At 66.0% G+C, this 48,479-nt stretch carries 48 protein-coding genes and 3 pseudogenes; 33 read left to right on the top strand and 18 right to left on the bottom strand.

Annotated elements, in window-relative coordinates:
- Positions 1 to 936 (top strand): aldehyde dehydrogenase family protein (locus G9373_RS30640; protein ID WP_167118411.1); only part of this gene is annotated, 936 nt, incomplete at its 5' end.
- A 147-nt stretch (positions 937 to 1,083) separates the two neighbouring features.
- Complete coding sequence (locus G9373_RS30635) at positions 1,084 to 1,887, top strand: IclR family transcriptional regulator (RefSeq protein WP_167118406.1); 804 nt, start codon at positions 1,084 to 1,086, stop codon at positions 1,885 to 1,887.
- 191 nt (positions 1,888 to 2,078) lie between these two features.
- On the opposite strand, the gene G9373_RS30630 is transcribed toward G9373_RS30635, so the two are convergent.
- Entirely contained in the window at positions 2,079 to 3,461 is a 1,383-nt protein-coding gene (locus tag G9373_RS30630) for an MFS transporter (protein WP_167118402.1), read from the bottom strand.
- Between the two features lie 695 nt (positions 3,462 to 4,156).
- Here G9373_RS30630 and G9373_RS30625 point away from each other — a divergent pair.
- The 5 genes from G9373_RS30625 to G9373_RS30605 all read left to right on the top strand — a co-directional run bounded on the left by G9373_RS30625 (position 4,157) and on the right by G9373_RS30605 (position 8,786).
- Positions 4,157 to 5,044, top strand: a complete 888-nt coding sequence (locus tag G9373_RS30625; protein WP_005567989.1) for a fumarylacetoacetate hydrolase family protein — start codon at positions 4,157 to 4,159, stop codon at positions 5,042 to 5,044.
- Positions 5,045 to 5,543: 499 nt separating this feature from the next.
- The gene (locus tag G9373_RS30620; protein WP_043790379.1) at positions 5,544 to 6,281 is read left to right on the top strand and encodes an aldolase/citrate lyase family protein; all 738 of its coding nucleotides are present in this window, start codon (positions 5,544 to 5,546) and stop codon (positions 6,279 to 6,281) included.
- Between the two features lie 692 nt (positions 6,282 to 6,973).
- On the top strand, positions 6,974 to 7,474 hold the full coding sequence (locus G9373_RS30615; protein WP_005254705.1) for a flavin reductase family protein: 501 nt from the start codon (positions 6,974 to 6,976) through the stop codon (positions 7,472 to 7,474).
- A gap of 138 nt (positions 7,475 to 7,612) precedes the next feature.
- Complete coding sequence (locus G9373_RS30610; protein WP_005567992.1) at positions 7,613 to 8,446, top strand: IclR family transcriptional regulator; 834 nt, start codon at positions 7,613 to 7,615, stop codon at positions 8,444 to 8,446.
- Positions 8,447 to 8,525: 79 nt separating this feature from the next.
- A complete protein-coding gene (locus tag G9373_RS30605; RefSeq protein WP_005567994.1) occupies positions 8,526 to 8,786 on the top strand; it encodes a DUF3263 domain-containing protein in 261 nt (86 codons plus the stop codon).
- A gap of 10 nt (positions 8,787 to 8,796) precedes the next feature.
- On the opposite strand, the gene G9373_RS30600 is transcribed toward G9373_RS30605, so the two are convergent.
- Both G9373_RS30600 and G9373_RS30595 read right to left on the bottom strand, forming a co-directional pair.
- On the bottom strand, positions 8,797 to 9,372 hold the full coding sequence (locus tag G9373_RS30600; RefSeq protein WP_167118399.1) for a hypothetical protein: 576 nt from the start codon (positions 9,370 to 9,372) through the stop codon (positions 8,797 to 8,799).
- A 117-nt stretch (positions 9,373 to 9,489) separates the two neighbouring features.
- Positions 9,490 to 9,738 (bottom strand): hypothetical protein, encoded by a 249-nt coding sequence (locus G9373_RS30595; RefSeq protein WP_167118396.1) that lies wholly within the window; start codon positions 9,736 to 9,738, stop codon positions 9,490 to 9,492.
- Between the two features lie 296 nt (positions 9,739 to 10,034).
- Between G9373_RS30595 and G9373_RS30590 the strand changes: the two genes are divergently transcribed.
- The 6 genes and pseudogenes from G9373_RS30590 to G9373_RS48310 form a co-directional block, all read left to right on the top strand.
- Complete coding sequence (locus tag G9373_RS30590; RefSeq protein ID WP_054247449.1) at positions 10,035 to 10,568, top strand: thiamine pyrophosphate-binding protein; 534 nt, start codon at positions 10,035 to 10,037, stop codon at positions 10,566 to 10,568.
- On the top strand, positions 10,565 to 11,179 hold the full coding sequence (locus G9373_RS30585) for a thiamine pyrophosphate-dependent enzyme (RefSeq protein WP_133985646.1): 615 nt from the start codon (positions 10,565 to 10,567) through the stop codon (positions 11,177 to 11,179). Before G9373_RS30590 ends, G9373_RS30585 begins: the two co-directional genes overlap by 4 nt.
- A gap of 32 nt (positions 11,180 to 11,211) precedes the next feature.
- Positions 11,212 to 12,687 carry an aldehyde dehydrogenase gene (locus G9373_RS30580; protein ID WP_133985645.1) on the top strand — a complete coding sequence of 492 codons (1,476 nt, stop codon included), beginning with the start codon at positions 11,212 to 11,214 and terminating at the stop codon, positions 12,685 to 12,687.
- 199 nt (positions 12,688 to 12,886) lie between these two features.
- A complete protein-coding gene (locus G9373_RS30575) occupies positions 12,887 to 13,540 on the top strand; it encodes an RraA family protein (protein WP_120660162.1) in 654 nt (217 codons plus the stop codon).
- Positions 13,537 to 14,139, top strand: coding sequence for an RraA family protein (locus G9373_RS30570; RefSeq protein WP_167118394.1), 603 nt, complete (start codon positions 13,537 to 13,539; stop codon positions 14,137 to 14,139). Before G9373_RS30575 ends, G9373_RS30570 begins: the two co-directional genes overlap by 4 nt.
- Before the next feature lie 226 nt (positions 14,140 to 14,365).
- Positions 14,366 to 14,455: pseudogene (locus G9373_RS48310) on the top strand (WhiB family transcriptional regulator); the annotation flags it as partial.
- Between the two features lie 147 nt (positions 14,456 to 14,602).
- On the opposite strand, the gene G9373_RS48305 reads toward G9373_RS48310, so the two are convergent.
- Together G9373_RS48305 and G9373_RS30555 are read right to left on the bottom strand one after the other, a co-directional pair.
- Complete coding sequence (locus tag G9373_RS48305; RefSeq protein WP_240482902.1) at positions 14,603 to 14,740, bottom strand: hypothetical protein; 138 nt, start codon at positions 14,738 to 14,740, stop codon at positions 14,603 to 14,605.
- 256 nt (positions 14,741 to 14,996) lie between these two features.
- On the bottom strand, positions 14,997 to 15,896 hold the full coding sequence (locus tag G9373_RS30555; RefSeq protein ID WP_054247445.1) for a LysR family transcriptional regulator: 900 nt from the start codon (positions 15,894 to 15,896) through the stop codon (positions 14,997 to 14,999).
- A 117-nt stretch (positions 15,897 to 16,013) separates the two neighbouring features.
- Between G9373_RS30555 and G9373_RS30550 the strand changes: the two genes are divergently transcribed.
- The 9 genes from G9373_RS30550 to G9373_RS30510 all read left to right on the top strand — a co-directional run bounded on the left by G9373_RS30550 (position 16,014) and on the right by G9373_RS30510 (position 24,973).
- Positions 16,014 to 17,207, top strand: a complete 1,194-nt coding sequence (locus G9373_RS30550) for a CaiB/BaiF CoA-transferase family protein (protein WP_346842867.1) — start codon at positions 16,014 to 16,016, stop codon at positions 17,205 to 17,207.
- 67 nt (positions 17,208 to 17,274) lie between these two features.
- Positions 17,275 to 17,841, top strand: a complete 567-nt coding sequence (locus tag G9373_RS30545) for a MaoC family dehydratase (protein WP_082359798.1) — start codon at positions 17,275 to 17,277, stop codon at positions 17,839 to 17,841.
- Positions 17,842 to 17,982: 141 nt separating this feature from the next.
- Entirely contained in the window at positions 17,983 to 18,282 is a 300-nt protein-coding gene (locus G9373_RS30540) for a GntR family transcriptional regulator (RefSeq protein ID WP_063786618.1), read from the top strand.
- A 92-nt stretch (positions 18,283 to 18,374) separates the two neighbouring features.
- Positions 18,375 to 19,775, top strand: a complete 1,401-nt coding sequence (locus G9373_RS30535; RefSeq protein ID WP_167118391.1) for an MFS transporter — start codon at positions 18,375 to 18,377, stop codon at positions 19,773 to 19,775.
- 58 nt (positions 19,776 to 19,833) lie between these two features.
- Complete coding sequence (locus G9373_RS30530; RefSeq protein WP_054247442.1) at positions 19,834 to 20,493, top strand: response regulator transcription factor; 660 nt, start codon at positions 19,834 to 19,836, stop codon at positions 20,491 to 20,493.
- Between the two features lie 18 nt (positions 20,494 to 20,511).
- Positions 20,512 to 21,957: a HAMP domain-containing sensor histidine kinase gene (locus G9373_RS30525; protein ID WP_120660165.1), complete on the top strand. Its 1,446-nt coding sequence runs from the start codon at positions 20,512 to 20,514 to the stop codon at positions 21,955 to 21,957.
- Entirely contained in the window at positions 21,950 to 22,876 is a 927-nt protein-coding gene (locus tag G9373_RS30520; RefSeq protein ID WP_167118388.1) for a TAXI family TRAP transporter solute-binding subunit, read from the top strand. Before G9373_RS30525 ends, G9373_RS30520 begins: the two co-directional genes overlap by 8 nt.
- Positions 22,877 to 22,993: 117 nt before the next feature.
- Positions 22,994 to 24,184, top strand: a complete 1,191-nt coding sequence (locus tag G9373_RS30515; protein ID WP_054247439.1) for a CaiB/BaiF CoA-transferase family protein — start codon at positions 22,994 to 22,996, stop codon at positions 24,182 to 24,184.
- A gap of 9 nt (positions 24,185 to 24,193) precedes the next feature.
- On the top strand, positions 24,194 to 24,973 hold the full coding sequence (locus G9373_RS30510; protein WP_246859934.1) for an alpha/beta fold hydrolase: 780 nt from the start codon (positions 24,194 to 24,196) through the stop codon (positions 24,971 to 24,973).
- 30 nt (positions 24,974 to 25,003) lie between these two features.
- On the opposite strand, the gene G9373_RS30505 is transcribed toward G9373_RS30510, so the two are convergent.
- The gene (locus G9373_RS30505) at positions 25,004 to 25,987 is read right to left on the bottom strand and encodes a zinc-binding dehydrogenase (protein WP_167118385.1); all 984 of its coding nucleotides are present in this window, start codon (positions 25,985 to 25,987) and stop codon (positions 25,004 to 25,006) included.
- 513 nt (positions 25,988 to 26,500) lie between these two features.
- Here G9373_RS30505 and G9373_RS30500 point away from each other — a divergent pair.
- Together G9373_RS30500 and G9373_RS30495 are read left to right on the top strand one after the other, a co-directional pair.
- The gene (locus tag G9373_RS30500; protein ID WP_240482901.1) at positions 26,501 to 27,910 is read left to right on the top strand and encodes an MFS transporter; all 1,410 of its coding nucleotides are present in this window, start codon (positions 26,501 to 26,503) and stop codon (positions 27,908 to 27,910) included.
- A gap of 94 nt (positions 27,911 to 28,004) precedes the next feature.
- Positions 28,005 to 28,940, top strand: a complete 936-nt coding sequence (locus tag G9373_RS30495; RefSeq protein WP_054247435.1) for a LysR substrate-binding domain-containing protein — start codon at positions 28,005 to 28,007, stop codon at positions 28,938 to 28,940.
- A gap of 11 nt (positions 28,941 to 28,951) precedes the next feature.
- Here G9373_RS30495 and G9373_RS30490 read toward each other — a convergent pair whose 3' ends face one another.
- On the bottom strand, positions 28,952 to 30,106 hold the full coding sequence (locus G9373_RS30490; RefSeq protein WP_167118382.1) for an acyl-CoA dehydrogenase family protein: 1,155 nt from the start codon (positions 30,104 to 30,106) through the stop codon (positions 28,952 to 28,954).
- Between the two features lie 308 nt (positions 30,107 to 30,414).
- On the opposite strand from G9373_RS30490, the gene G9373_RS30485 reads away from it, so the two are divergent.
- Positions 30,415 to 30,717, top strand: a complete 303-nt coding sequence (locus G9373_RS30485; RefSeq protein WP_054248495.1) for a WhiB family transcriptional regulator — start codon at positions 30,415 to 30,417, stop codon at positions 30,715 to 30,717.
- Between the two features lie 41 nt (positions 30,718 to 30,758).
- On the opposite strand, the gene G9373_RS30480 is transcribed toward G9373_RS30485, so the two are convergent.
- Together G9373_RS30480 and G9373_RS30475 are read right to left on the bottom strand one after the other, a co-directional pair.
- Positions 30,759 to 31,961 (bottom strand): acyl-CoA desaturase, encoded by a 1,203-nt coding sequence (locus tag G9373_RS30480; RefSeq protein WP_005568000.1) that lies wholly within the window; start codon positions 31,959 to 31,961, stop codon positions 30,759 to 30,761.
- Between the two features lie 126 nt (positions 31,962 to 32,087).
- Positions 32,088 to 32,282 (bottom strand): CsbD family protein, encoded by a 195-nt coding sequence (locus G9373_RS30475; RefSeq protein ID WP_005254699.1) that lies wholly within the window; start codon positions 32,280 to 32,282, stop codon positions 32,088 to 32,090.
- Between the two features lie 88 nt (positions 32,283 to 32,370).
- Between G9373_RS30475 and G9373_RS30470 the strand changes: the two genes are divergently transcribed.
- The 3 genes and pseudogenes from G9373_RS30470 to G9373_RS47800 all read left to right on the top strand — a co-directional run.
- Positions 32,371 to 33,078 (top strand): TetR/AcrR family transcriptional regulator C-terminal domain-containing protein, encoded by a 708-nt coding sequence (locus tag G9373_RS30470; RefSeq protein WP_005568002.1) that lies wholly within the window; start codon positions 32,371 to 32,373, stop codon positions 33,076 to 33,078.
- 135 nt (positions 33,079 to 33,213) lie between these two features.
- Positions 33,214 to 33,600 carry a YciI family protein gene (locus G9373_RS30465; protein ID WP_167118379.1) on the top strand — a complete coding sequence of 129 codons (387 nt, stop codon included), beginning with the start codon at positions 33,214 to 33,216 and terminating at the stop codon, positions 33,598 to 33,600.
- Positions 33,597 to 33,809 (top strand): annotated as a pseudogene (locus G9373_RS47800) (sigma factor); the annotation flags it as partial. The gene G9373_RS30465 and the pseudogene G9373_RS47800, both read left to right, overlap by 4 nt.
- Positions 33,810 to 33,886: 77 nt before the next feature.
- Here the strand turns inward: G9373_RS47800 and G9373_RS30455 are convergent.
- The 4 genes and pseudogenes from G9373_RS30455 to G9373_RS30440 form a co-directional block, all read right to left on the bottom strand.
- Positions 33,887 to 34,689 (bottom strand): annotated as a pseudogene (locus tag G9373_RS30455) (zinc ribbon domain-containing protein); the annotation flags it as partial.
- Between the two features lie 129 nt (positions 34,690 to 34,818).
- The gene (locus tag G9373_RS30450; protein ID WP_167118376.1) at positions 34,819 to 35,880 is read right to left on the bottom strand and encodes a VOC family protein; all 1,062 of its coding nucleotides are present in this window, start codon (positions 35,878 to 35,880) and stop codon (positions 34,819 to 34,821) included.
- Between the two features lie 6 nt (positions 35,881 to 35,886).
- The gene (locus tag G9373_RS30445) at positions 35,887 to 36,732 is read right to left on the bottom strand and encodes an alpha/beta fold hydrolase (RefSeq protein ID WP_054248499.1); all 846 of its coding nucleotides are present in this window, start codon (positions 36,730 to 36,732) and stop codon (positions 35,887 to 35,889) included.
- 10 nt (positions 36,733 to 36,742) lie between these two features.
- Positions 36,743 to 38,290 (bottom strand): bifunctional 3-(3-hydroxy-phenyl)propionate/3-hydroxycinnamic acid hydroxylase, encoded by a 1,548-nt coding sequence (locus tag G9373_RS30440; RefSeq protein WP_205627414.1) that lies wholly within the window; start codon positions 38,288 to 38,290, stop codon positions 36,743 to 36,745.
- An 89-nt stretch (positions 38,291 to 38,379) separates the two neighbouring features.
- Between G9373_RS30440 and G9373_RS30435 the strand changes: the two genes are divergently transcribed.
- Entirely contained in the window at positions 38,380 to 39,039 is a 660-nt protein-coding gene (locus G9373_RS30435) for a TetR/AcrR family transcriptional regulator (RefSeq protein WP_167118373.1), read from the top strand.
- Positions 39,040 to 39,171: 132 nt separating this feature from the next.
- On the opposite strand, the gene G9373_RS30430 is transcribed toward G9373_RS30435, so the two are convergent.
- A complete protein-coding gene (locus G9373_RS30430; protein WP_054248501.1) occupies positions 39,172 to 40,518 on the bottom strand; it encodes a diacylglycerol kinase family protein in 1,347 nt (448 codons plus the stop codon).
- Between the two features lie 2 nt (positions 40,519 to 40,520).
- Positions 40,521 to 41,951 (bottom strand): DUF2252 domain-containing protein, encoded by a 1,431-nt coding sequence (locus tag G9373_RS30425; protein WP_054248502.1) that lies wholly within the window; start codon positions 41,949 to 41,951, stop codon positions 40,521 to 40,523.
- Positions 41,952 to 42,695: 744 nt separating this feature from the next.
- Here G9373_RS30425 and G9373_RS30420 point away from each other — a divergent pair.
- Entirely contained in the window at positions 42,696 to 43,904 is a 1,209-nt protein-coding gene (locus G9373_RS30420; RefSeq protein ID WP_167118370.1) for a fatty acid desaturase, read from the top strand.
- Between the two features lie 819 nt (positions 43,905 to 44,723).
- The gene (locus tag G9373_RS46850; RefSeq protein WP_240483105.1) at positions 44,724 to 45,020 is read left to right on the top strand and encodes a hypothetical protein; all 297 of its coding nucleotides are present in this window, start codon (positions 44,724 to 44,726) and stop codon (positions 45,018 to 45,020) included.
- A 129-nt stretch (positions 45,021 to 45,149) separates the two neighbouring features.
- Here G9373_RS46850 and G9373_RS46845 read toward each other — a convergent pair whose 3' ends face one another.
- Complete coding sequence (locus G9373_RS46845) at positions 45,150 to 45,566, bottom strand: recombinase family protein (RefSeq protein WP_240483104.1); 417 nt, start codon at positions 45,564 to 45,566, stop codon at positions 45,150 to 45,152.
- Positions 45,567 to 45,857: 291 nt separating this feature from the next.
- On the opposite strand from G9373_RS46845, the gene G9373_RS30410 reads away from it, so the two are divergent.
- The gene (locus tag G9373_RS30410) at positions 45,858 to 46,220 is read left to right on the top strand and encodes a hypothetical protein (protein ID WP_054248875.1); all 363 of its coding nucleotides are present in this window, start codon (positions 45,858 to 45,860) and stop codon (positions 46,218 to 46,220) included.
- A gap of 40 nt (positions 46,221 to 46,260) precedes the next feature.
- On the opposite strand, the gene G9373_RS30405 is transcribed toward G9373_RS30410, so the two are convergent.
- A complete protein-coding gene (locus tag G9373_RS30405; RefSeq protein WP_005568008.1) occupies positions 46,261 to 46,515 on the bottom strand; it encodes a hypothetical protein in 255 nt (84 codons plus the stop codon).
- A gap of 679 nt (positions 46,516 to 47,194) precedes the next feature.
- Between G9373_RS30405 and phoU the strand changes: the two genes are divergently transcribed.
- Positions 47,195 to 47,842 (top strand): phosphate signaling complex protein PhoU, encoded by a 648-nt coding sequence (gene phoU / locus G9373_RS30400; protein ID WP_005254689.1) that lies wholly within the window; start codon positions 47,195 to 47,197, stop codon positions 47,840 to 47,842.
- Here the strand turns inward: phoU and G9373_RS30395 are convergent, their stop codons facing one another.
- Positions 47,843 to 47,983: a hypothetical protein gene (locus G9373_RS30395; RefSeq protein WP_155755996.1), complete on the bottom strand. Its 141-nt coding sequence runs from the start codon at positions 47,981 to 47,983 to the stop codon at positions 47,843 to 47,845.
- Positions 47,984 to 48,479: the final 496 nt, after the last annotated feature.

Below are 48,479 nucleotides of genomic sequence, written 5' to 3'. Positions count from 1 at the left end.
GCCCTCGAGGACCCGCGGATCGCCGCTGCCGCCTTCACCGGGTCGGTCGCCGGTGGCCGTGCCCTGTTCGACATCGCCGCCGCCCGACCCAACCCGATCCCCTTCTTCGGTGAACTCGGCAGCGTCAACCCGGCCGTCGTCACCGCCGGTGCACTCGACGAGCGTGCCGAGGCGATCGCGTCCGGCTTCGTCGGTTCGTTCACCCTCGGAGCCGGACAGTTCTGCACCAAACCCGGCATCCTGCTGGTGCCCGCCGGATCGCCGGTCACCGAGCAGATCACCGCCCTCGCCCAGCAGGTGCCCGCGGCGCGGATGCTCACCGCGAAGATCGCCGAGGGTTACCACCATCGGATCGAGGAGGCCGCCGCGGCACCCGGCGTCGAGGTCCTCGTCAAGGGCACCGCCTCGACCGGCGAGAGTGGGGTACCCGAGGTCACTCCGACGCTGCTGCGCACCAGTGCCGAGCAGCTGGTCGCCCAGGCGGACACGCTGCTCGAGGAGAGTTTCGGCCCCGCCGCGATCATCGCGGAGTACGGCACCGAGGACGAGGTGAACCGAGTCCTGAACGGTGTCGACGGCACTCTGACCGTGACTGTGCACACCCGCACCGAACCGACCCCCGACGAACGCGACCAGCTCCGCAGGATCACCCGGATCGCCGCCACCCGCGCCGGTCGACTGGTGTTCAACGGCTGGCCGACGGGCGTGGCGGTCACCCCCGCCCAGCACCACGGCGGTCCCTACCCCGCCACCACCGCGGTCTCGCATACCTCGGTGGGCACCACCGCGATCCGCCGATTCCTGCGCCCGGTCACCTACCAGGACGCCCCGGAGGTGCTCCTGCCCGCACCGATTCAGGAACGCAACCCGCTCGAGATCCCCCGTACGGTCAACGCCGCCGGCGAATCGTCCACTTGGGGCCGCGCCCAGTCCTGACCATCGGCGAGCGCGCGGTATGCGCTCGATATTTCGCCACCCCCTACCGCCCCGGCGTTCACTATATGAACGCCGGGGCGGTAGAGTGGTCGTGGAAGAACGTTACCCGAAGGATATGGGTGCGCACCGACACGACAAAGGGGTGGCATGAACGAAGTACCCGAACCGACGGAGATGACGAACAAGTCGGTGACCAAAGCGGTTCGGCTGCTACGGGAGTTGGCCGCGCACCCGCGCACCGGCGCCACCGTGACCACGCTCGCGAAGGGGGTCGGGATCTCCCGGCCCACCGCGTTCCGTCTGCTCTACAGCCTCGAACGCACTGGGCTCGTGGACCGAATCGACAACAACTACATCCTCGGCTGGGAAATGGCCCGCCTCGGACGGCGCGCCGACCCCTACGCCGGCCTCGTTGCGCGCGCACAACCGCTGCTGCAGGAGTTGGCCGACAAGTTCAACGAATCGGTGACGCTGTCGGTGCCGAATTCGCACGACGGCCTGGACCTGGTCGCCGAGGCCGCCGGGTCGCACGTGGTCGGGATCATGAGCCGCATGTCATCGCACATGGTCGGCCAGCAATATCCGCTGCACGCCAGCTCCACCGGCAAGGTGCTGCTCGCCGAGATGCCGCTGGACAAGGTGCTCGCGCTGCTGCCCGAGAAGCTCGAGGCCTTTACCTCCCACACCATCACCGATCGTGCCGTTCTGCTCCGGGAACTCGCCCAGGTCCGCGAGCAGGGGTTCGGCATCATCGACAACGAACTCGAAGAGGAGCTGATTTCGCTGTCGCGGCCGGTGCGGGACTCCTCGGGCACGCTGGTGGCGATCTTGACCCTCAACAGCCCCCGCTACCGCTTCGGGCGCGACCGCATCCCCGAAGCGCTCCAGCAGATGCAGGCCATCGTCGACCGCCTCGTCGACGTGTTCTGGCAGGACTCGGCCGGCGAATAATCCCTCCTCGGGCTCCGGAACCCTGCGGCCGCAGCACCGATCTGCGGCCGGGACCCCTCCTCCGAGGTTTCGGGGATCGGCAATTCGCGTGCACGCACCGGAAGACCGGAGCCCTGGTACGGACTCCGGTTTCCGGGGCTGCGCCCCTACGTTCTCGCCATCCCGCGATCGCCCGCGAGAAGGCGAATCGGTCACGTCCGCGCGGGCTGACCGCCGCGCGGGGCCGAGGTTTCGCTGAGGTTGCGGCCCATCGTTTCCGGGGCGAGGACCTGGGAGACTGCGGCGCCGACGATGCAGATGCCGGCGGCGATGAGCATCGTGATCCCGGCGCCGAGGTTGTGCATCGACCAGGGCAGCAGGAACGTGCCCAGGCCGGCGCCGACGCGGCTGAACGCGGTCGCGAAACCGGTGCCGAGGCCCCGGATCTCGGTCGGGAAGATCTCGCCCGGGTAGACCCCGGTCAGGGCGGTGGACATGGCGTTGGCGAACGCGAAGACCAGGAAGCAGATCAGCACCACCGCGGGCGGCGCGGACGACCACAATCCGATGATCAGCAGGACCACCGCGCAGACCCACTGCTGCGGGATGGTCAGCTTCCGGCGGCCGACGCGTTCGATCAGCAGGACCGAGACCATGACACCGACCAGGGCGAGGCCGTTGACCCCGATGGCGCCGACGAGTCCGTCACCGAGACCGTAGCCCTCCAGCACGCTGGCGGCGAACGTGGCGATCGCGAAATACGGTGCCACCGCGCAGAACCAGAAGACCGAGATGAAGATCGTCGCCCGCCGGTAGGCCGGGGAGAACAGCATCCCGAAGGTGCCCTTGCGGGTGCCCTCGTTGGCGATGTCGACGACATCGGACGGGTCCTCGAGGTAAGCGTGGGCGATCTCGGTTGCCTCTTCGGTGCGGCCCTTGTTCATCAGCCAACGCGGCGATTCGGGCATACCCAACCTGGCCAGGAACAGAATCACTGCCGGAACGGTGCTCGACCCGAGCACGATCCGCCAGTCGAGGGACCACACGGTGGTCATCAGGAAGCCGGCGACGAAGGCGAACATGAAGCCGACATACCAGGCGACCTCGCAGTAGGCCAGCAGCTTGCCGCGCAACCGCCGGGGGGCGAATTCGGAGAGCAGTGGCCAGCCGACGGAGTAGTCGGCGCCGATCGCGATGCCCATCAGTAATCGGACGGCGAACAGTTGCCAGGCCGAGTCGACGAAGAACTGCATAACCGATCCGAGGATGAAGATCGCCAGGTCGATCGCGAACAGCGGCTTGCGGCCGAGTTTGTCGGCGAGCCAACCGCCGAGAGGGCCGCCGACGAAGATGCCGATGAGCGCGGAGGCGCCGATGAGCCCCTCCCAGTACAGCGACATATCCAAATCGAGGGTGATGGCACCGATGACGGTGCCGACGATGCCGAGGATGTAGCCGTCGATGAACATGCCACCGGCGATCACACCGGTCAGCTTGACCAGGAATCGCTTCTTGTCGACCGGACCTTGGTCGGCCTTCGTGCCGACGGGGCCGTCCTCATACTCTCCGACGGAATCCGTGTTGGTAATCGTCACCAGGTCACTCCTTGCTGGTGCGCGTCGACATGACAGCCGACGTGGACGGTGCGAATGCCGTCCGGGGCGGGGAAAGGCGGGGATGAAGTGTTCACGTGCGTCGGCAGAACGAAGTTCCATCACCGACACCACGTACGTTCAATAAGTGAACGTTACGATCAAAAGTGTGACATGGGCCTCACGGCCCGTCAAGACCCCATTTCACGCCACTGCGACGAACCTGCCATTTCCAGGGCAGACGCGAGGTCGAGCAGGATCCACCTCGGGCACGATCCCCAAATGGTGCACTTCGGCTGTGCAATTCGAGACGGACGCAAACGGGCGCCCCCCACGCGCCGACTGCCTGCGCGGGCCCCCGCGGCGTCCGCGCCGTGCCCCCGCCTTGACAAGCTGTGATCTACACCGCACTATCATCAACCACGCACAATGAACGAACTGTTCAAATAGTGAGGAATCCGTTGGCGGTCGCGCAGAACGTGCAACCGGCGCACGGAACGGCCGGCGGTACCGGGTCGGGCTCGTCTACGCGCTCACGGTGTCCAGACGGGTCCGGGGAATCGCGACCCGTCAGCGGCCGCGGCACATCGGTGCTCGATCAGCGGGTCGATGCGATCCCCACAACCGCGCGCACAGGTCACGCGTTCGCCGGACAATCGCGTCCCCCGTCGACGGAATCGAAACACGCAGAGCACACAATGGGAGAGTTTCAGGTGCGGTTGATCAATCTCGATGGCCGCCTACAGGTGTCGACGCGAAACGGCCTCGTCGATGTCGAGGCGGAAAGCCACGGCTACTTTTCTGCCGAACCGCAGAAGATTTACGAGCGGTGGGCGGAGTTCGTCACCTGGTACACGGGTAACCGCGACCGGGTCACCCCGACGCAATGCGGCGGAATCGACCCGGGTCGGCTCGGGGCGCCGGTGCCGGCTCCGCGCCAGGTGTTCGCCGTCGGATTGAACTATGCCGACCACGCGGCGGAATCCGGGGTGGAGCGGCCCGAGTCGCCGGTGATCTTCACGAAATTCGCCTCGGCGATCTCCGGCCCGGTCACCACGGTGTCTCTTCCCTCGGAGACGGTGGACTGGGAGGTCGAACTGGTGGTCGTGATCGGCCGGGGTGGACGCAACATCCCGGCCGATCGGGCATGGGAGTCCGTCGCGGGGTTGTCCATCGGACAGGATCTGTCCGACCGCGGCCGGCAGTTGGCCGGACCGGTTCCGCAGTTCAGCCTGGCCAAGTCGCATCGCGGGTTCGCCCCGATCGGACCGGCGCTGGTGACGATCGACGAATTCGACGATCCGAACGATCTCACGCTCGAGGCCGGCATCAACGGCGAACTCGTCCAGTTCGGACGCACTGCACAGATGATCTTCCCGGTTCCGGCGTTGATCGAGCACTTGTCGCACACCCTCGAGCTCTACCCCGGCGACGTGGTGTTCACCGGCACGCCTGCCGGTGTGGGGGTGGGCCGGACACCGCAGCGGTTCTTGGGCCCCGGTGACGTGCTGCGTAGTCGCATCACCGATATCGGCGAACTCGTCCAGACCTTCACCTCCAGCGAACCGGTCGCCGCGCTGGTGTGAGGGTGCGCCGGGCGGCGCACTCTCACAGACCGCGGAGCTCTCGCAGGCCGAACGCCACAGTCAGAGCAGCACATCCCAAGAAATGCCGAAGGAGCCAACCTTGTTGCCGGAAGACATGACCGCAGTTCTCCTGACCGGCCACGGAGGACTCGACAAGCTCGAGTACCGCACCGACGTTGCTGTTCCCCAACCCGATCGGGGCGAGGTGTTGATCGAAGTCGCTGCCGCCGGGATCAACAACACGACGACGAGTTCTACGGACGAACCCCGTCGACCGCACCGACGCCCCCCTCGAAGGGAAGCCTGCGGCTGGTCCACGACCACATTGTCCACGACCACATCATGCAGGCCGACCAAGGCTGCGACTTCGACTTCATGCTGGCCGACGGGGCCGCGCAAGACCTGGCTCCCCGTTCCATCCCAGCCGGCTGGCACGGAGGAGGGTGGCAATGCGGTCACCGACGGTCCCCAATAGATCCATCGAATGGAGTGCAACAGAATGACTTCGACCTCGCCTTCGCTCGGCGCTTGGTTGACGCTCGACTCCGTCTTCGCTGCCGAACTTATGGTTCGAGCAGGATTCGACTGGGCCGTCATCGATTTGCAGCACGGCGCAATCGGAACAGGCTCCGTCGTGCCCTTGCTCTCAGCCGTGCAGGGTGCCGGCGTTGAGGCCTGGGTACGTACGCAGGCGACGAACTACGCGCAAGCCAACTGGGCACTCGACATGGGGGCCGACGTCGTCGTCGTGCCGCAGATCGGGTCGGCCGCCCAAGCACGCGAGGCAGTGAGTTACTGCCGCTACGCCCCCAAAGGTCATCGCTCGTGGGGCCCGGTTCGGGCGGCACTGCGCCCAGCCTCGGCACCCCCTCAACGGGTCTACCTGATGATCGAGGACACGAACGGCCTGGCCGAAGCTGACGACATCTGCGCAACGGCCGGACTCGACGGGATCCTCATCGGTACGGCAGACCTCACGCTGTCCCTCGCCGGTACCGCCGCGGATGTTCTGGGGGGAACTACCTTCGATGCCGTTCGCAGAATCGCCGAGGCATGCACTCGTCACGGACTAGATGTCGCTGCCTACGGGGGAAGCCAGGAGATGGTCGCGTCCTGCGCCGAAAATGGAATCCGGACCGTAGCTCTCGCCGCGGACTACGAATTGCTTCATGAAGGAGCGCAGGCGGCCTTGAAGCTGGCCCGCGGCACAAATGCTGCACAAGGTGCCCGCTTCTGACATCTGTTCGCCGATGTCACTCGTCTCGCCAAGGGGCGGCGTGCTGCCAAGGACGATGCGGACGGTGAGCTGGTCACGGCCTAGCTCGACCAGTCAGAGGCTCTCACTTCTGAACGAACATTGTGGTGGAGATCGTTGCCCCCGCGTCTTAGCGCGGGGTGGAAGATTCACGCCGAGTGGGTCCCAAAGCACCCGCCGCGCATGGTCACATACCGAACGTTTCGGTTGAAGGTGTGACATAGGCTCCTTGGTCATCAAGGCCACCTCGGGCCAAGCCTCATCAGCCACCACCACGGAGGCCGGACGCGCCCCCAGGCAGGCCGGCGCCACCACGATGCCTGGCGCGCCGCGACAACACCCGAGTCCTCGCGCAATCCTGCACCCGCAGCAGCCTGAGCGGCAAAAGCGTCGCCACCAGCACCATGGCAGCCGAGACGACTGGCGAGCGAAGATTCACGACCGTGCGGTGCAGATGGATTCGAGCACATAGTTCCCGCACTCGGGCGGTCACGGACCGGCGTGGGCGCCGACGCACAGATGTTGGACCGGTCACCGTTGCACGCTTGACAGAGTGTGACCCAGGACGCAATACTGATACCAGTTTGAACAGTTCGTTCACATTATGAACGTAATTGAGTCGCATTCGCTCTGACCTGACTGTCGTCAGCGAAATGACCCGAAGAGGAGCCACCATGCTCACTGTCACCATCGACCAGGCGCACTACCGCACCGTGATGGGCCACCTGCCCACCGGCGTCGTCGCCCTCTCCGGCATCACCCCCGACGCCGAATACCCGTGCGGCCTGGTGGTCGGCACCTTCCAGTCCCTGTCCCTGGACCCGCCGCTGGTCAGCTTCAGCGTCGCCCACACCTCCACCAGCTGGCCCAAGGTCCGCGCCGCCGGACGACTGTGCGCCAGCGTCCTCGCCGCCGGCCAGGAATCGGTCTGCCGCGCACTTTCGAGCAAGCAGCCCAACAAGTTCGCCGACATCGACTGGTCCCTCTCTGAGGCTGGATCACCCCGGATCAATGGGGCCCACGCCTTCGTCGACTGCGAGGTCACCCACGAACTCGACGGCGGCGACCACGTCATCGTCATCGCCCGGGTCCTGCAGATGGACACCGGACACGGCGAACCCCTCGTCTTCCACCAGGGCCGACTCGGCGGAATCCGGGAACTCACCGCCGCCTGACCCACACTCACAACCTGGGCATGACCTCAGCTGGGTCGAAAAGGATTCGGCGCGAGCAGATTTAAACGATTGGGAAAACCGAGTAGACGTGAGTTGCATCCCGCCTGAGATGGGATGCGCCGAAGAAATCGGGGTGCCATGAGCGAGCCGAAGGCGACCACACTGATCGCGGTGAAGACCAGCGAGCCGGCGGAGATCGCCAACAAGTCGGTGACCAAGGCGGTTCGCCTGCTGCGCGAGCTTGCTTCCCGACCCAAGACCGGTGCAACGGTGAGCACCCTCGCCAAAGCGGTCGGGATCTCCCGTCCTACAGCGTTCCGTCTGCTCTACAGCCTCGAGCGGACCGGCATGGTGGACCGCATCGACAACAACTACATCCTCGGCTCGGAAATGTCCCGACTCGGACGGCACGCCGACCCCTATGCCGGTCTGGCCGCCCGGGCTCAGCCACTACTGCGGGAGCTGGCCGACCAGTTCAACGAAACGGTGACGTTGTCGGTGCCGAATGCGAAGGACGGGCTCGACCTCATCGCCGAGGCCGCCGGTTCACACGTCGTGGGCACCACATCCCGGATCTCCCATCACATGATCGGCAAACAGTATCCGCTCCACGCCAGCTCCAGCGGCAAGGTCCTGTTGGCCGAGTGGCCGATCAAGAAGATCGCCGGTCGGCTGCCCGAAAAGCTCGACGCGTACACCGCGCACACCATCACCGACCGCGCAGCGTTGCTGGCCGAACTCGACCAGATCCGCGAAAATGGCTATGGGCTTATCGACAACGAATTCGAGGAAGAACTGATCTCCCTTTCTCGTCCCGTCCGGGATTCGTCGGGGAATCTGGTGGCGATCTTGACGCTCAACGGACCCCGGTACCGGTTCGGCCCCGACCGCATTCCCGAAGGCCTTCACCAAATGCAGCAGCTCGTCGAGCGTCTCGTCGATGTCTTCTGGCAGGATTCGACAATCGCTTGACCGGTACCGCGACAGATATGCCCCTGACGCAGCACGTCAATCATCACGAAACGGGAACGTACTGAACGGGATACATGCAATGCTCGAGACCGACAACACCAATTACCTGCTCACCTTCGCTCGAAAGTGGCGCCACCGGGGTGGCGGATCCGGGGAGGACATTCTCGTCGAATTCGGACTCTCCCAGCGCGAGTACTTCCGGAAACTGCTGTCGCTACTCGACCAGCGAATCGGCGCTGCCGCGGATCTCCCGTTGCCGATCCGGCAGCAGCTCACCCAAATCTGCCATCTACGTCTCCGTGATCGACGCGCTCAACGAGGTCAGGATCGCACAATCTGAGGGACCGCGGTTACAACAGCACAACCACTCGGAAGTATCGGGAATCGCGACGGAAGGTCGGTGTGGTGACGCCGTACCGCTCGATGAACTCGTGTTGTTCGACGAACCGAAGGTCACCGGACGTGCCGGGCGTCGAGTACTGCCGATTCGGCATGCGCCACGTGCCCGTGTCGGGTACGTCCCACATCTGCACGGTGTCGGGCAACGGTTTCCAGCCGTGGTCGGTGTGCAGTTCGAGGTTCGCGACGACCTCGATCGTCGCGACCACTCCGCTCGCGGACAGTACTGGCTGAGGGGAGAACCCCGGGTACCTGTCGACGTAGAAGACTCCTCGGCCGACACCGTTCGGCCGAATCTCGACCTCCTCTGCCAGCGATCGGAGCTCGGCGGGAAGCTGCTGCTCGTCGAGCCATGAGAGAGCGGTGGTCACGGTGTCACCCGGGTGCCAGACAGAGTCCAGGGAGACAGGCTCGTCGTCGACGAAGACCGTGAGCGTCTGGGGTGAGACATGTTCAGGCGTGCGTCGTGGTCGATCGTCGAGCATCGTCAGACCCCGCGCAGTAGGCGGACCGATGTGCGAAGCCATCGGGTGCGGGGTTACCTTGCAGCAGACGATACGCGCCCTGCCGTATCGGTTCGAGCGCCGCTACCGCACTGAACGCGGCAGCGGCGCCGGCGGAGGGCCGGGCCCGATCGGTGCGAATCAGTACGGCAACGACGAGCAGCTGGGGTGGTCGACGACGGCCTGACCCTCGCAGAGCATCGCCTTCTCGTCGTCGTCGAAACGGTCGCGCCGATCGCGGTCGCGGGCATCGCGGTCCGACTGCGAGACCACTGCGACATCGGTCCCCGACGAGGCGGGCATGGCGTGCGCGATTCCGGCGGCGCCGGTGACAGAGAAAGCAACCGCGGCGAACATCAGGCCGGCGCGAATGGCGGTGTGGCGAAACATGCGGAGTCCTTGGTGGTGTGTGGTCGAGTATTCCTTGGCCACAACAACACTGCCGTCCGGACGTGCGGTTCGACAGACACCCTAGGGTGCGTGTTGCCCACCCCTGTGCAAACGCCGGGAACGCGTCTGGGCTGGAGTGGTGCCGTCGCGAACGTCGATGACCAAGGCCTGTTCGGTGGGTCCTGCCCGCCGCAAACAAAACCGTTGATACCAGTATCACAGAATTCTATTACCGCCCCGCCAACATGTTGTTTCATGATCTTTGGGAGCGTCCATCGTCATGAATCGGAGCACCCATGAATTCCACAGTCAGCGCACCCGGCTGGCAGAAGTCCGTCTTCGACGTTCTGCGTGAAGGAGATGTCAAGCAGATCGCGTACGTACCGGACGCCGGCCACTCGTACGCGATCCAGGCAGCAATTGCCGACCCCGGCATCGAAGACGTCGTGCTGACCACCGAGGAAGAGGGCGTCGGCGTTGTCAGCGGCGCCTGGCTCGGCGGGCAGCGCGCGGTCCTGCTCATGCAGAGCAGCGGAGTCGGTAACTGCGTCAACATGTTCTCCCTGCTGGAGATGTGCAAGTTTCCGTTCCTCGCTCTCGTGACCATGCGTGGTGAGTACGCCGAGTTCAACCCGTGGCAGATCCCCATGGGTTCGACCACGCAGCAGGCCCTCGAACTCATGGGCATCACAGTTTTCCGGGTCGACGACCCCGATCAGGTCGGCGAGGTCGTCTCCGCCGCCTTCGATCAGGCATTTCTCGCTGGTGAGCGCGTCGCCGTGCTCTTGGGCCAGCGGCTCATCGGACGCAAGAAGTGGGAGCGCAAGTGAACGCACACAACTCGACCATCGGAACCCTCGCCGGCGAACGCCTCGACCGACGCGAGTTCGTCGCGAAGCTGCTCGACCGAGCGCCGGAGGCACTGGTCGTCACCGGTCTCGGCTCCCCGTCCTATGACGTGTTCGCCGCCGGGGAGCGCGACCGCAACTTCTATTTGTGGGGCGCCATGGGCGCCGCCGTACCCACCGGCCTGGGCCTCGCGCTCGCTCGTCCGGACGAGTCGGTGGTCGTCATCACCGGTGACGGGGAACAGCTCATGGGAATCGGTGCGCTCGGATCGGTCGCGGTCAAGGCCCCGAAGAACCTCACCATCGTCGTCCTCGACAACGGGCACTTCGGCGAAACGGGCATGCAGCGCAGCCATTCCAGTCTCGGAGCCGATTTGGCCGGCATCGCGTCGTCGTTCGGCATTGCCCGCACCGAACGGGTCCGCGACATCGCCGACGTCGACCATGTCGCACAGATCGTCACCGCCCGGGAAGGTACGACCTTCGTCCAGGTGTTCATCGAGCAGACCGAACCACCACGCGCCCTTCCGCCCCGGGACGGCACGGCGGTGAAGAACAAGTTCCGCGCCGCACTCGGCCTCGACACGTTCTGATGGCCGACACCGAAGCGAGAGAGGGCACTGTCATGCAGAAATACCTGCTCCACATCGACGGTCAGCAGCGCCCGTCCGCCGACGATTCCTACTTCGAGACCGACAACCCCTTCTCCGGCTTGCCGTGGGCGCAGATCGCGCGCGGGCAGGCCGAGGACGTCGAGGACGCCGTTGCTGCCGCGCACCGTGCCATGACCACCGGGCCGTGGGCGACCATGAGTCCCAGCGCCCGCGGTTGCGTCCTGCAGCGCGTCGCCGACGCGCTCGAGGAGAACGCCGAACTCCTCGCCCGCATCGAGGTCCGCGACAACGGCAAGCTCTACAGCGAAATGCTCGGCCAGTGCCGGTATCTCGCGCAGTGGTACCGGTACTACGGTGGTCTCGCCGATAAGATCGAAGGCCGCGTCGTTCCCGTCGACAAGCCGGGATACTTCACCTACACCCGGCGCGAGCCGATCGGGGTCGTCGGAATCGTCACCCCGTGGAACTCGCCGCTGCTGCTGCTCACCTGGAAGCTGGCACCCGCGTTGGCCGCTGGTTGTTCGGTGGTCGTCAAGCCCTCCGAATACACCTCCGCCTCCACCCTCGAATTCGTTCGTATCCTCGAGCAGGCGGGCCTGCCTGCCGGAGTGGTCAACGTGGTCTCCGGCTTCGGGCCGGACGTGGGCGGCCCGCTGGTCGAGCACCCACTGGTGCGCAAGGTCGGCTTCACCGGCTCGGACGCGACCGGGCGGCACATCGGTGCTGCGGCGGCGCGCGGCCTCAAGCGGGTTTCGCTCGAACTCGGCGGCAAGTCACCGAACATCGTCTTTGCCGACGCCGATCTCGACGCCGCGGTCAACGGCGCGGTGTCCGGAATTTTCGCCGCGACCGGTCAGACCTGCATCGCCGGAAGCCGGCTTCTGGTGCAGCGTTCCGTGCACGACGAGGTCGTCGCCAAGCTGGTCGCGCTTGCCTCTACCGCGCGGATCGGCGATCCGATGTCCCCCGACACCCAGGTGGGGCCGATCACGACTCGGGACCAGCACAAGAAGGTCCTCGAGTACATCGACATCGCCACTGCCGAGGGCGCACAACTCGCGCTCGGTGGCGGCGTGGCCACGGATACCGGAACCGATGGGTGGTTCGTACAGCCGACAGTGTTCACCGGGGTGAGCAATCAATCCCGGCTGGCCCAAGAGGAAGTCTTCGGCCCGGTGCTGGCGGTGATCCCGTTCGACACCGAAGACGAGGCGATCACCATCGCCAACGACTCGAAGTACGGTCTCGGTGCCGGGGTCTGGACCACCGATCTGCCCCGCGCGTTCCGCATGGCGGAGGCGATCGAGTCCGGGACGGTCTGGGTCAACACCTACCGCGCGGTCAGCTTCATGCTGCCGTTCGGCGGGGTGAAGGACTCCGGTATCGGCCGGGAAAACGGTGCCGAGGCAATCGACGAGTACCTCGAGACCAAGAGCGTGTGGATCAACACCGGGGCACCGACCGGAAACCCGTTCGTCCTGCGCTGACCGCGACGCACGCACGTCGCCACCTACCTCACCCCCGTTCCAGGCAATGCCGAAACGAAACTGCCGGCCGCCTCGTTGCCGGGTCACACCCGGCTCCGACGCGAACAGCGTGCACGTTTCCGGAGGTCGAGTACGAGGCGGTGTCGTATGGCCCTACCCGATGCCATGTGCGACGCGCGCCTGGCCGGAAGTGAAGGAAATGACGAACGCCACTGTGACGAGACTCGAAACCGTGCCGACGGCGTCGATCTCCGATGCCCTCGACGCCCTGGGGCACCCGGGTTCCCTCCACGGCATCGGTCCGCTCGCCTCCGGCGTCCGGGTGTCGGGGCGGGCGTTCACAGTTCGCTACGAACCGGTAACCGACGAGCCCGGAACAGTGGGCGACTTCCTCGACGACGTCGAACCGGGATCCGTGATCATCATCGACAACCAGGGCCGCACCGACTGCACGGTGTGGGGAGGCATCATGACGCAGATCGCGGCCGCCCGCGGAATCGGTGGAACCGTGATCAACGGGACCTGCCGGGACACCGACACTTCCCTCGAACAGGACTATCCGATCTGGAGTACGGCACGGTTCATGCGGACCGGCAAGGACCGCGTCCGGCTTGCCGAGGTGCAGGGCGAGGTGGTGATCGACGGAGTCACTATCCGCCCGGGTGATTACATCACCGCGGACTCCGACGGCGTTGTCGCAGTCGCCGCCGGAATCGTCGACGAGGTGCTCGACCTCGCCGAACGGGTCGAGCAGGTCGAGGCCGACATCGTCGCCGCGGCCCGTGACGGAAGTACCCTCCGCGAAGCGCGACAGCGCTTTTCGTACCACACACTGCAGAGGAAGCAGGCATGAGCGACCAGGCCCGCGGTCACGCCACCGCCACCATCTACGAAGCATCCAAGATGACCATCGCACTCGACCCGGCGATCCGGCCCGCGTGGACCGGCGCGCGGGTCGCGGGTCCGGCGTACACGGTGCAGGGTGCGGGCGGTGACAATCTGGCGCTGCACAGCGCGGTCGCCGCTGCCCCGGCGGGGCATGTTCTGGTCGCCGATCTCGGCGGCGCCCTTCACGGGCACTGGGGTGAGGTGCTCGCCGTCGCAGCCCAGCAGCGTGGGCTGCTGGGGTTGATCATCGATGGTGGCGTCCGTGACACCGTCGAACTCGCCGGCATCGACTTTCCCGTCTTCTCGCGCGGCATCTCCATCGTCGGCACCCGCAAGGGCTACCGGGGTGGTCTCGGTGTGCCGATCACCGTCGGTGGAATTCGAATAGCAACTGGTGATCTCGTCGTCGGAGATGCGGACGGGGTCGTGGCGATACCGCACGAACACGTCACCGACGTTCTCGAACGCTCGGACGCGCGAGTGGCCGACGAAAAGCGCGTCTTCGACGAGTTGCGCGTCGGCAAGACCACGCTCGAGCTGTACAACTTCGCCGCCATCCCCTAGCCGCGCCACTCGGAGACCGCCGGCACACTCCGCACCCGTCGCATCATGCCGAAGGAATAGGCACAATGTCCTCGCTCTCCGACTGGTCGCAGCGTTGCAGCCCCGAAGCGATCTCTGGGATTGGCAACTGCACGCACGCTGCCGGTTCCTCGGATCGCAGATCTTCTTCCACCGTGACGGGGGAGACGCGAGCGGAACGGATTCGCCGGGAAAGGCGGCGTAACAGATCTGCGATGGGTGCCCAGGACAAAGCGATTGCCGAGCCCACGCCTTCGGAGTGGGAAAGCGCTATGGAGTATGGGGCGGGACCTCCGAAGCAGACCGGCGTTCTACCGACGCATCCCGATCTCTGGTGAAACCGGCAGGCCACGAAAGGAGGAAGATGACGATCTCACTCGCACATCCCGTTCCTGTTGTTTCACCCATGTTCTGGGTGTTCGGATCCGCCAGCCTATTGCTGCGCCTATGGTTGCTCGCCCCGGCTGGTGTGCGAGGTCAGTTCTGCGGGTGTCCACGCGGGCCAGGTGGCTTCGCCGACGAGGTGTCCGTCGGTGAACTGGGCGACGATGCGCGGGCCGGTGCTCGCGCTGTTGTCGTACACGCTCGCGTGATCGCAACGCGCGAACGCCTGAGCGAGCAGACCCCACAATTGACGAGCATCGCGAGGCGATCCGCGATTTCCTGGGTCAGATCAATCCCGAGACCGGTTACATCGGCGACTGAGACTCCGCCGCGAGGCACAGTGGTCCTTGGAATAAGGCGGCCTGTCCAACGCGAGAAGGCAGCGCCCAGGTTTGATCACTGGCGCAATAGGTGAACACAACGGGGCCTAATGGGTGAACACCCCCCTCGGTGTCCTATGGAACTAGGCCGCTTGTATCCAAGGTGTCGAGAATGAAGTGGTGAAAGCCTTCGGCGACCGAGGAGGTGAGGGGTCGATCGGCCCGGATCATGCCGATCGTTCGCCAAGCATCGCGATCGCGGAGTTCTACCAGCACGGTCCCCTCGGGAGGGTCGGCAGCCGCAGATGGAGCAGGAACAACTCCTACGCCCACTCCGGCCGCGATCATGGCGCGCATCGTGCCGACCTCGGTGACCGAGAACGCGATTCGCGGGGCGAAGCCGGCAGCTCGGGCGAGACGGTCGGTGAGTTGGCGCAGCCCGTACTCCGGCGTGAGCGCCACGAAATCGTCCTCGGCGACCTCGGCGAAACTCACCGTCTTGCGGCGGGCCAGCCGGTGACGGACAGGGACGAGCAAGCGAACCGGTTCGGTGGCCACTGGTGTCCACACCAGGTCGTCGACGGAGGGCTCGGGTGCCACGAATCCGAGATCGGACCGACCCGCCCGCACATCATCGACAACCGAATCGGCTGCGGCGCCGCGTAGTTCGAATCTCACCTTGGGATGTTCGGCGCGATACCTGCTGATCAGTTCCGGCACGAGCCACTCGCCGAGGCTGTGCAGGAAGCAGAGGGAGACGGTGCCCTCGTTCGGATCCGCAAGGGTGCTGATCCGGTTGTGTGCGGAATCGACTTCGCTCAATGCGCGTAACGCATGTGCGCGGAGAATCTCGCCGTACCGGTTGAGATGGAGCCGATTGTGCCGCCGGTCGAACAAGCGCACCCCGAACCCCGTCTCCAGCCGGGCTATGGCCCGCGACAACGTCGGTTGCGTGACATGCATCTCCACGGCGACAGCGGTGATGTTCTCCGATTCGGTGAGGGCGACGAACCATCGTAACTCCTGCAAGTTCACTGCCTGAGCTTATACGCGGAACGTATGAGGGTCGGCGGATATCGGCATTTCACAAACCCACGCAGGGGCGCGACAGTGAAAGGGCACTGACTCGACTGACCCGGCAAGGAGAATGACGTGAGTACCGAGCGTTCGGATTTTGCTTCCCACCCTGTGCATCGGCCCTTGGAGGGTGTCGTGGTGGTCTCGCTCGAACAGGCGATCGCGGCACCGTTCGCGACCCGGCAACTCGCCGACCTCGGTGCGCGGGTAATCAAGATCGAACGTCCCGGCGTCGGAGATCTCGCACGCGGATACGACCGAACGGTTCAGGGGATGGCGAGTCACTTCGTGTGGACGAACCGCGGGAAGGAGAGCATCGAGCTCGACGTTCGCTCCGACGACGGCAACCGGATCCTGCACCAGCTCGTCGACCGCGCCGACGTCCTCGTCCAGAACCTGGCACCCGGCGCGGCGGGGCGCCTCGGCATCGGGGCCGAGCGCTTGCGGGAAACCCACCCGCGCCTGATCACGTGCGATATCTCCGGATATGGCCGCGGCGGTCCCTACGAGGCACGCAAGGCCTACGACCTGCTGATTCAGTGCGAAGCCGGACTGGTGTCGATCACCGGATCCGAGGACGAGCCCTCGAAGGTCGGTCTGTCCATCGCGGACATCTGCGCCGGCATGTACGCCTACTCGGGGATCCTCACCGCCTTGCTCGATCGTGGGCGGACCGGCCACGGCGCCAACCTCGAGATCTCCATGCTCGAGGCTCTCGGCGAGTGGATGGGGTATGCCGACTACTACGCCCGATACGGCGGATCGGCGCCGAAGCGGACGGGAGCGAGCCACGCGACCATCGCACCGTACGGACCGTTCACTGCGGCGGACGGGGAGGTCGTCAACCTGGGTTTGCAGAACGAACGCGAATGGGTCGTGTTCTGCCGTGTCGTGTTGCGGGCGCCGGAGCTGATCGACGATCCGCGGTTCGTCACCAACGCCGACCGGGTCGCGCACCGCGCCGACCTCGACGGCGTCATCGCCGACGTTGCCGCAGGCCTGTCCGGCGCTGACCTCGTCGGCAGGTTGGAAGCGGCGAAGATCGCGTATGCCCGGCAGCGCACGATGGACGAGTTCGCAGAGCACCCGCAGCTCGCGGCACGCTCCCGGTGGGCACAATTCGATTCCCCCGTCGGACGGCTCGAAGGACTACTGCCCCCGGTGACGGTGATTGGCGTCGAACACGAGATGCGCCCCGTACCCGGTCTGGGGGAACACACCGACAGCATCCTGACGTGGCTCGACGAGTACGCAGCGGTCGGGTCCTGACACTCCTCTTCCCTCCGCCGTCGGCCGAGTCGCGCCGTCGGTGACGAACTAGCGAAGGAGAATTACCGTGAACAGCAGTGAAATCCAGGTCGAGCAGTCGGCGCCACCGGTCACCGGCTGGCCCGGCCGCTACTTCGAAGACTTCGAAATCGGAGACGTATACCGGCACCCACTCGGCCGCACGGTGCTGCCGGTCGACAACTCGTGGATGACGCTTCTCACCCAGAACACCGCGCCGATCCACTTCGATGCGCACTACTCGAGTCAGACGACGTGGGGTAAGCCACTCGTGGACTCCACCTTCACCCTTGCCCTCGTCACCGGGCAGAGCGTCAGTGACATCTCCCAGCACGTGCACGCCAACCTCGGCTGGGACCGAGTGCGCCTGCCGAATCCGGTATTCGAGGGCGACACCATCTACTCCCAATCGGAGGTCCTCACCAAACGAGAGTCTGCATCCCACAGGGACATCGGCATCGTCACCGTGCGCACCATCGGGTACAACCAGGACGGCACCATCGTCATCACCTTCGAACGGACCCTCATGGTGTATCGCAAGGGGCACGGACCGCGCACGGCAGGCGTCGACCCCAGGTGGGACGACCGGTCACGCCGCGCAGCCGGCATCGAGTAGTTGATCGAAGCGCCGCGCAGGCTCAGCCCGCGCGGCAACGATCTAAGGTACACATATCGTATGCAAGGGAACGGCCGGGCCGAGGAGGCTGCCACCGAGTTGTCTGGCCGAGAAAAGGCGTACCGGTAGGTCAAGGAGCAGGTGCTGACATCGCCGGCGGCACAGGGCTGGTTCCTGAGCGAACAGGAACTCGCGACGCGGATTGGTGTATCCCGCAACCCCGTTCGTGAGGTACTGCCCATGCTTCAGGCGCAGGGCCTCGGCGGATTGCGTGCCGCCCGCGCCCCCGCTAGTCATGAGATGCGGCCTCCGGTCTCGGTAGCCGTACGCGTTGACGTCGGCGACAACGTGCGGGGCACGGTCGCACAGCTGATGTCGATGAGATTCGTCCTCGGCCGCGCTCCGAGCGACCCGCAGCAGTGCCGTCTAAAGCGAATGTAAGGAAAGCGGCCCATCCCTTCCCTCTCGCTGTGGCGGCGACCACATTGGTGTCAGTGGCTATGCATCATCACAGCAGTCCAGGAAGGAACATCATGCGACACACGACTTCGAACCCAACGTCGTCGACCGGCGAGAGGCGGGTTGTTGCGAACGTGGTTCGCGGCTGCATCGGCAACCTCGTGGAGTGGTACGACTGGTTCGTCTATGCAGCGTTCAGTGTGTTCTTCGCGGCGTCCTTCTTCCCGCAGAGCAGCACGACCGCCCAGCTTCTCTCCACGGCGCTGGTTTTCGCGGTCGGATTCCTGATGCGCCCGATCGGTGGGTACATCCTGGGCCGATACGCGGACCGGTACGGGCGTAAGAACGCGCTGACGTTGTCGGTGCTGATGATGGCCGCGGGATCGCTGATCATCGCTGCGACACCGAGCTTCGAGGCGATCGGCATGCTCGCCCCGGCATTGCTGGTGATGGCGCGACTGATCCAGGGACTCTCCGTGGGAGGCGAATTCGCTTCCAGCGCCACGTATCTGTCCGAGGTCGCGACGCCCGGCCGCCGCGGCTTCTACTCGAGCTTCCAGTACGTGTCGATCATTCTGGGTCAGCTCGCTGCGCTCGGCGTCCAGATTATTCTGCTGCAATTTCTCACCATCGACCAGATGGAGGCCTGGGGTTGGCGCATTCCGTTCGTGATCGGCGCGATCGCCGCCGTGACCGTGATGCTCTTCCGTCGTGGGATGGACGAATCGGACCAGTACAAGGAGGAAGCGGCCCGGATCGCTGCCGAGAAGGCATCCGGCACGAAGCCGTCGGCCAAGCGCGGCACCCTCCGCCTGCTGCTGCAGTACCCGAAGCAACTCGCGATGGTGTTCGGCCTCGCGATCGGCGGCACCGTCGCGTTCTACACGTACACCACGTACCTGCAGAAGTACATGATCAACACCTCGGGGATCGCCCCGGAAACGGTGGCATGGATCAACTTCGCCGCACTGTTCATCTACATGCTTCTGCAGCCCGTGGCCGGACTGATTTCCGACCGCATCGGTCGCCGCAAGGTCATGCTGTTCTTCGGTGTCGGCTCGACCGTGCTGACCGTGCCGATCCTGACCGTTCTCGGCAACACCACCAATGCGTTCGTCGCGTTCGGCCTGATGATGACCGGACTGGTCATCGTGACCGCCTACAGTGCGCTGAGTGCGATCGTCAAGGCGGAGCTGTTCCCGACGAAGGTCCGCGCGCTCGGTGTCGGATTGCCGCACGCGATCACCGCCGCCCTGTTCAGTGGCACGGCCGAGCCTCTCGCGCTCGCTCTCAAGCAGGCCGGACATGAATCGGCGTTCTTCTACTACGTCGTCGGTTGCTCGGCACTGACCCTGGTCGCCGCACTGTTCATGTCCAAGGGCAAGGGCGGCACCACCCTCGATCCTGCGACGGAGAATCAGGCCCGCGACGGACGCGAGGAAGACCGCGACAACCGCGAACTCGAGCGTGTCTGATTCATTCTCGTCCGGCATTGTTCCCCCGGCTCATCGTGGCCGGGGGACAATGCCGGTTATGCGGATTGCGGTGGTCGAGGACGACGACGGCGTCGGCAACGCACTCGTTGCGGGGCTGACCCGGCAGGCGCACCAGCCTGTGCGGATGAAGTTCGGGTCCGAACTGCTGCTGCACCACGGCGAGGTGGACTTCGTCCTGCTCGATCTCGGGTTACCGGACCGCGACGGGCTCGAGGTGCTGCGTCAGCTGCGCCAGGTCAGCGCCGTCCCCGTCATCATCCTGACCGCCCGCGACGACGAACGTTCGGTGGTGCGCGGCCTGCGCGGCGGCGCCGACGACTACCTGGTCAAGCCGGCGCGGATGTCGGAGCTCTTCGCTCGTATCGAAGTGGTGCGCCGGCGAAGTATGGCCGTCGAAGGCGGTGCACCACGAGAAGTGGTCACCGGAGACGTCCGCGTCGACCTCGATTCCCGCACCGTCACCGTGGCGGGCACACAGGTGGACCTGACGTCGAAGGAGTTCTCCCTTCTCGAGATCCTGCTCGAGAACCCGGGGGCTGCGGTCAGTCGTCAGCAACTGATGGATCGGGTCTGGGGGGACGCGTTCGTGGCGGTTTCGCGTTCGCTCGACGTCCACATCGGCACTCTGCGGGCCAAACTGGACCGGCCCGGGCTGATCAGCACCATCCGTGGTTTCGGCTACCGGTGGGTGTGCTGACCTCAGGGTCGAATCGACATGCGCCGACGGTTACTGCTGATTCTCGCGATACTCGGATCCTGTGCGGTCGCGAGTTTCGCCATTCCCCTCGCGCTCGCGACCGCGGACTCGCGGACGCAGGCGTTCACACTCGGCCGCGAGGGAGACATCCAACGGTTCGCCGTCCTCGCCGAGGAGTACGTCAGGACCGGCGACCCCGCCAGGATCGCCGGCGAGGTCGAGGCGTACGACGACGTGTACGGCGAGGGCGTGCTGGTGGTCTCCACGCGTGGTGTGCCCACCCTCGGCGTGGGCCTCGACGGCGACGAACCCGGAATCGACGCCGCGATTCGCAGCGGACTGCGCAACGAGCGCGTGTCCACCGTCGACCGGCTGTTCCCGTGGAGCGACGACGAGGCCCTGTTCGTCAAGCCGGTGGGGTCGGGCGCTCAGGTGAACGGCACCATCGTGCTGCGGGCCTCGACCGCCGAGGCCCGCTCCGACATCCTCCGGCAATGGGCCGTGATCGCGGCCGGCGCCGTGCTGGCACTGGTCGCTTTCGGTGTCCTCGCGATCGCCTTGAGCCGGTGGGTACTCGGACCGCTCGCGAACCTGTCCAAGGGAATCGTGCAACTCATCCGCCGGATGCCCGACGCGAGGACGCCGACGAGTTCCGTGCCGCCGCGATCCGTGCTGCCGGCCACGGCCGCGGGCGGGCCGCCCGAGGTGCGCCGGCTCGCGCATTCGTTCGACGTGATGTCCTCGGCGGTGCTGCGGGCCGCGGACGCGCAACAGCGCCTGATCGCCGACACCGCCCATCAACTGCGGAACCCGCTCGCGGCGTTGCAGTTTCGCCTCGACCTCCTCGACGACGGGATACCGGACAGCGCACGCGAGGATTATCACAGCGTGACCGAGGAGGCCAAACGCTTGCAGACCATTCTCGACAGTCTTCTCTCGCTCGCCTCGGCCGAGACGCCGCGCTTCGGGGTCGAACGGTCCGAGGCGGCCTGCGACGCACTGTCGGTGGTAGCTGACCGGGTCGACTTCTGGTCGGTGACGGCCCGCGAACGTGGTGCGCGTCTGGTCACCGTCGCGGCCCCCGACGTCGACCGTGTTCCGGTCGCGATCGCCGAGAACGATCTGTCCCAGGTGCTCGATGTGCTGATCGACAACGCCTCCCGGTACGCAGGCCCACACCCCACCATCGAAATCGGCGTCGTCGTGGAACCGTCGCACGATCACACTCCGGTGTGCGTGTGGGTGGCCGACGACGGTCCAGGTGTCCCGGAAGAGTTGCGCGACAAGCTGACCGAGCGCTTCTTCCGTGCCAGCGACCAGGTCGGAACGGGTCTCGGCCTCTCCATTGTCGAGGTGGTTGCCGCAGCCTACGGCGGGCGTCTCGTCATCGACGAGGCCCCCGCGGGCGGACTGCGCGTACGCTTGTGGCTCGAACCGCACGTGGAGAAGCTGGACGATGATTAACCGGCGACAGTTCATCGGCGGTGTGGCCGCAGTGGTCGCACTGTCCGGGTGCGCCCGTACCCAGCCCTCGGGGACGTATGAGATCGCGTCGGGTGAGCGCGACGGATTCCAGGCCGAGTTCGCGCAGTTGCTTGCGGACGTTCCGGCCTCCTCGGGTGCGGACCTTCGGTTGACGGTGCGCTACACCACCGGTTCCCTGGAGAACCTGTCGCTGCTGGCGTCGGGTGAGGTACTCATCGGGCTGACCCTGGCCGACTCCGCTGTCGAGTCGGCCACCCCGATCGTGGCCATCGGCCGGGTGTACGAGAATTATCTCCAGTGCGCGGTGCCGGCCCGCTCACCCTTCCGCACGATGAAAGATCTTCGCGGCCAGACGATCAGCCTCGGAGCCCCGGGCTCCGGAACCGCGCAGACCGGACGGCGGGTCCTCGAGGCGAGCGGACTGACCCTCGACGACGTGACGGTGCGCCCGGTCTCACTCACCACCGTTCTGGATTCCCTGAGCGACGGCACGGTCGCCGCCGCACTGTGGGCCGGTGGCGTGCCCACCCCGGCGGCGATGCCGCGGCCCGGTCACGGTCCGGACGGGGGCATCCGGCTACTCGACCTGTCCGCCGAGTACGTCGAGATGCGCAAGACCTACGGGCCCATGTACGAACCGGTTTCGGTCCCGGCCCGGACATACGGTGACACCGCCGAGACGGCGACAGTCGGCGTTCCCAGCCTGCTCGTCGCCTCCCCGCAGCTGCCCGACTCCGTGGCCGGCGCCCTCGTCGACCTTCTCGTCGACCGAGCCCAGGACCTGATTCCCCCCGATACCGTCGGGGCCCAGTTCCTCGATGTCCGATCGCTGATCCAGACGACAGGCGTCCCTCGCCATCCGGGGGCCGTCGAGGCGTACCGCCGCCACCACGGTTAGAAGGCGGCCGGGTACGGCCGACAACCTCAAGTACGTGTAAAACCTGGCACCCACCCGATTGACGATGGTCGGTACATAGAGGCAAAATGGCCGTACATTTCGAGGAAGGCTGGCTCCATGGCATCGCAGACCGCCCTACCGCTCGCGGGGATCACCGTCGTGAGCATCGAACAAGCAGTTGCCGCACCGTTCGCGACCCGGCAACTGGCCGACCTCGGTGCCCGCGTCATCAAAGTGGAACGTCCCGACGCCGGCGACTTCGCCCGGCGTTACGACGAGACCGTGCACGGCGAATCGAGCTACTTCGTCTGGCTCAACCGGTCCAAGGAGTCTCTGACCCTCGACCTGAAGTCCGACGAGGGCCGCAACATCCTCGAAAAGCTCTTGTCCACAGCGGATGTCTTCGTGCAGAACCTGGCTCCTGGCGCGGCAGCCCGAATGAACCTCGACGCCCAGTCGCTCCAACAGCGGTACCCCACGCTGATTCCGTGCGACGTGTCCGGCTACGGCAACACCGGTCCCTGGTCCGATCGCAAAGCCTACGACATGCTCGTCCAGGGCGAATCCGGTCTGATGTCGCTGACCGGCCCCGACGAGTGCCCGTCCAAGGTCGGAGTGTCGATCGCCGACATCGCGGCCGGCATGTACGCCTACAGCGGGATCCTGTCCGCGCTGTACACGCGCGCAACCACCGGCACGGCCCGCGCGGTCGAGGTCGCTCTGTTCGAGGCGCTCGGCGAATGGATGGGATCTCCCGCCTACTACACCGAATACGGTGGCCGGCAGCCGAGCCGGGTCGGAGCGGAACACGCGACGATCGCCCCGTACGGCCCGTTCCCCACCGCCGACGGCACGGTCCTGCTGTCGATCCAGAACGACCGCGAATGGTCCGCGTTCTGCTCGGAGGTGCTCGGCGACGAGTCGATCTCCACCGACCCGCGCTTCTGCCGAAACTCCGCGCGGGTGACGCACCGTGAGGAATGCAACGCTCTGATCTCCGAGCGGACGCGTCTGCTCAGCACCGACGACGCCCTCGCCCTGCTCGACAAGGTGTCGATCGCCAACGGCAGGCTGGGCACCGTAAACGACTTTCTGTCCCACCCGTCCCTGGCCGGCCGTGACCGTTGGCGTGAGGTGGCTACCCCGGGCGGCCCGGTTCGGGCGTTGCTGCCGCCCGCGAACCTCAGTGGTGTGGAACCTCGATTCGATCCGGTTCCGGCTCTGGGCGCGCACACCGATGCCATCCTGGGGGAGCTCGGCTACACCGACGGCGCGATCTCCGGGCTGCACACGGCAGACACGGTCTGAGGGCCGGCAGTGCCCCATGCAGTGGCGTCCGACGGAACGCGTGTCGCGTACCAGGTCAGCGGCGGCGGACCGCCGCTGCTGCTGCTCGCCGGTCAGGCCAACAATCACCACTGGTGGGACCGCGTTCGCGCGGACTTCGACACGCACTTCCGCACCATCACGGTGGACTACCGCGGAACCGGAGCGAGCGACAAACCCGAGACCGAATACAGCACAATACTGTTCGCCGATGACGCGATCCGCGTGCTGGACTCCCTCGGCATCGAGAGGGCGCACGTCTACGGCACCTCGATGGGAGGCCGGGTGGCGCAGTGGGTCGCCGCGCGCCACCCGGAGCGTGTCCACACACTGATCCTCGGCTGCACCTCACCCGGCGGAACGCACGCGGTGGAGCGCAGCAGGGAAGTCCGAGCGAGCCTGGCGCAACCCGATCCCGACCGGTCACGCCGCGCCCTGCTCGAGTTGATGTACACGCAGGATTGGCTCGGTCGAAATCCCGGTCCCTACAGCACCCTCGGGGACCCGGGCATGCCCGCGCACGCCAAGCTCGCCCACCTGCGGGCCAGCAACGGCCACGACGCGTGGGATGCGCTTCCGTCGATCAGTGCGCCGACCCTCGTCCTGCACGGGACCGAGGACCTTCTGTCCCCGGTCGACAACGCTCCCCTGCTCGCCGAGCGGATCCCGAATGCCCGCGTGCAGTTGCTCCCCGGCGCACGGCACGCGTACTTCGAAGAAGATCGCACTGTCGCGGGCGCCGCGGCGATCAGCTTCCTCACCGCACCGTGAGAACTCGCTGGCGAGTTGGGTTGAGGCGCACTAGTCACCGGATCCGGGCATGACGATACCGACCTTCGCGGCACCGTGGCCGTGGTCGCGGGCGGCGGCGAGTGCGGCGGGAGTGTCCTCGAGGTCGAACATCTTCTCGAGGCAGTGGTCGACCTCGATCATTCCGGTATCGATGGCCTCGACTGCCGCCCGGAACGACAGCAGCCCGGCCTCGGACTGCGTACCGTTGACCCACTCCATGGTCAGGGATTTGCGGAATGAACGCTCCACGGGGAACGGGGCGTTGCCCTTCGATTCGGGGTAACCGAAGAATCCGACCGTCCCGCGAATACGCGCGGCTTCGACCGCGGCGGCACGGGCGAGGTCGTAACCCGCGGCCTCGATCACCACGTCCGCACCGACGCCGCCGGTCGCGTCGAGCACGACGTCGGAGATCGACTCGACCGGTTCGAGGACGGTCCGTGCCGCGCCGAGCCGTTCAGCGATGGCGAGGCGGTCCTTGTCCAGGTCGGCGACGATGACCTCGACGCCCCGAGCGATCAAGTGCTGCAGGTAGAACAGACCCGAGGAGCCGGCGCCGATGACCGCCGCGGTCTGGGGCATACGCTCGACCGGGGTGTCGGCGGGCAGAAACTTCTTCATCCCGAAGAGGGTGGTACCGAGTTGCTGGGCGAGCAGCATGCGCCGAAGGTCTGCGCCCTCGTTCAACGTGATCACGTGACTGGCGTCGACGGCCTGGAACTCGGCGAAACAACCACCGCGCTGACCGTGGGGGACGGTAAGCACCGGACGTCCGACTTCGACCCTCGAATCCTCGCTTCGAACAACGATTCCCACGCCTTCGTGGCCCGGATATCCGGGTCTCCCGAGGAGTGCCGGGTCATGGAATCCGTCGAAGACGATGTGGACGTCGGAACCGCAGATCGAGGCGTATCGCATCTCCACGAGCACTTGGTTCGGCTCCGGGACCGGCCGGGGGAAGTCGCGAACTTCGACGACGCCGGGTGTGGTCACGCATGCTGCACGCATTCATGCCTCGCTTGGGTGAGTCGGTGCTGGGAGTTGGAGGACGCATCGGATAGCCGCTCGGCGCGCCTTCCTGGATGGCGGTCACCGTATCGCACGCAGCCGGCGGCGGCAAGAGAAATCGCGTACGGGGCTTCCGGACAAATAGCGTCCGAACAATGTGCGGCGCAGTCGGTTTCACTCTGCTGGTGGCCATGCCTGCTCGTCATCACTCCATCAGAATTTGGCATTATCGCGCCCGGTCCATCAGGTAGCAGAATCACCTGAGTCACTACAACGAAGTGAGACCCAGATAACTACTTCGAGGCGAAGTAGCGCAGGCTGCAGGGGGGTGCGGTGCATGACCGGTGTGCGGTACTCGACGCCGACAACCCACGGAACGTAGTGCATCCCCGCGGCGCCGAAACCCTCAGCCCCTGAGGCGGGTTCGTGACGGACCGGATCGTCGATCGGTGAAGCCCGCAGCCATTGCAGAATCCATTCCCACCACGAGGAGTCGCCATGACCCCATCCACACCGCCGCAAGCTCACAGAACCGATGATCGATCCGAGGAACCGCCTCGTTCGCGCAGTCACTACGTCAAGTCGGTGCTGGTCGGTTCCATCGGCAACATGATCGAATGGTTCGACTGGTTCGTGTATTCGACCTTCGCAATCTATTTTGCCGGACAGTTCTTTCCGAGCGACGACCGCACCGCGCAGCTCCTGAACACGGCGGCCATTTTCGCCGTCGGATTCCTGGCGAGGCCTCTCGGCGGCTGGTTGCTCGGGCGTCTGTCGGACCGCAACGGCCGCAAAGCCGGCCTGACGGTGTCCGTCGGAATGATGTCTGCGAGCGCCTTGATGATCGCTCTCGCGCCGAACTACGCGACGGCCGGCAATCTGGGAGCTTGCCTGTTGGTCACCGCGCGCATCCTGCAGGGACTGTCGGTCGGTGGCGAGTATGCCGCGTCGGCAGCGTATCTGACCGAGGTATCCAAGAAGGGCTGGCGGGGTCTGGGGGCGAGTTTCCAATACATCTCCGTCACCCTGGGTCAGCTCGCCGGCCTGCTGGTCCTCATCGTCTTGCAGTTCTGCTTGTCCGACGAACAGCTGACGTCGTGGGGTTGGAGAGTGCCGTTCGCGATGGGTGCCGTCGGCGCCGTCGCGGTCTTCTACCTGCGGCGCGGAATGCACGAGACGACGGCCTACTCGGTTGCCGAAACCGTCGATACCGAAGATCGCCGGGGAACACTGGCCGAGGTATGGCGCAACCGGCGCGCCGCCGTCGTCGTCTTCACCCTGACCCTCGGTGGCACCGTCGCCTACTACACCTACACCACCTACCTGACCAGCTACTTCGTGAACAGCGTCGGCCTCGGGAAGTCGCAGGCCTCGACGATCAGCTTCATCGGACTGGTCGTCTTCCTGGTCCTCTTGCCGATCGGTGGTTACGTCTCCGACCGCATCGGCCGGCGGCCCGTCCTCATCTTCTTCGGCATCGGCACCACGATCGGAACGTATCCGATCCTGCAGGGAATGCAGAACAATCCCACGTGGCTCACCTGCCTGGTGCTCACCGTCCTCGGCCTGGTGTTCGTGGTGGGGTACTCGTCGGTCAACGCGGTGGTCAAGGCCGAACTGTTCCCCACCGGAGTACGAACGGTCGGTGTTGCCATCCCGTACAGCATCGCCACCGCCGTGTTCGGGGGCACTGCCCCATACATCGCTCTGGCATTCCGCGACGCGGGCCGGGAGAGTTGGTTCTTCGTCTACGTCTCGATCTGCGCGGCCATCTCACTGATCACCTACGTGTTCATGCGTGAGACCAAGGACGTCAACCTCATCGCCACGACGGCAGCCCCGGGACCGACCGACCGCGCGCAGCACTCGGCCTCGAAGGGGACACCGATCACCACCGTCCAGGGTTGAGAAATTGGTATTCTCTGTTGTGATCGATCTCGCTCCTACATATCGCCTGCTGATGGTGCGGGCCGGCGGGTAGCTCGGGAAGGTGGGTCGTCCGGTGGACGTCAAGCAGTTGACTGCACTCGTTGCGGTGGCGGACGCCGGGAGCGTGACCCGCGCAGCCGAACTACTCCACTTGGTTCAGCCGGCGGTGACACGCCAAATTCACACGCTCGAACAGGAACTGGGTGTCCCGCTGTTCGAACGTAGCCGTGCGGGAATGGAATTGACGGAGTCCGGCCGGCTCATGCTCGAGCGCGCCCGGAGGGTGCTGTCCGAACTCGAGCGTGCGCGGGCCGAGATCCGACCGAATCCGGGGGTGCTGCAAGGGATCGTGACGGTCGGACTTCTGTCCTCCACCTCCGAACTGCTCGCCGAACGACTCGTCGCGGCCGTATTGCAGGAGCATCCCGCCGTCCGGCTGCGAATAGTGTCCGGCTACGCCGGACACGTGCGGCAGTGGCTCGATGCCGGTGACATCGACCTCGGCCTGCTCTACAACCTGAAATCCACGTCGTCGCTCAACGTGCGAGCATTGCTCGCCGAAAACCTCTGGGCGGTTGCACCGCCCGACGGCGGTCTCGACACCGGCCGACCGGTCACCCTCGACGAAGTCGCGAGCCACCCGGTCGTGATGCCCAGTGCGCCCCACGGAATTCGGACATTGGTAGCGGAGGCGTGCGCGAGACTGGACATCGTCCTGAACATCGTCGTCGAGACCAACGAAGTGAGCATCCAGAAGCGGCTCGTGCGAGCTGGTCACGGCTGGACGATCCTGCCGGGCATCGCCGTTGCCGGTGATGTCGTCAGCGGTCTGCTCAGTGCGGCGCCGCTCCATTCCCCGGCGGTCGAGCGCACCGTCGCGCTCGCGTTACCGAGCGCCCCGCGGATCCCGCCTGCCATCCACGCGGTGGCCGATCTGCTCGTCCGCCAGATGCGTGACGCCGTCGAGCGCGGTGAGTGGCCGTCCGCCCGCTGGAAGCCGGACAACTAGTCGCGCGCGGATCAGAGCCCTCCGCGTGCCACCAGTTGGCCGGCGATGACGTTGCGCTGGATCTCGTTGGTGCCCTCGCCGACGATCATCAACGGGGCGTCCCGGAAGTACCGCTCGACGTCGTACTCGGTGGAATAGCCGTAGCCGCCGTGGATGCGCACCGCGTTGAGGGCGATGTCCATCGCCACCTCGGACGCGTACAGCTTGGCCATGCCGGCCTCCATGTCGCACCGGTCGCCGCTGTCGTACTGCTCGGCGGCATGCCAGGTCAGCTGTCGTGCCGCCGTCAGCTTGGTTGCCATGTCGGCCAGGTAGTTGCCGATCGACTGGTGCTTCCAGATCGGCTTGCCGAAGCTCTCCCGCTGCTGCGCGTAGGCGAGCGAGTCCTCGAGCGCCGCCGTGGCCACGCCCAGCGCCCGGCAGGCCACCTGGATGCGTCCGGTCTCGAGGCCCTTCATCATCTGCGCGAACCCCTTGCCCGGGGTGCCGCCGAGGATCGCCGTGGCGGGGGTGCGGTAACCGTCGAACGACAGCTCACACGTCTCGACGCCCTTGTAGCCGAGCTTCGGTAGATCTCGGGACACCGTCAGACCGGGACCGTGTTCGACCAGGACGATCGAGATGCCCTTGTGCTTGGGGGTCGCGCTCGGGTCCGTCTTGCAGAGCAGCGCGATCAGGCCGGATCGGCGGGCGTTGGAGATCCACGTCTTCGATCCGTTGATGACGAGGTCTTCGCCGTCGGTCTTGGCGTTGGTGGACATGGCCTGCAGATCCGAACCGCCGCCGGGCTCGGTCAGCGCCATGGTGGCCCGGATCTCGCCGGTCGCCATCTTCGGCAGGTACTGCTGCTTCTGCTCCTCGGTGCCGTACAGCGACAGCAGCTTCGCGACGACGGTGTGCCCGCCCATCGCACCGGCCAGGCTCATCCAGCCACGGGCCAGTTCCTCGGTGACCTGCGCGTAGCACGGCATCGTCACCGGTGATCCGCCGTACTCCTCCGGGACCGCCAGACCGTAGATCCCGATCTGCTTCATCTGCTCGATCCACTTCTCGGGGTACTCGTTGGCGTGCTCGACCTCCTGTACCGACGGCTTGACCTCACGGTCGACGAACTCGCGGACCGTCTTGACCAGGAAGGACTCTTCCTCGTTCAGCCTGTAGCTCATTGCACTTCTCCCGAATCGGTGCGAGGGGCCGCGGAGACCCGATAATTTGTACGGCCATATTCTCGAATATGTACGCATTCGTCAAGGGTGGGCGTTGACATTCGCCCGCATCCGGTGCCACCATTTGGTCCGGATAGTTCCTATCTATGCTGTTCAAAGGCTCAGAGCGCGATCGGAAGGGCCGATGGACTTAATGGCCGTATTTACAGTCCCTTCACAGAGTGAATGGCCGGAAAGTGCCCGTGCCCCATCGGCCACCACGACCGCGCGTCGAGCGAACACCGTTTCCCACGAGAGAGGCGAGCAGGATGTCTCAGCACAGCTTCGAACTCCAGCCGGTCGCACTCTCCGTGCCGGACTGGGATTGGCGGATGCACGCGCGATGCCGGTCCATGGACACCGCGCTCTTCTTTCCGTGCGAGGGCGAAGGGCAGGGCGCACGCATTCGTCGAGAACGAGCCGCGAAGCATGTCTGCGAGCCCTGCCCGGTCCGGACCGAGTGCCGAAATCACGCACTGATCACCGGTGAACAATTCGGCGTCTGGGGCGGCACGACGGAGAAGGACCGCCGGTATCTTCGACCGCCGCGACTCGGTCGATACCGCTCATGACTGAGGGATGTCCGCGGCGTCAGCGCTCGCCGCGTATCGGCTCAACGCTGGTCCGCGCGCAGCGCGGTTCGGAGTCCCGCGCGCCGTCCGGTGCCTCCGTCCGCGGGCGTGGTGGATGCTGTGCGGAATTTCAGTTCGGACGCGGTCTCGGGAGCATCATCGGCGGTCGCGGACAGAAACCGGTCCGGGAGCGCCAGCTTGTGGATGGTGCGCAGGGTCAAAAGGTATTGCTTGGCAAGCGAACCGGTGGTGTAGGGCAGATCGTACTTCTCACACAGTGCGCGGACCCGCGTCGCGATTTCCGGGTAGCGGTTGCTGGGGAGGTCGGGGAACAGGTGGTGCTCGATCTGGTAGCAGAGGTTGCCGCTGAGGAATGCCAGCACGGCGCCGGCTCGGAAGTTTGCGGTGCCGAGCATCTGGCGTAGATACCATTCCGCCCGGGTCTCGTTCTCCAGTTCGGCGGGTGTGAACTTCTCGGCGCCGTCCGGGAAGTGACCGCAGAAGATCACGACGTAGGCCCACAGGTTTCGCAGCAGGTTGGCGGCGAGGTTCGCCTTCAGCGTCCGCCGCCACCGCCGCCCGCTGAGGGCGGGAAAGAGCACGTAGTCCTTGCCCGTCTGCCGCACGATTTTGCCGAGCAGGGCTCGTGTGTGGGCAGATTTCTCGGTGCCTGTGCCGGCGCGCGCCTGCTCGGAATACAGACCGTGCAGGGCTATTCCCCATTCGAACGTGGCCGCCAGCAACAGGTTCCGCAGCGGTTGCAGCAGATTGTCCGGCTTCCACGGCTGGTCGCGGGTGATGCGGATGACGCCGAATCCGAGGTCGTCGTCCATCCCGACCACGTTGCTGAACACGTGGTGGCGATAGTTGTGGGAGTACTGCCACTGGGACGACAGACCCGCCATGTCCCATTCCCAGGTGCTGGAGTGGATTTCCGGGTCGTTCATCCAGTCCCACTGGCCGTGGGACACGTTGTGCCCGATCTCCATGTTCTCCACGCTCTTGGCCACAGCGAGAGCCGTGGTCCCGAGAACCCACCCGGCTCGCGCCCGGCTTGCGTGGATCACCAGCCGCGCAGCGGCATCCAGCCCGCGCTGGAAGGCGATCGTTCGGTGGATGTAGGTGGCGTCTCGCTCGCCGAGTGAATCGGTGACGTCCCGCCTGATGGCGTCGAGTTCGGCACTGAGCGCCTCGACGTCCGCGTCGGTGAGGTGTGCGTATTCCTTGATGTCGGATATCGCCATGATCGACTCCAGTTTCCGGTACCACCCCGGATCGGCTGTGCGTCAGTAGTAGTGGCTTCCGGGAATGATCATGATGACGGCCTGATACCGGGACGGGGCTGAGTGTCGGGCAGTGTGCAGTGCGGGTCAGTGTTTGAAAATGTTCTTGATCTTCTGCCCTGCCTGCTTGATCTGGTCGCCGGATTGCTTGAGCTTGCCTTTGGTTTCCTGTGCGCGTCCTTCGGCCTCCATGCGCTCGTTTCCGAGTGCCTTCCCGACGGTCTTCTTGGCGACGCCTTCAGTGGTTTCAGCCTTGTGTCGAAGCTTCTTTCCGATGCTCATAACCAAGTCAACGCCGGACGCGACCCTCATGTCAACACTGTATATCTACGGTTTAGGCCTACAGTTGGAAATGAGGGAAGGTGTCGTGATGGCGAAGGTGCCCGAGCGTCGTTCGATCCACTCCGACGGTGGCCCGATCACCCGTGAGCGGATTCTCGAGTGCGCGCTCGAGATCATCGACCGTGACGGAATCGACGGGCTGTCCATGCGCCGCCTCGGTAAGGCACTCGGCCGCGACCCGATGACCCTGTACCGCCACGCCCCGAACAAGGCCGCACTTCTCGACGGGGTCGCCGAGCTCGTCTTCGAAGAACTCGAGGTCGACACCGACGACGGCGACTGGGCCACCCAGCTACGGGAGGTCGCGCGGGGGTTCCGCCGGTTGGCCCTCGCCCATCCTCAGGTGGTGCCGCTTCTGGTGACCCGGCCGCTGTCGACGCCGCTCGGGCTCAGGCCGCTCGGCACCCTGCGTCCCCTCGAGAACATCCTGGCCCTGCTCACCAAGGCGGGTTTCACCGACGCCGATGCCTTGCACGTCTATCGGGCGTTGTTCGGCTTCCTCTACGGCCACGTCCTCAACGAGCTGCAGGAAGTCGTCGAGCGTCCCGACGAGTCCGACGACCTTCTGCGCCTCGGCCTTCACCGCCTGCCGATCGGCGAGTTCCCTCTACTCCGGGGTCTGGCGCCGGTCCTGGCGTCCTACGACGGCGCCGCCGAACTCGAACGCGGAGTCGACATCCTCCTCGCGGGCTTGACCGCGACGCTGACGCACCCCGGCCCTCCTCCCGGCCGGTGATATAGAGCGCTGGAACATCGACTTGGGCGGGCCGACGGTGCTGATATCGAAACCGATCGGGCCGAAGAGTCGAGATAGGGTTGGCTCGTTCGTCATTCTCTACAGCCGACTTGTTGCGGGTGAGAGGAGCGACCTGTGCAGTACATGCTGTTGATCTACAACTGTGAACCGCCCGAACCGGGCGATCCGGGTTTCGCCGAGGCGTTGGCCCGGGTGAACGCCTTCGCCGACGAGTGCCGCCGCCGCGGCGTCTTCGTCTCCGGGCACCCGCTGCAGCCGGAACACACCGCCACCACCGTCAGTGTTCGGGACGGTCGGACGCTGACCACCGACGGCCCCTTCGCCGAGACGCACGAACACCTCGGCGGCGCCTATGTCCTCGACTGCCGCAATCTGGACGAAGCCCTGGAGCTCGCGGCCCTGTGCCCGTTGGCCGAGCTGGGGTCGATCGAGGTGCGGCCCATCGTCGATGTGCCGGGCCTGGACCACCGTCCGGCGAATGTGACGGCCGGCGGCGAATGAATGTCGAACCGGGGCTGCAGCAGGTGTACCGGGAGCACCGGGCCCGGATGCTCGCAGCCCTGATCCACGTGCTCGGCGACTTCGAACTCGCCGAGGATGCGCTGCAGGATGCGTGTGCTCTCGCGTTGCGCAAGTGGGGCGACACCGTTCCGAGCGACCCCGTGGTGTGGCTGCTCACTGCGGCCCGCAACAACGCGATCGACCGGCTGCGGCGGGCCCGGCTCGGCCGGGAGAAGCTCGCCCAGGTCGGTGAACAGTCCAGGGTGGTGACGGGCTGCGGTGTTGCAGGCTTTACCGTGTCCCACACCGACGCTTGTGGCGCAGGAACAATCCTGGTCTGGTTCACCCCACCGGGGGTGTCGCGGCGGGAGCACTGCGACGGACACGGCGATGCCGCGGCCTGCTCGGAGTGGGACTCTTCTTGTCGAGGCATCGGTTCACCGGCGCATGCTCGATCACCCGGATCTGCGGACTGTCCCCGCGCTTGCGAACGGCTTGTCCGCGTCCCAGCAATGCCCGCTTGGCCAGGTTCACGCCCGCGACATGGTCACGATGTCCGCCGACTTTGCACCGCGCACACCAGGCCCGATGGTAACCACCCGGCCGGGTGAGAGGTTCGTTGCAGCCCGGACACAACGCCGAGGATCCGCGTGCCGGTACGGACACCACCGTCACACCGACGCCGGCGGCGATGTGGGTGAGAGCGTCGACGGCTTTGCGGCGGGCTGATTGCGCGGCCCGATTGTTGTTCACGCGCCCGTGCCCGCGGGTTTCAAGGGTGGTGAGGTCTTCCACCGCGATCACCGTCGCGCCCGCCGCGGCAGCGAAGTCGGTAACCTGACGGCCGAAGTGAAACGCCATTTCCCGGTTGATCTTTCCCCGTTTGACGCCGACAGCGGTGCGGTGCCCGTCGAGGACGGCGATCTTCGCCTCCAGCTGGGCGCGGACCTCGGGGGGTGCGGTCGCGGCGAGCCGGCGCAGGCGAGCCGCTTTGCGGTGCAGCAGCTGCCCTTCGGTTTGCAGGCGGGCCAGCTTGATCCCGAGGCCTCGGTCGTCGTACGTGAAACCCCGATAGTCCGAGACCAACCCGCCCGGGCGTACGGACCGATCAGTCTGTCGAGTTCGATGCCACAGTCGAAAGTGACAACGTCCAGTGCAGTGTCGGGGTCTACCTCGGCAACGGGCCACAACCGGCAACCCGAAGATCCGACGAAGCCGTCACCGTCCACCAGCACGGACACGCGTCAGTTTCTCAGGTCGAGGTAGTTGGTCGTCGGCGATCCCGGGAGCGCTGAGCGCCGCTATGGTGTCTTCGCGATGAAGCAAGGATTGTGCGGCCACCTCGAATTGACTGAGTTTGTCGATGACGGTCTGTCCCTCCTGGGTGTGACCCCAGATGCTGATCCCTTGGTGGGTGGTGGGTTTCCAGGTGGCTTCGTCGACGATGATCGGGTTCCATCCGACCTCCCATTCGAACCCCGATGGCGTTCGCGCGTAGTAGGACAGCTCCTTGTCGTTGGTGTGCTGACCGACCGTCAGCGCCATCTCGAAGCCGAGTTCGTTGACCCGTTGATACGAGGCCACCATGTCGTCCAGGGTGGCCGCCTGGACGTTGATGTGCTGAATGCGGGTGCGAATCGGGTTGATCGGCAAGATGTTCACCGACGCGATCGCCACCGAGTGGTGACGTTCGTTGACCCGCAGGAAGCGGATCTTGAGCTTCATACCGTTGATCGTCTCGTCGATGTAGTCCGACAGTCGCGCATCGAAGACGTGGTTGTAGTACCCGCGCACCAGTTGCGGCTTCTTCGTGGTGAGCGCCACGTGACCGAGTCCGCCTGCGCCGGTGACGAATCCGCTGCCGGGGATGTCCAGTGGCAGAGGTGAGGTGCGGGCGGTGGTGTAGGTCTCCTGGGTCAAGCCGTTGGGTCCGGGGAATCTCAGGAACCGTTCGACGCCGCGTAGCTCGGCTTCCTCGTCCGTGCCCTCGACGGCAGGCACCCCGTGGTCGACGACGCGCCGCGAGATCTCGTCGAAGGTGGCATCGTCGTCGAGGTGCCAACCCACTGTGACGACGTCTTCGGCCGGCCCGCGCCGCAGCAGCACGCGGCATTCGTTGGCGTCCAGGCGGAATCGCACCATGTCGGGTGTCATGTCGTCGAGGTGCATCCCGATTGCCTCGCGACCGAAGCGTTTCCAGTCGCCGAACTTGTCGGTTTCGACGACGACATAACCCAGGTGGACGTTGCCGAACACCGAGGGGGTGATGGTGGTGGACATTCGATATCAGCCTTTCAGGAATGCGGTGGTGACGGCGTTGAAGAAGTCCGCCCGTTCCCACTGGACCCAGTGGCCGGTATTGGCGGTCAGCAGGACGTCGGCGTTGGGCATCCGTCGCCCCAGCATCGCTGCGCCGCGTGGCTTGTTGACCTTGTCATCTCGCCCCCACATCACCAGCGTCGGCGTCGCCAGCCTGGCTAGCCGTGGGTCCCGGGTGAAGTCCATCCGCCACAGCGTGCGCGGACTCGACGGGCGTTGCAGGGGCGGGTTGGCGACGACCTCGGGGTCGATCGAGGACTCGTACCGGGTTTGGATGAGCGAGTCCGGCACGGCATCGCCGTCGTAGACGAGATACGTGTGAATGAACGTGCGCAGCTTGTCCAGGCTCGGCCCGTCGCCGCCGTAATAGCCGAGCAGGCTTTTGAGGCCGGCCGTGGGGAGTCCGCGGGTTGTTCCGACGCCGCCGGGGCCCATCAGCACGAGCTTGTCGACCCGATGCGGGGTATCCAGGGCCAGGCGCAGCGCGCATGCTCCGCCGTAGGAGTTGCCCACCAGGTGCGCCCGGTCGATGCCGAGGACGTCGAGCATTCCCCGGATGTGATCGGCGAGGTATCCGAACGGATCGCTGCCGTCGACGCCCTTGGCCGAGCGGCCGTAACCGGGCATATCGGGCACGAGGACCCGGAAGTGCTGGGCCAAGGGTTCGATGTTGCGCGAGTAATTCGATACGCCCGATGCGCCGGGCCCGCCGCCGTGCAGCAGCACCACGGGCGGACCAGTGCCGGTGTCGGCGACGAAGATGTCTTTTCCGTTGACGCGTAGGACGCGTTCGTTCAGGGTGTCGGTGGTCATTGCTTCTCCTTTACGCCGCGAATCCGGCCGGGGGTGGCGGCAGCGGCTGATCCTGTTCTGCGCCGGCGTAGACGAACCCGTCGGGCCGCACGACCACCACGGAGGCGCCCTTCCTCTTCAGCCAACGAGTCAGCGATCCGTCGCGGTCGACGATGCAGTCGGCGCTCGGAACACTGTGCGATGGAGTGACTTGCAGGGTGGGGACGCCAGCGGTTCGCCAGGCCCGGAAGTCCGTTGCCGGGCCGGTGTGCAGCACCGTCCAGCGGCCGCCGACGACGTCATCGAGGCGCACCGGGTCGCCCTTCTCGTCGATCACCCGGGGCTGAGGAATCAGCCAACCGGCGGCGCCGTTGCCGTTGTCGGCGACGAGACCGTCGCGGTAGCGGGCATCGGGGATCCATCGATGGTCGCGCAGCCAGGTGAGGAAGAAGGGTGCTTTGCTCGCGGTGCGGAAGATGTGGTTGCGTGCCGCCGCGCGCCAAGGGTTGTGCTGAATGATCAGCTTGCCGGTCTTGACCGCGCGGTTGGTCACCTCTTGTACGTGCGGTAGCCGCTCGGCCTGGTAGGTGTCGAGCACGGATTCGGGCAGCGATCCGGACAGCACCGCGCCGAGCTTCCAGCACAGGTTCGCCACGTCGCGCACGCCGGCGCACATGCCCTGGCCGATCCACGGCGGCATCGCATGGGCGGCGTCGCCGGCCAGGAAGACCCGGCCCACCCGCCACCGGTCGGCGAACCGGACGTGGTGGCTGTAGCAGGCGAAGCCGAGGATCTTGACGTTCTCCTCGGTTATTCCTTGCCCGCGCAGCACCTTCCAGATCGCGCCCTCGTTGAGCAGGTCGCGCTCGTCCTCGTCGTCGCGCACCGGGAATTCCCAACGGTGGTGACCCAGCGGAGTGGGGCAGTCGACGGTGGGCCGTTCGGGGTTGCAGCGGAACCGGAGCCGGTCATGGCCCGGCCATTCCTCGAGGACTTTGGTGTCGATGACGATCCAGCGCTCGGCGTAGGTCCGCCCACCGAATCCGATGCCCAGCTGACCGCGGATCGAGCTCGAGCCGCCGTCGGCGGCGATTACATAGGAGGCCCGGATTCTCCGGAATTCGTCGACGGTGAGATCCGCGAGCATCAACTCGACGGAGTCGGCGCGCTGGATGACTCGCAGGCACTCGTGTTCGAGCAGGACCGACACGTTGGGGAACCGGTCCACCCCGGCGCGCAGCACCTGCTCCAGCGCGGGCTGGTAGAGGAACTGCTGCGGCGGGTGCCCGTTACCCCGGGATACCGGCAGCAGCTGCACGAACGGCACACCCTTGGAGTCGACGAAGTTCGCACCACAGCCGGGCTGCATATCGGCGTTGAGGCGGTCGGCCAGCCCGATCTGCTGCCAGATACGCATCACTTCCTCGTCGGTGGAGATTGCCCTGGCGCGCGCATAGATGTCGGGATCGCGTTCGACCACGAGGACCTTCAGGCCCATTTGGCCCAGCAGGTTCGCGGCGGTGACGCCGACCGGGCCGTAGCCGACGATCGCCACGTCGTAAGTCATCTGATCGGTCACGATCGACTCCTTCGTCCTGATTTGTTAATGTAGCGCTCCATACAGTAAGCTTGGTTTGTGTGATCGTCAACACCCGACAAGGAGGCAGCGTGACAACGCCCACCCCCGCTGGGGATTCGAAGCCCACGGCCCGTGCGCCGCGGCGCACCCGCACCAACGGCGAGCAGTCGCGCGAGCGAATCCTCGAGGTGGCCACCGAGGTGGCCACCGAGCGCGGCTACGACGGCACCACCATCTCACTGGTCAGCAAGAAGAGCGGCCTGCCGCCGACGTCGGTCTACTGGCACTTCACCGACAAGGACGACCTGATCGCCGCGGTGATCGAGCGCAGCTACCAGCGGTGGCTCGCCGCACTCGAGCTGCCCGGCGGGGAGGCCGCCCGGACGCTGGCGTTCGAGCTGGGGACGCAGGTGGCCAAGGCGCTGCTGGATGCGCCTGATTTCCTGCGCCTGGGGCTGATGCTGGCCCTCGAGCACCGTCCGGTCGAACCGCGGGCACGCGAGATGTTTCTTCAGGTCCGCGACAACGCGTTCCACCATTTCGCGCAGATTGTGCGCGACGTCGCTCCTGGACTCGATGAGGAGAACGTGCGTCTGCTCACCACCTATGCCATCGCCGGCGCCGATGGCTTGTTCATCGCCAAGGAAGTCGGAGGGGATTCAGTGGACTTGATCAAGCTGTTCGATTTGCACACTCGGTTGATCTTCGAATCGGCCGTAAGACTGCTGCAGTCGGGACAAGAGGAGTGAGCCTGGCCAAACTTCGAAGCGGGAGATGACCGCGGGATCGCCGAGTCGGGACCCGTCACAGGCGTGGATTCTGAAATGCCTTTCTGGCAGCGTATTTGGCGCTTGAATTGTGCGGCCGGGTACTGCTGCGTCTCAAGTGCGTGGTGACGCGGCCTGACGGTGCCATGCCAGTTCGCGGAGCCGGACCCAGTCGACGGTGGGTGCGGCGGGACGGACCCCGGGGCGGTCGCGGGGTACCCGGACGCGGAGGGCGCCGGGCTCGATCGTGCACCGCACCGGGGTGGTCAGCAGCAGCGATTCGCCGTCGACGCCGACCGGGGTCTGACGTGTGTCGGCGTCGACGATCACCTCGGTGGTCGTGTGCTGGGTCAGGCCCCGGACGTTCGCGCGGCGCAGCAGCCCGACCGCCTGGTGGGCGCTCGCGACCGAGACGGTCACGACGCCGAGGACGCCGCGGTCGAGTCGATCTCGACGGTTCAGGCCGGCGAGATCGCTGGTGCCGTAGGGGTTGTTGCTCACCAGCACCGCTTGCGGGTTCCTTACGGTGACGTTCCCGATTTCGGCGATGAGTGGGGCACCGGATTGTCCGGCGAGCAGGTCCGGGAGCATCTGGAGCACGGTTCCGGTCTTGTCGTCGCGGTAGGCGGGGCTGCGGACCACCTCGGCGTAGACCCCGAAGGAGGCGTTGTTGACGAACGGGCGGCCGTTGATCCGGCCGAGGTCGACGGCGAGCTCGACGCCGTCGCGCAGGGCGTCGAGACACCGGCTGGGATCGGCGCGGTCGAGGCCGAGGTCCATCGCGAAGTGGTTGCGGGTGCCGGCGCTGATCACCAGGAACGGCAGGTCGTTTTCTGCTGCGACCCCCGCGACGAGGGCTTGGGTCCCGTCGCCGCCGGCCACGCCGAGCAGGTCGGCGCCGCGGACGACCGCCTGCCGGGCCAGGTCGGTGACGTCGACGGTGCCGGGTCCTTCGAGCAGGACCACCTCGGCGCCGAGTTCCTCGGCCTTGCGTTGCAGGTCGAATTTTGCGACCTTGCCGCCGCCGGAGTGTGGGTTCATGATCAGCACCGGATGCCGTACCGGTGGGGCGGGCGCCTCGCGGACGGCGGTGTCCGAGGTTCGTCCGCGCAGGGCGGCGCGGGCGCAGGGCACCGTGAGGAGCGCGAGGACAACGGAGGCGACGACCTCGGCGAGCAGGTGGGCGCGGATGAAGAGGACGAGGACGACGATCGGTGACAGTATCGCGATCGTCAGCGAGATCCAGCGCAGGACACCGCGACTGGCGAGGAACCAGTACAGGGCGGCGACCATGACGGCGACGCCGCCGACTCCGACGAGGAGGCTCCCGATGGTGCTGAGCAGGCCGGCGGACACCAGCGGCACCGCCACCGCGAGGATCGCCAGTGCGAACGCCGCCCGCGCCCACCAGCGGCGGGTTCCGGTCGTGGTGTCGGGGGCGGTGGATCGGTTGTCGCTCATCGTCATGTTCCCGGGTGTGCGGTGATCCAGCCGTCGTCGATCTCCTTCCGCAACGCGGCGTGGTCGCGTTCGTTCTGGTCGGCGTAGGTCTCGGCGAATCCGGTCAGTGCCTTGTCGAAGTCGTCGTCCGAACCGAGGTACCCGGCGATGGCGAACCGGTCACCGGCGCGGGCATGCGCATACGCGAGCACCCGGGCACACAACCGCCCGTACATCGCCATGGCGTCGGCATTCATGGTCTCGATGACGGCCGAGCCCTTGCCGTCGCGCAGCTGGCGGATGTAGTAGTCCCGTACCGCGCCGTCGGCGTCGGGTCCCTGCTGCCAGCCGAGAAGGATGTCGCTGGCGGCCTGCATCAGGCGTTGCCCGGACACGACGCGTTCGCCGTGATTCGTGAATGCCGGGCCGTCGACGTACTTTTCGAGGACCGACGGCCCTGCCTCCTTGGCCTGCAGGAACAGGGGGTCGCCGCCGGGGCCGCGGAGCAGGACGATCCAGGCCCGGGTGCCGACGCTGCCCACCCCGACGACTTTCCGTGCCGTTTGGACGTACTCGAATCGATCGAACAGGAGACGGCGGGCGGGTTGCAGGGTGTCGCGGTAGTCGCGCATTCGCCGGATCAGCTCCCGGTCGAGTTGTTCGGCTTCGGTGCCGGTGAAGACCTCCTCGATCGGCACGATCAGCGGGGGCGTGCTCACGATCCGCGGCTGCCCGTCCACCAGGGTGGTCAGCTTGGACAGTGCTTGCAGGCTGTCGCGGCCGCGGGATTTGTCGATCGTCTTGCGGACGCGTTTGCGGGTCGAGGAGTCCAGGACGTCGCGGAGCTGATCCAGCTCGGTGGCGGCGTCGATGTGGGAGTACCAGGCCGCGAGCTCGCCGCGGTCGGCCTGGTAGGTCATGGTCTCGCGGTATTCGGCCGCGCAGGCGCGGGTGATCCGTTTGCGCTGTTTCCGGCTGAACCCGTTGGCGCGGCCGGCGACGGCGAGGCTCGCGACGAGTCGTTTGACGTCCCATTCGAACGGGCCGGGATAGGTTTCGTCGAAGTCGTTGACATCGAAGGCGAGTTTGCGCTCGGGTGTGGCGAACAGTCCGAAGTTGCTCAGGTGGGCGTCCCCGCACAGTTGGGTGTGCAGGCCGGTTTCCGGGGCGTGGGAGAGGTCGTCGGCCATCACCAGGGCGGAGCCGCGGTAGAACGCGAACGGTGACTGCACCATCCGCCCGTACCGGATGGGGACCAGGTCGGGGACCCGGGTGGCCGCCTGAGACTCGAGCAGGCCGACCGGGTCCCGGTCGCGGGCCGGTGCGTGTTCGGCCATGGCGTCGAATGGGATTCGGCGCCGTACCGTGTCGCCGTATTCGATCCGTGCCGCCCGGGTCGGACGGTTGGGCGCACCGGCGGGTGCTGGATCGGGGAAGGGGTCTCGTTCTGTCATGGTGTGGTCCCTCGGGTGGCCTTCGTCCGCGGATCAGGGGTGGTCGGGATGACCACGGCCCACATCGGACCGGCCCCACCATCTTGCGCGACCGGCGCGCCCGGTGCTGGAAATCGGTGGTCTCGGACCCTTCGGTTACGCCATTGTCCAGCCTGGTCCTCGGATCTTCACCCGTGGAGCCACTACCGCGACCCGGATCAGAAGCAGCCGGTCAGGCCGTGCACCCGCGCGGGTTGATATCGATCTACGGGTTGCTCAACGACCTCGGTCCCGGGGAGAGGGTTCCGCGCTCGCACCCGACGAGCGGAGACCGCGATCCTCGCAGAGTTGCTCGCTTGTGATCGAGGTTGCGCTATTTGGCTCGTCGGGCGCGGTGGCGACCAGATGGTCGGTGTCGGCCGCGGATGCCGCGACCTCGTGCAGCCCGATGAGAAGCCCAAGTGTGCTCACTACGCCGAGCAGCAGGTAGACACCACTCCGAAGAGAGATCCTTCTGTCACGCAGGCGAGAACCCCCAGCGCGGAGACGGTGAGTGGTGCCCACCGGACCACTGACCGCTGCCACCGGTATCCGAAAGCGGGACGCGCCCGATGCCCGCCGCGGCCACATGAGGCGGCACACGCGCGGTTTCGATCCTTAGTTCTGTGAGGTGTCGCCCGCATGGAGGAAGGAATACCGTCCTAGCTAACTCACATCTCATCTGCGCGTAACCTACGGTTGCGTAACCTGCACTAGCGTCGCCTCATGGCGATTTCGGATGTCAAGATGTACGCCCACCTGACCGAGGCCGATGTCGAGGCTCTCGGGATCGACTTCGACACGATCCGACGAGACATCGAAGCCTCGCGCGGGGAGAGTGATGCCCGGTACATCAGAAACGCCATCCGGCTGCAGCGGTCACTCGAAATCGGCGGGCGTGCACTGTTGTTCGCGAGCCTGTTTCCGCCGGCCTGGGTTGCTGGCGCGGCGATGCTCGGCACCGCCAAGATCATCGAGAACATGGAACTCGGTCACAACGTGTTGCACGGTCAGTGGGATTGGATGAACGATCCGGAGATCCACTCGTCGTTCTGGGAATGGGACATCGCCGGGCTGTCGGAGCATTGGAAGCAGACCCACAACTACGTTCACCACAAGTACACGAATGTGCTGGGCATGGATGACGACGTGGGCTACGGCATGCTGCGGGTCACTCGCGATCAGCAGTGGACGCCGCTGAGCGTCGGCAACCCGGTCTACAACCTGTTGCTGCAGTTGTTCTTCGAATACGGCGTTGCCCTCCAGCACCTCGAGCTCGGCAAGGTGGTTACGGGCGGTGTCGCTCGTGAGGAGTTCGAGCGCAGGTGCCGCGAGGTGCTCGAGAAGGTCGGCCGCCAGGTGCGCAAGGACTACGTCGTCTACCCGGCGCTCACCGGTCCGGCGTTCCTGACGACCTTCACCGCGAACCTGACGGCGAACATGATCCGCAACGTGTGGACGAACGCCGTGATCTTCTGCGGTCATTTTCCTGACGGCGCCGAGAAGTTCACAACGAAGGACCTCGAAAACGAGACGCGGGGTCAGTGGTACTTGCGGCAGATGCTCGGTAGCGCGAACTTCGAGGCCGGCCCGGTCATGGAGTTCATGAGTGGCAACCTCTGCTACCAGATCGAACATCATCTGTTCCCGGACCTGCCGAGCAACCGCCTGCGTGAGATCTCCGTGCGGGTGCAGGCGCTGGCCCAGAAGTACGACCTGCCCTACACGACGGGTTCGCTGCCGGTGCAGTACTTCAAGTCGTGGCGGACCATCGCCAAGCTGGCGCTGCCGAACAAGTTCCTCAGGGCAACCGCCGACGACGCACCCGAGACTGCATCGGAACGCAAGTTCACCGATTCGCCCCCGCAGATCGATCCGCTCACGGGTAATCGCCGTGGGCTGTTGACCGCGCTTCACGCTCGGTCGGGAGTCTGACATCCGTGCCCCGAAGGAATCCGCGGACACACCCGTGCGCCGAAGAAATCCGCGGTCGCGGGGAGGGGCGCGGAATGATCAGTGCGGTCCGCGTCGTAGTGACTGCCGACGGGATCAACCCTGGCTGACCGATGGCGCGGAGATCGGTTGCGGCATGCGGTACTCGGAGTCTTACCTCGACCTGGTGTCCCAACCGTCACACCCTGGGTCCGGAACAGTGCTTGGTGGGGTGGGAGGTCTGCGGGTGCCCGGCCGCGGCGGCCGTGAACAGGGGTTCCTCGCACTTTTTCGGCCGCCGGTGCGAGGCCGCGGTCCGGATTCCGCCGTGCCGGGGCGCGTAACCCCAGGCGGGGCGGGTTGTGAACCCCGCCCAAGTCGCCCAGACCGCGGGACGGTAGCCGCACGATCTCATGTCGGTGTCGCTGTGTATTCTTTGCGGTATTCTTTGCGGTATTCTTTGCGCAGTTCCGGGATTCCTCCCCCCATTAGATTCTCGGAACCCTCCGCCCCGACGTCACCCCCCCGACGTCGGGGCACATTACTGCCCGGTCTCGGTCTGAGTGCCCAACTTCGGCCATCTGCGGTGTCCCCTGAATCGATGTGGGTCTCACTGCCGATGACATTGTCAGACGCTGCGACCTGCGGGTTCATCTTGTGTCTCACGGTATGGCCACCGCGATCTGTCTCAATTCCCTGGCGTTTCCTTCAGTCGACATCGCGATGCGGGGGCGGGCCGACGCAGTGCTGAGACGGGATGCCCGTGATTCCAAGACGTCAGGAGTGATTGGGGCACAGAAGATCCGGCTCCGCTGTCCATCCTTGCCGTTCGAGCCACGCCAGGACCGAAGCCGGAGGATCGTCAGTGCCGGGCTGCGTGCCGGTGACCAGCGGGCCGTCGCCGCAGCGGTGGCAGCAGAGGGAAAGCACGTGCTCGTGCGGCTGGCAGCGAGCGCAGTGGTGCGCCTGGCGTGGGTTGCCGCGGTCGTCGAGATGCAGCCAGACGGTGGCCAGGTCGGCGCGGTGCGGGACGAGGTCCCGACGAGTGGTGGGTTCGTGACCGCAGCTCGGGCAAACCAGCGGTCCGGCAGCCGGTGGCACCGCCACCGAAATCGTTGATGGCGGTGGCTTTCCCTCTGTCGGCGTGGGTTCGGCGGTGACCTTCTCCGCCGGCCGTGTCGGGAGATGCCGGTACAGGGTCGAGGGGTCAGCCCGGTCTTGTCGGTGATCTCGGCGATGGTGGCACCGTCATTCCGTAGCTGAGTGGCGTAGGCGAGTTGGGCGTCGGTGAGGCCCGCTCGACCGCATAGGTGCGTTCCATCTGCCCGAACAGCGCCAATAGGACCACGGTCCCATCGGATCGTCCGGGTTCGTCGAGTCGATCCGGATCGGGTCGGCCAGGTTTCGGAAGCCGATGCCCCGCTGGTGCAGGTCGTGGATCAGGTTCAGGGTGTCGCATACGGTGCGGCCGAGCCGGTCGAGGGTGTGGACCACGATGACATCGCCCGTGCGGGCGTAGGCCAACAGCCCGGGATGCTCGGTGGTGGCCCCGGACTTCTTGTCCACGTAGATATTCGCCGGATCGACCCCCGCCTTGGTGAGCGCGTCGATCTGCCGGGCGAGGTCCTGCGTGCTCGTCGACACCCGCGCATACCCCAATTCCATACCTGGGGCGTACCGAAAGTTATGTCCGCACAAATGTTATGACACGCAATTGTGGCACTAACTTATGAGACGCCGTGGCCTGGGCGTTTGCAGTGCTCCGGCGGTGGTTGGATCACCGTCCCATGTCCAAGGAAATGAGACGGCCGTGCGATGCATTGCTGGTCGCGGTTGCTGCCCTGTACCGGCGTTCCGGTGGATTCGCGCACGTGTGCGAGGAGGATCACGACGAGGATCGTCGAGGTCTTCGATCCACTCGTTGACCCCGCCTGTGGCTCGGCGGAGGATTTTCTCATGACGCACGATGAAGAGTTGCTGCACATAGACCAAGTCATCGACCGTCTCGGTACGCGGTTCCCGGACGTGCCCCGGGAGGGCATCGAACAGGTGGTGCGCTCGGCGCACGAGCACTTCGCGACCGGGAAGGTGCGGGACTTCGTTCCGCTTCTGGTCGAGCGGCTCGCCCGAGAGAAACTTCAGGGGCTGGTGCCCGTCGTTGCCGTCGAGCCCGAGGCGGCGCCGAAGGCCAGTTCCGAGGTGATCGGTTCCGAGGTGGCCGGTGCCGAGGTGATCGCGCGCCGCCGGTGGTGGCCAGGCTGGCTGCGGGGCTGGTACCCGGACACCCGAATGTCGATCGCCGCGGCGGCCGCGGAGTAGGCGTTCCCGGCTCGGATCGACCCTGATCGTCCGGTCCGGGTCACCGGTCCTCGAGGTCGTGACCGTCGCTGAAGACGAGCCGACCCTCGTCCAACGCGACGGCCCACCGCCGGACGGGCGCCCAGTCGCGGCCCAGGTGCGCGTTGGCGGCGACCTCGTCGCCGTAGTCCTCAACGACCGTGCCGGGTAGCCGGGCGATGTGGTCGCCGCCGGCACCGTCCCGGAACCACACCTTCGCGCCGACCGTGAATCGGCCGGGTGCGCTGCTGTTCGGCTGGTCGGGCACGGATGTCATTCTCGCATGGAAGAGGCACGGCGGCCGCCTGACTGCCACCATGTTCGCGGGGCAGCACACCCCGACTTCCCGCGCAATCCGGCTTCGGCCAAGGGGCGTGGCTCTGCCGACAGGGCAGTGCACTTCGGCTCCCCCCGGCGGATTCTCGTCCATTACGAAAGAATGGGGCGGCCGGGCTCATGGTTCGGATGCGACAACACCGAGCATCGCGACAACATGGCCGAAGAGTCTCGGGCCGGGTACGGATGGAGAGGAGACCCTGATGGGGGTTCCAGGAGTATCGCGCGGACGATCGGATTCGTACTGGGAGCACCGGGTGGCGATCGAAGCGCGCCGCGCTGAGTTCATCGTGCGTGCCGAATCGACCCCGTCCGATGAAACAGGCGTCGATCGTCGACCACTACGACCAGTCCGTTCGGGCCGGCCAAGCCGCCGACACCGTACCCGGGGAGCAACGCGACTGATCCGGGCGGTCGACCCCGCTCAGCCGCCGTGGTGATCGGCCATGCCCCCGGGGAAACGTCAGAAGCCCTGTCCCGCCCGGGCAACCAGGCCACCATCACGGCCGGGATTCCCCCGCGAGAAGGACTGTTTTCCCCGGGAGGGGGTATTCCCGGGCAGCGTGCCGCCGAGCGGTGCTCGGACAGCGGAGTTTCGATCGGAGAGGGAATCCGGGACGATGCGGGAACACTTCGACGAAGAACTCGCGGAGATCAAAGATGACCTCGTCGAGCTGTGTGCCTTGACGGAGGTTGCGATCGATCGCGCCACGCGCGCTCTGCTCGATACTGACCTCACTGCGGCGGACCGGGCCGCCGAACTGAATGCGGACATCGACACCCGGGGTCGGGAACTCGATCATCGCGCGCTCACCCTGATTGCCCGTCAGCAACCGGTGGCACTGGACCTGCGGGCCCTGATCGGCGGCATGCACAACATCGCGGACCTGCGACGGATGGGCAGCCTGGCGGCGCACATCGCCGAGGTGGCGCGGCTGCACCACCCCGAGCCGGTCGTTCCCTTCGAGCTACGAGCCATCATCTCGGACATGGGCGTCGCGGCGGCGGCGCAGGCGGCGGCGGCCCGGGAGGTCCTGCGGACCCGAGACGAGGCGGCCGCGTTGGACCTGATCTGGGCGGACGAGCGGACCGACGAGCTGCTCCGCCGGCTGTTCGCCGCCACCAAGGGCGACGACTGGCTGTACGGGGCCGCGTCCGCGGTGAACATCACGCTGCTGGGCCGGTTCTATGAACGGTTCTGTGATCACACCGTCGAGATCAGTCGCCGCGTCATCTTCGTGATCACCGGAGAATTTCCCGACGAATGACTATTCGGGCTGGTGGGTCCTCAGGTCGGGTTCGTGCCGGGTGTCGCCGGCCGGGTCGGCGTGGCCCATCCGCTCGAGGTGGGCCTTGATCCATTCGGTGGTGTTCACTCGCGCGGGGCACTCGACCGGTACGTCGGTCATGGATTGCCTTCCGTCGTTGATCGGTGTGGTCGTCGGACAGCGGCGGTGGGGACCATTCACCGGCCGCCGATCGCTCCGCTCGATGCGGGCGGGCGCGGGCGATCAATACCGCACCGGCGGCGAGGAACCCGGCGGTGGTCACCGCGATCAGGATCATCGCCGGCGCGGTCAGCACACCGATCCCGAACACCAACGCGGCGCCGGACACCGCACCCAACGCCAGGCAGACCACCCCCGCCGACACCGTCACGACCCCGGCCACGCTCACCCGCCCGATCCGGTTGCGGGCACTCACCGCGGCCGTGCGGGTCGCGGATGTGGTGGGCCGCCGGGGTGGTCGGTGCCGTGGGTGGCCCGTCACTGGACGCGGGGATCGTTCTCGGCGCCGCGGCGGGGAAGCAGCCGCCCACCGGTGAGGGCCTCGGCCACGCCGGCGATGTCGGTCGTGGACCGGCGGTTGTCCGGCCGAGGGTTCGGGATGCGCTCAGGGGGTGGG

The organism is Rhodococcus sp. A14 (assembly GCF_011603105.1).
GTDB lineage: Bacteria > Actinomycetota > Actinomycetes > Mycobacteriales > Mycobacteriaceae > Rhodococcus_F > Rhodococcus_F opacus.
This window is presented reverse-complemented; position numbering and strand designations above follow the sequence as displayed.

What these genes read in the sequence shown, in the direction of transcription:
- G9373_RS30635 (WP_167118406.1), top strand. Translation starts at nt 1,084, where the DNA reads ATGAACGAAGTACCCGAACCGACGGAGATGACGAACAAGTCGGTGACC.
- G9373_RS30625 (WP_005567989.1), top strand. Translation starts at nt 4,157, where the DNA reads ATGGGAGAGTTTCAGGTGCGGTTGATCAATCTCGATGGCCGCCTACAG.
- G9373_RS30620 (WP_043790379.1), top strand. Translation starts at nt 5,544, where the DNA reads ATGACTTCGACCTCGCCTTCGCTCGGCGCTTGGTTGACGCTCGACTCC.
- G9373_RS30615 (WP_005254705.1), top strand. Translation starts at nt 6,974, where the DNA reads ATGCTCACTGTCACCATCGACCAGGCGCACTACCGCACCGTGATGGGC.
- G9373_RS30610 (WP_005567992.1), top strand. Translation starts at nt 7,613, where the DNA reads ATGAGCGAGCCGAAGGCGACCACACTGATCGCGGTGAAGACCAGCGAG.
- G9373_RS30605 (WP_005567994.1), top strand. Translation starts at nt 8,526, where the DNA reads ATGCTCGAGACCGACAACACCAATTACCTGCTCACCTTCGCTCGAAAG.
- G9373_RS30600 (WP_167118399.1), bottom strand. Translation starts at nt 9,372, where the DNA reads ATGGCTTCGCACATCGGTCCGCCTACTGCGCGGGGTCTGACGATGCTC.
- G9373_RS30595 (WP_167118396.1), bottom strand. Translation starts at nt 9,738, where the DNA reads ATGTTTCGCCACACCGCCATTCGCGCCGGCCTGATGTTCGCCGCGGTT.
- G9373_RS30590 (WP_054247449.1), top strand. Translation starts at nt 10,035, where the DNA reads ATGAATTCCACAGTCAGCGCACCCGGCTGGCAGAAGTCCGTCTTCGAC.
- G9373_RS30580 (WP_133985645.1), top strand. Translation starts at nt 11,212, where the DNA reads ATGCAGAAATACCTGCTCCACATCGACGGTCAGCAGCGCCCGTCCGCC.
- G9373_RS30575 (WP_120660162.1), top strand. Translation starts at nt 12,887, where the DNA reads ATGACGAACGCCACTGTGACGAGACTCGAAACCGTGCCGACGGCGTCG.
- G9373_RS30570 (WP_167118394.1), top strand. Translation starts at nt 13,537, where the DNA reads ATGAGCGACCAGGCCCGCGGTCACGCCACCGCCACCATCTACGAAGCA.
- G9373_RS30535 (WP_167118391.1), top strand. Translation starts at nt 18,375, where the DNA reads ATGCGACACACGACTTCGAACCCAACGTCGTCGACCGGCGAGAGGCGG.
- G9373_RS30530 (WP_054247442.1), top strand. Translation starts at nt 19,834, where the DNA reads ATGCGGATTGCGGTGGTCGAGGACGACGACGGCGTCGGCAACGCACTC.
- G9373_RS30525 (WP_120660165.1), top strand. Translation starts at nt 20,512, where the DNA reads ATGCGCCGACGGTTACTGCTGATTCTCGCGATACTCGGATCCTGTGCG.
- G9373_RS30520 (WP_167118388.1), top strand. Translation starts at nt 21,950, where the DNA reads ATGATTAACCGGCGACAGTTCATCGGCGGTGTGGCCGCAGTGGTCGCA.
- G9373_RS30515 (WP_054247439.1), top strand. Translation starts at nt 22,994, where the DNA reads ATGGCATCGCAGACCGCCCTACCGCTCGCGGGGATCACCGTCGTGAGC.
- G9373_RS30500 (WP_240482901.1), top strand. Translation starts at nt 26,501, where the DNA reads ATGACCCCATCCACACCGCCGCAAGCTCACAGAACCGATGATCGATCC.
- G9373_RS30490 (WP_167118382.1), bottom strand. Translation starts at nt 30,106, where the DNA reads ATGAGCTACAGGCTGAACGAGGAAGAGTCCTTCCTGGTCAAGACGGTC.
- G9373_RS30485 (WP_054248495.1), top strand. Translation starts at nt 30,415, where the DNA reads ATGTCTCAGCACAGCTTCGAACTCCAGCCGGTCGCACTCTCCGTGCCG.
- G9373_RS30480 (WP_005568000.1), bottom strand. Translation starts at nt 31,961, where the DNA reads ATGGCGATATCCGACATCAAGGAATACGCACACCTCACCGACGCGGAC.
- G9373_RS30475 (WP_005254699.1), bottom strand. Translation starts at nt 32,282, where the DNA reads ATGAGCATCGGAAAGAAGCTTCGACACAAGGCTGAAACCACTGAAGGC.
- G9373_RS30470 (WP_005568002.1), top strand. Translation starts at nt 32,371, where the DNA reads ATGGCGAAGGTGCCCGAGCGTCGTTCGATCCACTCCGACGGTGGCCCG.
- G9373_RS30450 (WP_167118376.1), bottom strand. Translation starts at nt 35,880, where the DNA reads ATGTCCACCACCATCACCCCCTCGGTGTTCGGCAACGTCCACCTGGGT.
- G9373_RS30445 (WP_054248499.1), bottom strand. Translation starts at nt 36,732, where the DNA reads ATGACCACCGACACCCTGAACGAACGCGTCCTACGCGTCAACGGAAAA.
- G9373_RS30430 (WP_054248501.1), bottom strand. Translation starts at nt 40,518, where the DNA reads ATGAGCGACAACCGATCCACCGCCCCCGACACCACGACCGGAACCCGC.
- G9373_RS30425 (WP_054248502.1), bottom strand. Translation starts at nt 41,951, where the DNA reads ATGACAGAACGAGACCCCTTCCCCGATCCAGCACCCGCCGGTGCGCCC.
- G9373_RS30420 (WP_167118370.1), top strand. Translation starts at nt 42,696, where the DNA reads ATGGCGATTTCGGATGTCAAGATGTACGCCCACCTGACCGAGGCCGAT.
- G9373_RS46845 (WP_240483104.1), bottom strand. Translation starts at nt 45,566, where the DNA reads ATGGAATTGGGGTATGCGCGGGTGTCGACGAGCACGCAGGACCTCGCC.
- G9373_RS30410 (WP_054248875.1), top strand. Translation starts at nt 45,858, where the DNA reads ATGACGCACGATGAAGAGTTGCTGCACATAGACCAAGTCATCGACCGT.
- G9373_RS30405 (WP_005568008.1), bottom strand. Translation starts at nt 46,515, where the DNA reads ATGACATCCGTGCCCGACCAGCCGAACAGCAGCGCACCCGGCCGATTC.
- phoU (WP_005254689.1), top strand. Translation starts at nt 47,195, where the DNA reads ATGCGGGAACACTTCGACGAAGAACTCGCGGAGATCAAAGATGACCTC.
- G9373_RS30395 (WP_155755996.1), bottom strand. Translation starts at nt 47,983, where the DNA reads ATGACCGACGTACCGGTCGAGTGCCCCGCGCGAGTGAACACCACCGAA.